Below are 57671 nucleotides of genomic sequence, written 5' to 3'. Positions count from 1 at the left end.
TCCACTCTATTTCTTCTCCTGTTTTTGGGGAAGTTAAAAAAACATCGCCTTTTACTAAAGGCATTTCATGTCCATTCGCATCAATATACTTTCCGGATTCCGGTACTACTTCTCCAGTTTTATGCACGTGACCTTCCGCGTGTTTCCAATTTGTAGCTATTTCTGATTGTGGACAGGAAGGGAACTTATCTCCTTTATATAGTTTTTTCGTAATACCTTCCTCACATGTATAATCTCCGGTTTCTTGTACAATGTCGTCTGTTTGGTGTTCATACATATTTTGCATGGTACATTCCTCCTTTAAATATTAACGTATAGTCACTGTTTACCCATTCTATTAATCTGACAAACACTGAAAATATGATTAAAACCTCTACGAAATGGGTAATAGAATAAAATACGGAATTATCAGTCAATATGTGTGGGGTAGGAGGTGAAATAGATGAATAAAGGCTGGTTTGTATTTTTATTAGGGATAAGTGCATTAATCCTGTTTCCTTATCAGGCTTATGGAGAGACGAATCATGAAAGAAAAGGACTTTTAGGTGAATCGATTACTAAATTAGTGGAAGAAACAAAAAATGTGACAGAAGAGGTAAACTCTACATTAGAGAATGCACTTCCAGTTGAAAAATTGGAAGAGGCAATTCCAGTCGAAGAACCAGTGGAAGAAATACTTACAGTTATTGAACCTGTAGTTGAGACAGTAAAGGAAGTAGAAGAACAGACAAGCGCAGCAGTGGGACAGGTAGTGAATGAAGTACCTTCAACTACTGAATCCGTCGTTTCAGATGTGATGAATTTAGTAGATGAAACAGTTGAAACTGTTCCCGATGCTCCTATTGTTACCCCTATTTTAACAGAGGTAAACGGTAGTTTAAAACAGGTAACAAATAAATTGGAAGAGACAGTTGGAGAAGTTTCCAGTACAGCGCTAGTTGTAATCGACAAAAAAGATTTACCGATAGTTGAAGAAAAAAATCAAACAAATAAAGGGCCGCAAAAGCAAATAGAACAACCCATTAACACTGATACAGCACCTCCTGTGGAAGAGAGTAAAATACCGCAAGAGTCCACTATGCCGATTGCTGCAACTGAAAAATTAGTATCGGTGCCAGTCTCCGTTCCAGCTGTAGAAGAATCTCCACAACATAACCAGTCTGCTGTGGAAAAACCTATACCTATTTTAGAAAACGAATCGTTTAAGGTTGAAGAAATTAAGCAGTATAAAAAGATAACAGGAAAAGCAGATAAAAAAGAAGTGAAAAAATCATCAAATAAAAGCTCAAACGTTTTATCTTCTATTCCTGATAAGCAAAAGAAAAAAGTTATTTTAACACCGATTTCAAGCACTTCAACAAGTGCTCCAAGCTTTGCGTCCAATTCCATAATAATTCAAACTGGAGATACTCCATTTTCTCTATTACCTTCGCAAGAGCTAATGGAGGAATTGACGCGTAAAAAATGGTATCACAAAAACCATTATGCTATTATCCAGTGGATTCATACACCACTGAGGAAACCACCAGAAATGACTCCTTTTTATACATGAAGAAAATCAAAATAAAAAGGAGAGAATATAATGAAAACTATTAGCTTACATTTTACTTGGACTGTACTCAGTTTTTTGATGTTGATATTACTAGCCCCATCTTTGGCAGCAGCGGAGGAAAACGATTCCAACTCATCTCCGCAAATTGAGGTAGATGTATTGAACGATGCCCCAGAGAAGGCAACTATTTTGGATGTAGAAGTAAATGATTTACTTGGAATTGACAATATTGACGTAGAGATTCCGAATGCAAATGACAGACAAAATAGTAGCAACGAAGGTAATGAAGAGGAGAAACTCGTAAATATATCCGTTGCAGATGAGGAAATTGGTGATATGGAAGTCGATGTACTTTCGCATACAGAATCAAGTACATCAAGTGAAAAAGCGGTAGTAGATATTAATACAGAAGATCTGGTAGTTGCGGACGACTTAGATATTGAAGTATTAGAACAAGAAGAATCTTTAACAGAAACTGCATATTCTAATGAAGGTGCAGTAGTTGATATTAATGCAGAAGACTTGGTAGTTGCGGAAGATGTAGAGATTGATGTACTAGGACAAGAAGAAGCTTTAACAAGCACTGCTTATTCCAACGAAAGTTCTTTAGTGGATATCATGACAGAAGACTTGGTAGTAGCGGATGATGTAGGGATCGAAGTACTAGGACAAGAAGAAACTTGGACAGATGCTCCATATTCCAATGAAAGTTCTTTAGCAAATATTATGGCAGAAGACTTGATAGTAGCGGATGACGTAGAGATCGAAGTACTAGGACAAGAAGCTTGGACAAATACATCTTATTCCAACGAAAGTTCTTTAGCGGATATCATGGCAGAAGACTTGGTAGTAGCGGATGACGTAGAGACCGAAGTACTAGGACAAGAAGAAACTTGGACAAATACTTCTTATTCAAACGAAAGTGCTTTAGCTGATATCATGGCAGAAGACTTGGTAGTAGCGGATGACGTAGAGATCGAAGTACTAGGACAAGAAGAAACTTGGACAAATACTTCTTATTCAAACGAAAGTGCTTTAGCTGATATCACGGCAGACGAATTGGTGGTAGCGGATGATGTGGAAATCGAAGTACTAGGACAAGAAGAAACTTGGACAAAAGCTGCTTATTCCAAAGAAAGTTCTTTAGCGGATATCATGGCAGACGACTTGGTAGTAGCGGATAATGCAGAGATCGAAGTATTAGGACAAGAAGAATCTATGACAGAAACTACTTATTCAAGTGAAGATGCAGTGGTAGATGCAGAGCTGGGATCAAGTATAATTGCTGACAAGGTAGAATTAGATGTGCTTGCAAATAAAATGCAAATGATAAGTGAAGGTACATCAGAAGAAACAAACCATATGAAAAAAGGCTTGCATCTGAAACTTACAAATGTACCAGTTCTTGAAGATGTTCATGTAGGAATATTAGAAAATCAAACATCCACATCTAATGAGGGCTATACAGACAGTTCAAGCCTTCTCAATGGAGAAATTGAAGATGAGAACTCAAATTCCTTATTGAATGATTTGGAACTAAATGTCTTACCGATGAGTGATTCGATGGAGGAGGGATTAGAGCAAAGCAGATCATCAGCTGTATCTCTTGAAACAACAGATGGATTATTAGAAGATCTATCTGCAGATGTATTGTTAGCAAGAACGGCTAGTGATGATGATATGGAAATGTATGATAGTGGAGTAGTGGAAATAGTGAGTGATCAATTTCCAGTCACGGATCAGATGCATGTAGGAATATTAGATCGTCACGAAATGAACGGCATAAACAAACGATACAGTAATAGAGGCGTTTTACAGTTAGATGTGTTATCTGAACCATTGGATCAATTAACTGTCGAGGTGCTGACAGATGATCAGTACACAAGTAGTGATGGTTCTTCCCAAATAAATCATGGTCTGTCTTTAGGAATAGATAATGATCTATTAGAAAATACAAGTGTACAAATTCTTGGAAGAGAAGAATTTGTAGCTGCTGGTCCCGCTATCATTCCGAATAATCCCGATGAATCAGTGGAGAACTCTCCTGAGGAAGCGGGAGGAGATACAGGACAAACCCCTATGGAAAATGAATCACCAGCAATAGTGGATGAAGGCACGGAGGAAGTTTATGAAGATGCTAGTGAAAGCGAAAGCATGGATGAAAACACAAATGCAGAACTCGAAACCGGCTCAGAAACAGTTGCAAATATAGATCCAAATGCAAATATGAACACAAACGCTGCAGAAACTGAAGATGATAACATAAATGAAAATGCTATAAGTAATGAGGAAGAACAAGACGATGCAGGTATGTTTGGTAATCTAAATGATGTCTCTTTTAATGGAAATGGAATGCAAGATGGTTCTATGCTTCCAAAAACAGGTGGTTTTTTTGATGGTATGCTATTGATGTTATTGGCTTTGAGTCTTCTTATCGGTGGATTAACAATTCGTAAATTCGCATAGAAGAGGAGGCATACCATGATGAAAAAACACATCGGAAATTTATTGATTTTGATAGCTATTTCCATGTTAATAATTGTTGGTCATGGAATGTTGAAAAACAAACAGCATCAAGAACAATTGATAGAATCCTTTGCAAGTATAAAAACAGAGGCAGCTACTAGTAAATCGGTAGGGAGCAAACCTACTAAAAATGAATCTGCTCTACCAATGGAGAGAGCAGATGATACGATGGGGATTTTAACAATCGATTCTATCGATTTAAAAGCGCCTGTTGTGAGAGGAGCGGCTCAAGAAAAATTGAATGAAGCCCTGGGAACCATTGATGGACTCGATGAACCCGGGACGTTAAATGGAACTTCTGCAATTGCAGGGCATCAATCCCATGTGTTTGGACAGTTTTTCAATCGGTTGAACGAACTTCAAATTGGCGATCGATTTGAATTGGAAACACTAACGGAGACCCTTCAGTATGAGATTTTCGATATAGTGGTCGTCAAGCCAGAAAATGTAGATATACTAAACAGGCAGAAAGGCATTACGCTTTTGTCCTTAGTTACATGTTATCCAGAACGATCCAATCAGTTTAGGCTAGTCGTTCAAGCTAAGCAAATTTATGATTGACCTACTAAACAACTAAACGCAAGAAGAAAAGTAAGCAACTTTTCTTCTTGCGTTTTTAATCGCGAAGGAAACTATCAAAATTTAGATATGTCCTCTAAGATTTTTCAAATTAGGCACTTGCTACTTTTTATCATACTTGTCGTAAAAGCTTTTAACTCATTCCCTAATAATGGTTAATAGTCAAAAATACCATATTTTTTAATTTTATTATAAAGGCTTACTCTTGAGATTCCTAATTTCTTTGCAGCTGCACTTTTGTTTCCATAAGTTTTTTCTAGTGCTTCTTGAATTCGATTCTTTTCCAAGTGTGCTTTTTCGTATTCTAACCCTTCTTTGTCTATATAATCATTTGTAGAAGTAGGGAAGATATTTACGATCTCTTTTGCGGTAATCCTCGAATGATCGATAAATATAATCATTCGCTCTACAACGTTTCTTAACTCTCGAATATTCCCAGGCCATTCGTAGTTTGTGAACATTTCCATTGCGCTATCAAAAAGAGTAGGGACCTCTTTTTGATATTTGGCAGAGTATTCTTGTGCGAAATGATTGACTAATATTGGAATGTCTTCAATACGTTCACGTAAGGATGGCACTTTTAAAGTGACGACGTTAATCCGATAATATAAATCCTCTCGAAATTGCCCTTTTTTGATCATCTGTTCTAGGTCACTATTTGTGGCTGCAACGATTCTAATATCCACTTTTTTTGAAACATTGCCACCTATGCGGATCACTTCTCTTTCTTGTAGCACTCTTAATAGTTTTACTTGCATATCTAACGGTAACATACCTATTTCGTCTAAAAATAAAGTTCCACCATCTGCCATTTCTACTTTTCCTGCTTTTCCGTCCTTGTTTGCACCGGTAAAAGATCCTTTTTCGTAACCAAAGAACTCGCTTTCAAAAAGGGCTTCCGGAATTGCCCCGCAGTTAATCGGTACAAAAGGTTGATCCTTTCTGAAGCTTGCTTCATGTACACCTTGAGCGAACAGTTCTTTCCCAACACCACTTTCCCCTTGAATTAAAACTGTTGCATCCGTCTTGGCTACTTTAAGCACCAAGTTTTTTGTTGTTTGTAACACCGTGCTACAACCTTTAATTTCAGCTAAAGGTTCAATTTGTTCTTGTAAATTATATTGTTGTTTTACTTTCTGTAATTCGGTTGTCGTTAAGGATAGTTTCTCATTCAACTTTACGACATTGGTAATGTCTTGATCGATGGAAATTGATCCGATTAATGTTCCTAAATCATCAAAGATAGGAGAGGAACTGATGAGTACATGTTTGTCAGGCCGCGGTTGATGGTAGACGTTAAAAACAGGTTTTTTTGTTTTGAGAATTTCCAATAACTTTAAGTCTTCCTTTTTGAAAAAAGTACTAATCTTCTTATTTTGAATCCGTTCTACAGGAATTCCATACATTTCTTCAGCTTTTGTGCTCCAGAATTCAACTACTCCCAATTTGTTAATAATGATAATTGCATCAGAACTCGTTTCAATTAATGTATTTAAATAATGGAGTGCATGTTCATTTGAAGTACGATTCATTCCGTACACCTCTTATATAAAAATATGATTGTTTTTAACTTTTTCTTTACACTAGTGTAAACTTTCTGAACACAACTTATTATAATTAATGATGAAAATGATTGCAACGTCTGAATAACCGGCTTTATAAAAGTTGGCACGCTTCTTGCAAGATAATAATTAGAAAGATTAATTAATCATTTGGGAGGTATTGTTACATTTATGGTGAAGTTAGGAAATATTATTCAAACGATTGATGCACATACAATGGGCGAAGCGGCTAGAATTGTCGTTGATGGGATTCCAAAGATTCAAGGTGAAACGATGATGCAGAAGAAAAATTTTATGCAAACTGAAATGGATTATATAAGAAAATTGCTAATGCACGAACCAAGAGGACATTTGAATATGTTCGGTGCTATTTTTACGGAGCCTTGCAATCGGGAATGTGATCTAGGCGTGTTATTTATGGATAGTGGGGGCTATTTGAATATGTGTGGGCACGGAACGATTGCCGCTATAACGATTGCGGTTGACCGAAACTTTATTGATAAAAAAGAAAAAGTATTGTTGGATACGCCTTCTGGAATTGTTGAATGTCATGTTACGTATGAGAACGACAAGGTACAAGAGGTATCTTTTATTAACGTACCGTCATTTTTATTGAAAAAGAATGTAAGTGTTTTAGTCGATAAAGTAGGAACTGTGAAGATAGATATTGCTTTTGGTGGTAGTTTTTTTGCAATCGCGGATGTGACACAATTTGATTTTGACCTTGATATTGAAGCGCAAGACAAAATAGCGGAGATAGGCGTAGCCATTCGAAAAGCAGCAAATGAACAATTAGAAATCCAACATCCTGAAATTGCAGAAATTAACACTATTGATCTTGTTGAGTTTAGTTTGGAAATAGGCAAGAATCATTATAAAAACACGGTGGTTTTTGGCGACGGACAAATCGACCGATCACCTTGTGGAACAGGGACATGTGCCAAGCTTGCAACGTTAGATCTTAAAAAAGGGGAAAAAATTATTCAAGACAGTATCATTGGGTCAAGATTTAAAGGTGAAATTGTTGATTTTACAGAGGTTCAAAATGTAAGGGCTATTATCCCCAAAATTACAGGGTCTGCCTGGATGACAGGAGTTCACCAATTTTCTTTAGATGAAACAGATCCGTATATAGAGGGTTTTCTATTGAAATAATTAGAAAATGTTTATTAAAAATTGGAGGTATTTACAATGGGATTAACAAGAGACTTTTTCATTTCATTATCACAAAACAAAGTATTAAATGGGGCCGCCAAAAATTGGGGTCTTAAATTAGGTGCCCAGACCGTCGTCGCTGGGACGACGGTAGAAGAAATGGTTAATAGTGTGAAGAAATTGAATTCGAAAGGCATTGCTGCAACTATCGACAATCTCGGAGAATTTGTTTTCGAAAAGCAAGAGGCGCTTGAGGCGAAAAGACAAATATTAGCGGTAATCGAAGCGATTCATGAAAATGCATTGAATGCGCATATCTCCTTGAAACCTACGCAGCTTGGTTTGGACATTGAATACGATTTTTGCTTACATAATTTAAAAGAAATCGTTAGCAAGGCGAATGAATACAGTATATTCATTAACTTTGATACAGAAGACCATAGTCATTTGCAACCGACGTTTGATCTATTGGACGAGCTCTCCAAAGACTATAATAATGTGGGAACAGTTATTCAGGCTTACTTTTATAAAGCGGATGAAAATTTAAAGAAATATATTAACCATCGTACGAGAATTGTTAAAGGTGCTTACAAAGAACCTGCAAACTTGGCCTATCAAGATAAAGAGGAAATAGACAAAAACTATTTGAAACTCATCGAATATCATTTGTTGAATGGTAAGTTTACATCGATTGCCACTCATGATCATCATGTCATTAATCATGTAAAGAAGTTTGTAGATGAACATAATATATCGAAGGACAAGTTCGAGTTCCAAATGCTATATGGATTTAGGAACGAACTACAACTTAAACTTGCTAATGAAGGTTATAACTTCTGTACATATGTGCCATTTGGCGGCGATTGGTATGGCTATTTTATGCGAAGACTTGCGGAACGCCCTCAAAATCTAAACCTTGTTGTTAAGCAAGTATTCAATAAAAAGACGAATACATTGATAGGGCTTGGTGCAAGTGCTTTCTTATTGGGACGCTTAAGTAAAATGAAGTAAATGTAAGGAATCAGTTATTTTTAGGGGGATAGTATTACCGACCATCCTCCAATTATCCAAAAGCAGTCAAAGGATACGAGATAGAAAGATACCAAGTGATTTTTGTGGGATAGGCTTAGAAGGTTCTTCAATAAGGAGGGAATTATAATGGGGAAAAAAATATCATTTTCACAAGTATTGGTAATTGGATTTATGCTTTTCGCGATGTTTTTAGGAGCAGGAAACGTTATATTTGCACCAATGGTTGGCCAACAGGCTGGAACAAATACATGGATTGCCATGGGCGGCTTCTTAGTAACTGGTGTAGGGCTTGTTCTACTCGCAATTATTGCATTAACTCGAGGTGGAGGGACAGTAGAAAAACTTGCTGGGAGGGTGCACCCGTTATTCGCCACAATATTTTCAATCTTACTTTTCTTATCACTTGGACCCATTTATGTATTGCCGAGAACGACATCTGTTGTTTATGAAATTGGGATCCATCCGTTAGTCCAAGGACAGTCAAATGTAGGCCTCTATTTGCTAGTCTTCTCAATCATATTTTTTGCCTTGACCATTGTATTGTCATGGAACACCACAAAATTTGTCGATCATTTAGGAAAGATCATAACGCCAATTTTTGTTGTCTTATTAATTGTGCTTGTTGGTAAGTCAATTATTACACCAATGGGAAGTTTCGGACCACCTACAGGAGAATATATAGAGGCAGGCAGCGCCTTCTTAAAAGGGTTCACACAAGGTTATTATACAATGGATGTTCTTGCTGCTTTTGTATTCGGTGGAATTTTCATTAAGTCCATCAGTTCTTATGGATTTAAATCTGAAAAAGAAGTATCAAAGCTATTTATCCAAGCGGGACTCATAACAATTGTTGGCTTAGTTGCTTTACAGATTTCCATGGCATGGATTGGTGCTACTAGTATAGACCCACTAGGTTATTTGGATAATGGAGGAGAAGTGTTAGCCCAAAGTTCTAGCGTTTTATTTGGTGAAATTGGAATTTATATTATCGGAACGGTGATTTTATTAACAGGGATTACAACAAATGTTGCTTGTTTAGCAGCTGTTTCTGAGTACTTTGAGAGAATCATACCTTCTGTTTCTTATAAAAAGTGGTTAATTATTTTCTCTGCTTTAAGTTTAGTAATTACAAACTTTGGTCTAAACACTATTTTGACTATGGCATCTCCGATTTTACTTTTGCTCTACCCATTAGCGATTGCTTTAATCGCTCTAATATTTATGAACAACTTCTTTAATGGTCATCAATCGGTTTATGTCGGCACGATTATTGGTGTAGGGGTTGTGGCCATCCTTGATGCTTTAAAAGAAGCAAACATTGCATCACAAGCGATCAATAACGTCTTCGGGTTTATTCCGTTATTTGAACAAGGTGCCGGATGGATACTTACAGGTATTATTGGTTCTCTTATCGGTTTGCTTGTAGCGAAATCAAAGAAAGAGCCAGCTACGATAATTAATATTGCTGGTGAAAAAGTTAATTAGTATTGATAGATTGAGATGGGAGTATCTTCGAAGGAAGGAGAGAAACAAGTCATTTTTTCGAAGATAATCTAATATAATATACGCGTAAAATAAGCAACTTCTTTGTAGAAGTTGCTTATTACTTGAACTATAAGTTTTTCAATAAATAACCGAGAAAAATGAATTAGTTTTCTGTCTAAGAAACAATACTACTCATAATTTCTTGATTGGTTATTTCCAAGTATCCTCAGCGATTTTCACAACATGGCGAATTTTTTCCCATTGTTCCTCTTCGGTTAAAATATTTCCTTCTTCTGTGGAAGAGAAGCCACATTGTGGACTTAAGCAAAGTTGCTCGAGTGGGGCATGTTTAGTAGCTTCTTCAATTCTTGCTTTCACTTCATCCGCGTTTTCAAGTGCTCCATGCTTAGAAGTGATTAGCCCTAATACGATATATAGATCTGGACGGCTAATATGACGAAGCGGTTCAAAATCGCCAGATCGCTCATCATCAAACTCTAGGAATAAACCATCTACATCTAATCCGTTAAAAATAGTTTCGGATACAAGTTCATAACTACCACTTGTAATATAGGTCGAACGGAAATTTCCACGGCAAATATGCATTGTGACAAGCATGTCATCTGGTCTTTTCGCGATTGATTCATTAATCGCACGTGCGGAAAGTTTTAGTGCTTCCTCTACGCTATATTTTCTATCTTTAAGTCCGGCAATGCCTTCCTCTGAAAAAGAAGTCGCCCATGAAGTATCATCGATTTGTAAATAACGACAACCTTCATCATATAAAGCTTGAATAAATCCTTGATAAGCTGTGATTAGATCATTGAATAGTTCTTCATCACTGCTATAAACTCCCACTTCAATTTTGGCTCTGTAGTACAGCATATTTGGACTTGGGATTGTAAATTTAGCAACAGCATCGCCAGCCACACTTTGCAAAAACTTAAAGTGATCAATCATATAATGCGTGCTAAATCCGATTTTTCCAGTTACTTTAATGCCATGTGCTTGTGTTTTTACGCCTTTAAATGATAGGCCTTCCTCTGGTTCATAAAATTCGACTCCGTCTAGACCGCCTAGAAAGTCAAAATGCCACCATTTGCGACGAAATTCGCCGTCAGTTACAGATTGAAGACCTGCTTCTTTTTGTTTGGCAACGAGTTTCGTAATTTCTTCGTCTTCAATTTGTCTTAATTGATCTGCAGTGATTTCTTTATTTTCAAATTGTGCACGTGCCTCTTTTAAACGTGCTGGGCGTAAAAAGCTTCCTACGTGATCTGCGCGAAATGGTGCTTTTTGAACTAATTGTTGTGTCATGTTAAATTCCTACTTTCTGTTTGATATTTGAAGCGATTATTAATGCTTGGTCAAAGTCTGCGATAAGATCATCTATATGTTCCAGACCAACAGAGAACCTTAGCAGGCCATCTGAAATTCCTCGTTTTTCTCGTTCTTCTTTCGGTATTGCAGCATGGGACATGGTAGCAGGATAAGAAAGAATCGATTCGACTCCGCCTAAACTTACTGCAAAAACTGGAATTTGAAGATTTTCTACAAACGCTTTTGCCGTTTCTCTGTCAGGAAGACAGAAAGATAAAACGGCCCCTGGACTTTTCGCTTGTCTTGCATGAATCTCGTATCCTGGGTGCGTGGATAAGCCTGGGTATAACACTTCCTCTATTAAAGGATGACTATTTAAGTAGTTTGCAAGCTTTTTCGCCGATTCCGTGGATTGAGATAAGCGTGCACCCATTGTTTTGATTCCTTGGATTAAGGAAAAAGAATCTTGAGCACCAAGAATAGCGCCAAAAGAGTTTTGGATAAATCCTAATTTACTTCCAAGTTCTTCATCCTTCGTAACAGCAAGCCCTGCAATAATATCACTGTGCCCTGACAAAAACTTCGTAGCACTATGTAACACGATGTCTACACCTAGATCAAGCGGACGTTGATATAGGGGAGTCATAAATGTATTATCAAGGAATGTCAAACAATCATTTGCTTTTGCGAGTGCAACAATTGCCTCGATATCCGTTATTCCTAATCTTGGGTTTGCAGGTGTTTCGATATATAGTAATTTGGTATTTGGACGTATCGCTTTTTCAACTTCTTCAGCATTCGTAAAGTCTGCAAATGTATGGTCGATTCCGAATCTCGGTAAAACTTCCGTTATGAAACGATAGGTCCCGCCGTATACTTCTTCCGTTACTACAAGATGATCTCCTGAAGAAAGCAGCATTAAAGCGGAAGAAATTGCCGCGATACCGGAAGCAAAAGCAAAACCTCTTGTACCACCTTCTAATTCAGCAATAGTTTTTTCTAGCGCGTCTCTTGTTGGATTACCAGATCTACTATAGTCATATGGTCCAAAGCTATCAAAGCTTTCTTGATGGAAAGTAGAGGATGCATAGATGGGTACATTGACTGCCCCCGTTTTTTGCTCGTAATCCCCACGAGTGGAAGCGGTAATTAAGCTAGTTTCTAAACTTTCTTTCACGTTACTCATGAATGAATCACATCCCGTTCTAATTTTGCAAAAACCTGTTTCAAGTCTGCGATTAAGTCTTCCGCCTCCTCAACGCCAACAGAGAAGCGTAACAAACTATTATCTACACCTCGAGCAATTCGCTCTTCTTCTGGAATATCCGCATGGGTTTGGGTAGTAGGATATGTGATAAAGCTTTCGACACCGCCTAAACTTTCTGCAAAAACGATCAATTGAAGGTTTTCTAAGAAAGGTCCAACCCATTCACCTTTTTGTAAGCGGAAAGAGAGCATACCTCCAACTCCAGGGTATAGCACGTCTTTTACAACACTTTCACTTTGTAAGAACGCCACGATTTTTTTCGCATTCGCATCATGTTGTTTCATGCGTAAGTGTAATGTTTTCAATCCTCGTATCAATAACCAACTATCGAAAGGGGAAAGCACTGCTCCTGAAGCGTTATGATTCTCTACTAGTTTTTTGCTTAGTGCTTCCCCTTTACTGACAACGAGTCCAGCAAGGACATCATTATGTCCTCCGATATATTTTGTTCCACTGTGCATAACAATATCTGCACCTAGCTCAATCGGACGCTGTAAATAAGGAGTTAAGAAGGTGTTATCCACAATCAGTAGTAATTGATATTTTTTTGCCAAGACACTGTATTGTGCTATATCAAATTCTTGCATGAGTGGATTTGTGGGTGTTTCGATAAAAAGAGCCTTTGTGTTTTCCGTGATTAATGCTTCTACTTCCTCGATGGATTCAAATTTAGCGTAGGATGTACGAATGTTATAGGAATCCGCATATTGGTTGAATAAACGATATGTTCCACCGTAAAGATCTTCCGGTGCAATGATTTCATCACCAGAACGGAAAAGTGACAAAATTAATTGGATTGCTGCCATACCGGAGCTACAGGCAAAACCCGCATCGCCGCTTTCTAACTTTGCAATTCCTTCTTCTAAAATCGTACGGGTCGGATTTTTTGTACGTGTGTAGTCGTAACCAGTGGATTTGCCAACCCCTGCATGTATATAAGCTGTTGATAAATGAATAGGTGGATTAACGGCACCTGTTCGCGGATCACTATGATTTCCTAGTTGCACTAATTCGGTTTCTAAACCCTTTTTTGTCATTATTAATCATCCTCTGCAAATAAAGTAAAATAAAAAGAGGATTCCCTGTAAGAAGAGAATCCTCAAAAAAATTGAAGTTAGTCTTCTTATCTTCTAGACGATCGCCGCCTATTGGAGTTAGCACCATACCTAAACATGGCTGGTTGCTGAGACATCTTCGGGCCAATCCCTCCGTCTCTCTGGATAAGAAATAAAATATGAAATTTTCTAAAATCTTTATGAAAGTAATGGTATCATTAATTGAATAATTATACAAGAAGCATTTTCGCAAAAAAATCTTCTGTTGAAAAATAATTCAGATAAGTATATAATCCTATTTGTTTAGTATGAATTTAAAATTGTGAATGGAGGAAAGTATATGGAATCGATTACACAAGTAACAGACTTGCAATCTATTTTCGTTGAAATAGACAATAGCTTCGACGAAATTGTTAGTTGGAGAAGATATTTACACCAACATCCCGAGTTATCTTTTGAAGAAACAGAAACGGCTAAGTATATTGCAGATAAATTAGAAAGCTTTGGTTTAGAAGTGAAGAAGAATATTGGCGGTAATGGTCTTATTGGAATTTTAACGGGAGTACAGCCAGGAAAAACAATTGCTTTAAGAGCAGATTTTGATGCCTTGCCGATTGAAGATGAGAAGGAGGTGCCATATAAATCAGTAAACCCTGGTGTTATGCATGCCTGTGGTCATGATGGACATACGACTGCGTTATTGGGAACCGCTCAAGTATTAAGCAAATACCGCGATAAAGTGAAGGGAAAAGTTATATTCATATTCCAACCGGCGGAAGAAAAGCCACCAGGCGGTGCGAAATTTATGATTGAAGAAAACGTGCTTGAAGATGTCGATTATGTATTTGCTGCTCATCTCGATTCCAAAGTACCGATTGGTAAAGTGTCTGTTGGAGAAGGTTACAAAATGGCAGCTGTTGATAAGTTTGAAATCAAGATTCAAGGACTTGGTGGACATGGGGCGAGACCTCAAGATTCCGTTGATTCGATCGTCATTGGTAGTGAAATCGTTAATTCCCTACAAAAAATTGTTAGTCGCAGAATAAACCCTTTAGAATCTGCAGTAGTCACAATTGGTGTTTTCCATGCAGGCAGTGCATTTAATATTATTGCAGATACAGCTAAACTAGAAGGGACTGTCCGAACGTTTAGTGAATCGGTAAGAAAACAGGTAAGAGAAGAAATATATTCCATTGTAAAAGGAATAACAGAAGGGTTTCATGCGAATGCCGAAATCGATTATCTTCATGGTTATCCGGCATTATACAATCATCCAAAAGAAAGTTATTTAGTTCAACAGCTTTTGTCGGATGTATTTGGTGAGGATCAGGTGATAGATATTGAAACTTCCATGGGAGCGGAGGATTTCTCTTATTTCTTATTAGAAAAGCCGGGAACATATTTCAAAGTAGGCTCGAACAATGAGGACGAAAGTACACATTATCCGCACCATCATCCAAAGTTCGACTTTGACGAGCGTGCTTTATTGAACATCCAAAAGTCATTCGTGCAAATCGTTGCACATTATTTATTTTAATAATAAAGGCATGTGCGGTAAATTCTCCGTACATGCCTTTGTTTATATCGAATAACTCAGCTACTGCAGCATCGGAAGAAAGAATGCAATTGCTCCAAGCACAATGGAAGACCAAGCTAGGAATTTTTGAGGGAATGTTAAGCCGAGTAAGCCTAATACTACTGCAGCACCACCAAACCATAATGGATAATAGAAGAATCCAACGACTGCTAGCACGATTCCTATCCAGCCGATCCAACTACCTAAAGAAGCTTTCATCACAATCACCTCCTCATACAATTCAAAGAACAATGAGGGCTAAAAATCGACATGATTGTTCTTTTTATAGTATATGAAGAGGTGCTCAATAAATAATAAACAATTTGGACGAAAATCGTAGAATTATAGCATTTTAGTTTTTAACAAAAAAGGGACAAATAAACCAATAAAGTAGAAACTTTTCTTTAGAACAAGCCATAAAAAAAGTACAGGTGGTCGCACCTGTACTTTTTTATATTATTTGCCGCCTAAAAGATCGAAAAGACCACCTGTAATACTTCCTTCACCTTTAGAGCCGCCACCTGGAGTTTGAGGAGCAGCTGCGAATACACGGCTAGCAAGACGGCTAAATGGTAACGATTGAATCCATACTGTACCTGGTCCGCGCAAGGTTGCGAAGAACAAGCCTTCACCACCGAATAATGCAGTTTTTACTCCTTTTACCATTTCGATATTATAGTCTACCTCTGATGTCATCGCTACTAAACATCCTGTGTCTACACGTAGCGTTTCTCCTACTTGTAAGCTTTTACGGTGAATAGTACCACCAGCATGAACAAAGGCTAAACCGTCACCTTCCAGTTTTTGCATGATAAATCCTTCTCCACCGAAGAATCCAGCCCCTAGCTTGCGTTGAAATTCGATTCCAACTGAAACACCTTTAGCTGCCGCTAAAAAAGCATCTTTTTGACAAATAATTTTGCCGCGATACTTGCTTAAATCCATCGGAATGATTTTTCCGGGATATGGAGAAGCAAAATATACATGTTTCTTTCCACTACCAACGTTTGTAAAGGTAGTCATGAATAAACTTTCACCCGTAAGCATACGTTTACCTGCGCCCATTAATTTTCCCATAAGTCCGCTACCACCAGAAGAATTAGAACCATCGCCAAAAATAGTTTCCATCGAAATACCATCTTCCATCATCATTAAGCTACCTGCTTCAGCAACTACTGTTTCTTGTGGATCTAATTCGATTTCTACAAATTGCATATCATCTCCAAATAATTTGTAGTCAATTTCGTGATTGTTCATGTGTTATTTCCTCCTAGGATTTGAATTAATAATGTATACGAAAAACAAATGAAAAAGTTTCGTAATAATTAGAGGGATTCAATAGAGATTATCGAATGTATTTATAATGTAAGCATTTTCAATGAATAAGAAAAGAGGTAAACAGATGAAGTTAACTAATTTTATTGATGGAAAATGGCAAGAGGCTGGAGAGGAAAGGTATACAGCGGTTTTGAATCCAGCGAACGGAGAACAATTAGCAAAAGTTAGAATGTCTACAAAAGAAGAAGTGGATTTGGCAGTTGCAGCTGCAGTGAAGGCACAAAAGAAATGGGCACTTGTCCCGGCTCCAAAACGAGCAGATTATTTATATGAAATTGGTAGATTGATGAAAGAAAAGAAGGAACATCTCGCTCAAGTATTAACAAAAGAAATGGGAAAAGTGATAGAAGAAGGGCGAGGAGAAGTACAAGAAGGAATTGATATGGCATTTTATATGGCGGGAGAAGGACGTCGTCTATTTGGAGAAACGACCCCTTCTGAGCTTGCAGATAAATTTGCGATGAGTGTCCGTGCACCAATAGGAGTCGTCGGACTTATTACACCGTGGAACTTCCCAGTAGCGATTGCCACTTGGAAGTCATTTCCCGCAATTGTGGCCGGAAACGCTTTCATTTGGAAGCCAGCTACAGAAACGCCAATGATGGCTTATGAGATGGCGAAAATATTTGAAGAAGTTGGATTGCCCCCGGGAGTTGCGAATGTCGTTTTTGGTTCGGGATCAGAGGTAGGAACAGCGATGATTGAACATCCGGATGTAAAAGTAATATCGTTTACTGGGTCTACAGAAACAGGTAGTAAGGTTGCTGAACTTGGAGGTCGCCATTTAAAAAAAGTATCGCTTGAAATGGGTGGGAAGAATGCGGTTATCGTTATGGATGACGCCGATCTTCAGCTCGCTGTAGAAGGTATTTTATGGAGTGCATTCGGAACAGCAGGTCAACGTTGTACGGCATGTAGTCGAGTGATCGTGCATAAAGATGTAAAGAGTGAGTTGGAAAGCATGCTGCTAGCACAGATGGAAAATTTAACAATCGGCGATGGTTTAGACGAAACGGTTAAAATCGGTCCTGTTATTAACAAACAAGCACTTGAAAAAATTCATTCCTATACAAAGATAGGACAAGAAGAGGGTGCTAAACTACTGGCTGGCGGACATGTACTAGCAGATGGAGATTTAGCAAATGGCAATTATTATGCCCCTACGTTATTTACAGATGTCAGTTCGAATATGCGTATTGCGCAAGAAGAGATCTTCGGTCCAGTAGTTTCACTTATTGAGGTCAGCTCGTTAGAAGAGGCGATTGAAGTAAATAATGGAGTGAAATTTGGACTATCGAGCTCAATCTTTTCTCGAGATATAAACAATGTATTTCGTGCGCAGCGTGATTTAGACACTGGAATTGTTTATGTCAACGCAGGAACGACGGGTGCAGAAATTCACTTGCCATTTGGAGGAACAAAAGGGACAGGTAATGGGCACCGAGATTCTGGTGTAGCAGCACTGGATGTATATACCGAATGGAAAAGTATTTACGTAGATTTTAGTGGAAAATTGCAACGTGCACAAATAGACACAGAATAATAGGGGGTACTAGCATGAAGGTTGCTATATTAGGTGCAGGATTAATGGGAAAAGAAGCAGCACGTGATTTAGTGAAAAGTCCTAATGTGGAAAAAGTATTATTATGTGATTTAGACGTCGGACAAGCAAATATGTTTAAAGAAAAACTCCAAAATTCAAAGATTGAAGTATGTAGATTAGATGCAAATGATGATGAGAATTTACGACAAGTTATGAAAAAGGCGGACGTTGTCATCAACGCACTTTTTTATACATTCAATGAAAAAGTAGCAAGGCTTGCAGTAGAGGTTGGTGTACATTCGATCGATTTAGGTGGTCATATAGGCGGAGCTACGGATGCAGTACTTTCACTTCATCAAGCGGCACAAGAAAAAGGGGTTACCCTTATTCCTGATTTAGGAGTAGCACCTGGCATGATAAATATTCTAACTGGTTACGGAGCAAGCAAAATGGATCAGGTAGAGGGAATTCATCTATATGTCGGTGGAATTCCAGCAGAGCCAGAAGGAATTTTTGGATATAATATTGTCTTTTCACTGGAAGGAGTATTCGACCATTATACAGATCGTTCTCATGTAGTGCGTAATGGAAAACTTCAAGAGGTAGAATCCCTTTCAGAAATTGAACCCATTTTCTTTAAAAATTTCGGAGAGTTAGAAGCTTTTCATACAGCTGGTGGTACATCTACATTGAGCAAATCTTTTCCGAGCGTTGATACTTTGGAGTATAAAACGATTCGTTATAAAGGGCATGCAGAGAAATTTAAGCTGCTAGTAGACTTAGGGTTAACGAATAAAAACACGGTTGCCAATGTGAAAGGCAATATGGTGAAGGTACGCGATGTTTTAAAAGAAGTATTAACGCCGCAGTTACTCCTAGGAGATAAAGAGGATGTAGTGTTACTAAGGGTTATCGTTACAGGTATAGAAAACGGAGACAATGTTACGTATACGTATGAATTGGCAACGAAAAAAGATTGCGTATCTGGGACAACCGCAATGGCTAGGGCGACGGCAAACACAATTTCTGTAGTTGCCCAAATGATTGGAAATAACGTCATTACAAAACGAGGTGTCTATCCTCCTGAACTAATCGTACCCGGGGAATTATATATAAGAGAAATGGCCGCTCGGGATGTGAATATTGAGGAAACGGTGTTAAGAGGTGAACGTGTATGAACTTTGAATTCCAAGAGGAACAGCAACTGCTTCGTAAAACAGTTAGACAATTTGTAGATCAAGAAATAATTCCTTATATAGCCAAATGGGAAGAACAAGGTGCTTTTGATAAAAGTATCTGGAAACGTTTAGCAGATCTTGGATTGATGGGGGTATGTGTTCCTGAAAAATATGGCGGAAGCGGAATGGATTATAACTCACTTGCAATCGTATGTGAGGAGCTAGAGCGGGGGGACACTGCGTTTCGTACTGCTGTATCCGTGCATACCGGCTTAAACTCGATGACCCTTATGCAGTGGGGAACGGAGCAACAAAAGCAAAAATATTTAACTCCTCAAGCAAAAGGAGAAAAAATAGGAGCTTTCGGATTAACGGAGCCGGGAGCAGGCTCGGATGTTGCGGCAATGTCAACAGTCGCAGTACTTGACGGTGATGATTATATTATAAATGGGCAAAAAACATGGATCTCCCTCTGCGATTCAGCAGATAATTTCATTGTATTCGCTTATACAGACAAACCGAAAAAGCATCATGGAATAAGTGCATTTATCGTAGAACGTACGATGGCTGGATTTTCGTCGAAAGCTATTAAAGGGAAATACGGCATCAAATCTGGTAACACAGGAGAATTATTTTTTGATCAAATGCGTGTACCAAAAGAAAATTTGCTAGGCAAAGAAGGAGAAGGCTTTAAAATTGCAATGTCCGCTCTTGATAATGGCAGGTTCACTGTTGCAGCTGGAGCAGTCGGACTTTCTCTTGCGTGCCTAGAAGCAAGTGTGAAGTACTGTCATGAGCGCGAAACCTTTGGCAAAGAAATAGGCAAGCATCAGCTTGTCCAGCAAATGATTGCTAAAATGGAAGCTGGTCTTCAAATGAGTCGTTTACTTGTGTACCGAGTGGGAGAAATGAAAAATAAAGGGGTTCGAAACACAAGGGAAACGTCTCTTGCAAAATGGCAAGCATGTGATTTTGCCAACAAAGCAGCGGACGATGCAGTGCAAATTCACGGTGCATATGGCTATTCAGATGAATATCCGGTGGCGAGATATTTGCGTAATTCGAAAGCTCCTGTTATTTACGAAGGGACAAGAGAAATCCACACGATTATGCAAGCGGAATATGTACTTGGATATAGGGAAGACAAGACGCTCTCCCATATGCTACCTAAATGGCCATTTGAAGAATAGTGAAAAAGGTTTTCTTGAGAAATTCAAGAAAACCTTTTTCGCATTTATAGAAGGGGATGTAATTTTTAATATCCATTTAACATCTAAAAATCTGCTAAATAAAGTTAAAAAAAGTAAAGTCCAATACTAATAACTATTCCACTCAATATTAGGACAAACACACAGAAGCCCATAATGTCTTTTGCACGAAGACCAGCAATAGCTAAAGCTGGAAGTGCCCAGAATGGTTGAATCATATTCGTCCACGCATCACCCCAAGCGATCGCCATAGCGGTCTTAGCATAGCTTAAATCTAAGGCAGATGCAGCATCTAACATAATAGGAGCTTGGACAGCCCATTGCCCACCCCCAGAAGGAACAAAGAAGTTTACTATACCAGCTGCATAGAAGGAGAACAAATAGAAAGTATGTTCATTGGAAATACTAATGAATACCTCCGAAACAACTCCTGCCAGTCCAGAAGTAACCATCATCCCCATAATACCTGCATAAAACGGAAATTGAATAACAATATCTCCAACAGTTTTTGCTGCATTTTTAACTGCAACTAGAAAACGCTTAGGCGTTCCGTGACAAATAATACCGAGAGTAATAAATATAAGATTGACAATATTTAAGTTTAAGTCAAAGCCTTTAGTTATGAAATGTTGGATAAGGTATACAACTCCCAGTAAACCAATTAAGAAAGTCAAAACATAGCTACCTTCTAATCGTGAGGCTGGTGTTTTCTTTTCTGTACCTACTTCTTGGTCAACCTCCGCCTCTTCTTCTAGTAAGGAAGGATCAATTGCGAAAGTATCTTCTTTTCTAGGCATCATCCATCTATTTAATAAAGGAACCGATATGAAAAGTGCAATAACTATCACTAAGTTATATGTAGAAAATAATGTTTCCGTAGTTGGGATGACTCCCATTTTGTCTGCGAAAGGATGCCCCTCTGTAGCGATGGAAAGTGGAACAGAGCCTGCTAAACCGCCATGCCAAATGATAAATCCTGAATAAGCGCTTGCGATAAGTAATCGATAATCTACATTTTTCACTTTGCGTGCAATCTCTTTTGCGAACAAAGCACCAATGACTAAACCGAAGCCCCAGTTAATCCAGCACCCGATTAAAGAAATGACAGTTACAAGAATAATAGCAGAACCAGGTGACTTTGCTGTACTTGCCATAGCGCTAAGCAATTTTTTAAAGACTGGACTACTAGCTAAAACATGTCCTGCTAATAATACGACAACCATTTGCATAGTGAAAGAAAGTAAACCCCAAAAACCATCCCCCCAATAAGTGGCCATTTCGAGCGGTGTGGAATCCGTTAGTGTTACTCCAAGTAAAAATACTAGCAATGTTAATATTGCCACAAAAATATATGGATCAGGTAAATACCTTTCCATTAATGCGTTTGAAAATCGTGTAAGTGTCTTCACAACTACTCCCCTTTGTTATTTGTACATCCCCTTCACACTATATGATAGCTGAATAATGGCTAATACTCTATTAAATTTATAATAATTCGGCAAATTAAATAATTTTGAATTTGGTGTAACTAAAAGACGGAATTTCAGTCTAATGGGTTAACGAAAAAAATAAGAAAGGGAGATTAAAATGAAAAAATGGCTGATTTCTATCGTTGCTTTCGCTTTAATAATTGGTATGACAGGTGCATTTTATTTTTCTAAAATAGAGATAAGTGCACAATCATTTAAAGCAAGTGATGAAATTCAAACTGTCCAATCAAAAGAACAATTAAAAGCTTATTTTGAAAAGGTAAAAGAGCTTCAAAAACAACAAAATAACATGGCATTGGCAACAGAAGAAAGCACAAATACGATGGAAGCCAAAGATACCTCAGGTAGTAAGTCGGGAGGTTATTCTACTACGAATAACCAAGTAGAAGGTGTAGATGAGGGGGATACAGTAAAGACAAATGGCACGCATGTATTTTCATTAAGTGAAAATAATGTGGTCATCGCAAATGTAAAAGATCCAAAACAAATGAAAGAAGAAACAACTATCTCTTTTAAAAATGATTTTTATCCAACACAGTTATTACTTTCAAATCAAACATTAATGGTTATCGGTCAGAAAAATGTCCTTCGTACGCTAGATGCAGAAAGTACACAAAAGATGAATAGTGTTATGATGCCAATGGATTCCATGACAACTGTATACTTCTATGATATTGCCAATCCTGCAAAACCAAAACTCATGAGGGAAATTGCAACAGAAGGATATATGAATGGTGCACGACTAACCAATAACACATTATATTATGTCACTACTATTTACCCGAAGTTCTGGATAATGGAAGAAAATGCAGATGCAGAGTTACGCCCGTTCACTTATGATTCCAAATCCGATAAGGAAGCAAAACCAATGAGCTATGACAGTATTGCAATTCTTCCAAGCTCTTTGGAAGGGAATTACAGTATTATTTCGGCGATTAATGTTTCTAAACCGGCAGAAAATGAGGTAAAAACGAAAGGGTATCTTGGAGGCAGTGAACAATTGTACATGTCAAAAGATAACCTATACTTAACTTCTACTATTTATGAGCAAAACAATATTAATGCTAAAAAAATGATTTGGAATCCTGGGGAAATGGATACCGAAGTATTTAAGTTTGCATTAGACAAAACTTCCGTAAAATTCGTAGCGTCCAATCGTTTAACAGGTACGATATTAAATCAGTTTTCGATGGATGAGCATAACGGTTATTTCCGTGCAGTAACGACAAAAGGAAATAGTTGGGGTGAAAATAAAGTATCTGAAAATAATTTATTTATACTCGACGATAAGATGAAAACAGTAGGCTCGTTAACAGGGCTAGCAAAAGACGAACGAATCTATTCTGCAAGATTTATGGGAGATAAAGCATATATGGTCACGTTTAAAGAAACCGATCCATTGTTCGTTATTGATGTAGCAAAACCAACCGACCCAAAAGTATTAGGGGAACTAAAGATCCCAGGCTTTAGTAATTATTTACATCCGTTAGATGAAAATCATTTAATTGGATTCGGCTATGAAACAATAGTAGATAACCAATCGGGTGGTAAGCAACCAGTTATTATGACAGGAGGGATGAAAATTTCCCTTTTTGATGTAAGTGATTTTGCAAAACCAAAAGAACTGGACACAGAAATAATTGGAGACCAAGGAACATATTCTCCGGTTCAATATGATCACCATGCATTGTTTGAGCACAAAGAAAAAGGGTTATATGGATTTCCTATCTCCATCTATGGGAAAGGAAAAGAGTATGCAGAGTTTAAGCAAGACGGTGCATTGATCTATGAAATTACACCTGAAAACGGAATTGTTTTAAAAGGAGATTTATTAAACCCAGAAAATCCAAAACAGCAATACGAAAACTGGGAAACAAGTATCCAGCGAATAATCTATGTGGAAGACTCTTTATACACCATTGCAATGAAAGAAATCAAAAGCTACAATTTAAACTCCTTTAAACAGTTGAGTAAAATGTCTTATTAATATTAAAAGACTCTAAAAGCGTAACGATGCTTTTGGAGTCTTTTGCATGTAGCGTGATATAGGAAAACTGCGCGGTAGTGAGTTGAATGAAGAGTCCACTGGGATTTCCACTACAGGGTGGACGCTTTCCGCCGGCTTGGCTTCAGCCGCTTCCTTCGCTACGCTCAGTCCAGGGTCTTCAGCTCAAGCTATTCCGGCTGGAGTCGCCACCCTTTCGCTACAATCCAGTAGAGTCTGCAAATTACTACGAAATGATGCACTAAATCAGTACTATATTGTTTTTCTATAGGAAAAACCTATGATTAATTGAATGACACTTACTTTATAGTGATTATTAGTAGGTTCTATTGATTGAAGCGCAAGGCGGCGACACCTGCGGGATCAGCGGGACAGGTGAGACCCCGCAGGAGCGTGCGACGAGGAGGCTCACCGCCCGCCCCGCTGTAAGCGTCCGCCTGGAGCGGAAATCAATTGCCTTTGCCGTATCTATTTACGTCGCAGTTTCTCTATATTGTGAACTATCCTTGTTTATGAGTAGTCTTCAATTGGCGGAATTATTAAGCTCGGATACAGTGACAAATGAATATCCTTCCCCTTGCAAGTAGGCAAGCACAGCATCTAGTCCTTGTGCTGTAGACATATGTATATCATGCATTAAAATAGTAGAGCCTTCTTTTACATGGCCCTTCACATGCTCGAGTAAACGGTTAGCGTCGCGATATTTCCAATCAAGTGTATCCACATTCCATAAAACGACGGGAAGGGAAGTTTGAGTGCGAACAGTATTATTTACAGCTCCGTACGGTGGGCGGAAGACAGTTGGTTTGCTGCCTGATGCTTGTTCTATTGCGTCACTTGTATTATTAATCTCTAAAGTAATTTTTTCAGCTGAAGCTTTAGTTAAGTCTATGTGATTCCATGTATGATTACCTAACTCATGTCCTGCTTCCTTCATTTCTTTTACAATTTCCGGATAGAAAGAAACACGACTTCCAAGCATAAAAAATGTAGCTTTTGCATTATACTTCTTTAGTGTTTTAAGTATTAATGTAGTTGACTCTGGGTTCGGTCCATCATCAAATGTGAGAGCGACTACTTTTGCGGATGGGGAGACTTCCGTTTCTTCTTGTCGTGTGTCCTCTGCAGGTTTTTCATCTATCTTTTCTGATACTGTAGGTGGTGGTTGAATAGCCGCCTCCGGAAGTTTAAAGCTGTCGGCGATGATATCATTCAAATCCTCTAGTGGAATAGAAACAACTGTCGATCGGGTTGTAATTACATGGTCATCATAATAAAATTCGATGGAATCTTTCTTTAGAGAAAAATTAGAGTAGTTTTCCCAAGTAGGCATGGTTTTCTCTTTAAATTGCTCTTGCATTAAGTGGGGAATCAATTGTTCATCAGCTAATATGGATTCTCTTACTTTTGTAGCGAGCTTTACAAGTGCTTTTTTATTGTTAGCGAGCAAATCATTTATTGTGAGCATGTGACCGGATTGATTATGTATACGGAAAATTTTTGTTTCGGTTAAGCGGCTTTCTCCACCTATATTCATGTATGAATGAATCACAAACGAATAGTATCCTGTGGTATGCTGAAAAACCTCAAATGAAATATTCAATTCACCACTAGGATGTATATTCGAATCAGTTAAGTCTTCTTTCTGATTTAAATAAGATGCTTTTAGCTGATTTGTATAAGCTCTCACTGTGTCGTTGAATTCGGGAACATTGCTTTGTGGAAATTGAATGGCATACGGAGTTTTTTCGTCATTTGACATTTCCGTAATAATGCGAATCCCTGGATAAACCGAATCACTTTCGTTAATTTGTTCCTTTGGTATAGTTGGAGGGCTAGCAGACACTACTTCTTTTTCTTTTTTTGCAGGATTGGGAAGCATCAGAAGAAAAACCATTAAACTACTTAATGTAAGAATAATAATGATAAATGTAATATCAATCCAACGTCCTCTTTTTTTTGATCTTGAATGGGCGGACATGATGATGATTCTCCTTTTCTAGTACTTATCTATTATATAAAATTAGACGGATGAAAAGGTAAGAAAGTTTTAGTTTTCATTGTTTTTATTTTCAACGTTCGATAAGATTATCGTAGTTAAGTTTCGCTTTAGAAAGGAAGGTGTTCTGAAATGACACAAGACTTTGAATTAGCTGTAGAATGCTGTTTACTAGCAGGTCGTTTAATGATGGAAAGTGGAGCAGAGACGTACCGTGCAGAAGATACAATGGATCGGATGGCAATTTCGCAACATCTAACGCAATCACAAAGTTTTGTTACACCAACTGGTATCATTTTTTCAGGTAGTAATAGCCTTCCAACTAGATTAGTAAGGATTAGCAATCGATCAACCGATTTAGAAAGAATCGCGCTCGTAAACAATGTCTCACGAAAATTAGTTAATAAGGATATTACACTGCAAGAAGCTTACTCGGAGTTAGTCAGTATTGAAAACGAACATAAGACACTTCCCTTGTGGATACAAATAGGGGCAGCATCCATTGCATCTGCCTCATTTCTTTTGTTATACGGCGGGACATTCAAGGATGTACCAACCGCACTTATAGCCGGGGGTATTGGATTTTCTATTTCAACGCTGTTAGAAATGAAAACGCGGGTAAAGTTTTTTGCGGAGTTTTTGGCGGCATTATGTATTTGTTTAATCGCAATTTTTTCGGTGACATGGGGATTAGGGATTGACGTGGATCGAATTATTATTGGTTCTGTCATGCCGCTGGTTCCGGGATTACTCATAACAAATGCTGTACGAGATTTAATGGCTGGTCATTTTGTGTCCGGTGTATCCAAAGGAGCAGAAGCTTTTCTTACAGCTTTTGCCATTGGTGCAGGGGTTGCATTAGGATTGTCATTTTGAGGAGGAATTGCTATGGCCTATTGGTTGCAAGGGATTTTAAGCTTTGCAGCAGCCGCTGGATTTGGGATTATATTTAATGCACCGAGAAAATTACTTTTCTATTGTGGTGTCGTAGGTATGACGGGCTGGCTTGTATATTCTTATATAGACGATTTAAGTAATGACCCTGCAAAGTCTTCCTTCGCTGGGGCATTTACAGTTGCTTTTGTGGCACATTTAATGGCCAAGAAATTTAAAATGCCTATGATCATTTTCAGTGTAGCAGGTATCATTCCATTAGTTCCAGGTGGATCTGCGTATAATGCCATGCGAAACGTAATTGAGAAGAACTATACAGTAGCAATGGAATATGCATCAGTAGCCCTTATCATTTCAGGCTCTATAGCGATGGGGTTAGTTTTTGCAGAGATTATCACGCAATTGTCGATGAAAGTAATAGGAAGACTAAAATCAGTCGATTAACTATTTTCTTTCCGAAAGCTTTAGCGCTTTATTTATTTGTGCTTACGAAGTGAGCAAGACAAATGACTCCCACAGGATTACCGAAAACAATACGAAAGGGATGCGACTTTGTCGCATCCCTTTCGTATTAAAAGTCTCGTTAATAGTGTAGAATTCATTCAGTTGAAAGCGTTCCTTAAGCACTATACATAAAGTAACTGGTTCATTTTATCTTAAGAGTGCTTCCACTTCTTCGGCTGGGATTGGTCGGCTTATATAGTATCCTTGAACGGCATCGCAGCCCATTTGTTTTAATAAAGCATATTGTTCTTCCGTTTCTACACCTTCCGCAACAACATCCACATTTAAAGATTGTCCAAATTGGATTAAACCTTGTACGAGCTTTTGCAATCTTTCTTGCTGCATAATAGAGCTCACAAACGATTTATCAATTTTTAATTTGCTTATCGGAAGAAGCTGCAAATACCTAAGGGAAGCATACCCAGTACCGAAATCATCTAACACAAAAACAACCCCATCTTGTTGAAGTGCCTGCATTTGTCCAATTATCGATTTTTCGGCTTCTGCCTCGAGTGCAAACTTTTCTGTAAATTCGATTTGTAATAGCTTCGGAGAGCAGTTGTACTTTTCTAGCATATTCCGAATGGTTTTCACCATGTTTTTATCGCGAAATTCTCGAATAGATGAGTTAAAGCTTACTTTTATCGGTATCCCTTTTTGCTGCCATATAGCTGCTTGTTCACAAACCTTTTCCAGCATAAAAGAACCAATTTTATTTATTAATCCAGTTTCCTCTGCGATAGGTATTAACTCTTCCGGAGAAACAATTCCAAGTACATCATCATCCCAACGGACGAGTGCTTCTACCGCTGTAATTTGATTGGTTAATACATCTTTTTGTGGTAAATAGAGCACATGCAAATCATGCTGATTTAAAGCTTCTAATAACCGTTTTTCTATTTGCGCACGACGAGTCAGCTTGTGATGGTCAGATGGAGAAAGGTTCGCAATCATACCACCACCTTCTAATTTCACTTGCTGGATTTTCGTATCCGTAGCCTTCAATAAATGCAAATAGGTTTGTTGATCTTCAGGGTATCTAGTAATGGCTCCGCTGACTGTAATAGGAACAACTTTATTGTCTAGATAAATCGGGTTTTGCTTTAAATACTGGATAAATCCTTGTACGTACCACTCCCCTAAAGTTGTAATGACAGCAAATTCATCTCGACCAGCTCTAGCAATAATGGATTCTTCGAAGTAGATTTTCAATCTTTTAGTAAACTCATTTAATAATTGAGATTCTGTTTGATCATTGAATATTTCTTTTAATGTATAAAATTGATCGATACTAAGGAAAACAAAGGAGAAGTATTTGTCATTTTGAATGTGTTCATTTACCATTTCTTCTAAACGATGTCTACTCATTAAACCAGTTTCCGTATCTACATAGGCTATTTGTTCAAGGCGCGATTGTATTAATTTCTTTTCTGTAATTTCTTCTTCCAATAACAAATGGTATAGTGTATGATTTTCCGTATCAGTAATTGGGAGTGCGATCATATTAACCCAATAGCTAACGCCGTCTTTTGTTATTTTTTCAACTGTACCGTGGAAAACTTGACCTTTTTGTAATGTATTGATAATTTTATCGGCAATGGCAATATGATGGGAGGAATTAGGGAAAAGCTGCCAAAAAGTCTTTCCTACAATTCTTTTTGGTGTCCAATTGCTTCTTTTTAAAAATAGTTCATTAGCGTGTAGGATTAAACCTTCTTTGTCTAAATAAGCAACCATAAATGATTTGGATAAACCCTTTTTTAATAATTGCAACTCTGAAAAAGAAGAGGATTCTGTATCTTGTATGGTATTAGATTCAATTTGAAAGAAAACATAATAGTCATCGTTCAGAAGAATCGATTTTGCGACAATAGACGTTTTCATTGGGATTCTATCTTTTGAGTAAAGAACGACTGGACTGAAGCGAATTGGCTCATCGTGATGTAGGATCGATTCCCAATTTGCAGCTAGGTGCCCGTAAGTATGCTCATTGAATAATGGTGCTCTTGGACCTTGTACATCTTCCAAACGATATCGGTATTGCTTTTCAGCTTCCTTGCTCCACCAAATAATATGGCCGTCCTTATTTGTCATAAAGGTTGGGAAAGGCAAATGACTAAAAACAGAGTTACTTAAATCTAATAATTCATCTTTAAGATACATATTAACGGCCCCTTTAAATAATTTATCCCGCATTAACGGGCAGTAAGACTCCCATTTCAAGATGTAAGAAAAGCGAAAAGATAAGTGGGAGATCAACTGCTGGCATGCGCCCGATTGGTTCAACTAACAATCAGTGGGGGAAAGCGGACTAAAAGCGCGACGTCCATGTCGCAACGTCCGCACTAGCACGTCCTGTGCGTCGGAAAACCCCACTGATGGAAGTTTCACTTTATATTCATTATATAAAATATACATAAATTAGTCATTAAAATAGAGCGATTTATTCATTGATAAAAAATTTTAGGGTATAAAGTAGTGGGTAAATATAAGGGGAGAAAGGAGGAAGTGTGAAAATGGGACGATGGAAAGGAATAGTTTTAATTGTTTTTGGTTCAATGTTGTGGGGAGCGACCGGTCCGATGATGGAGTGGGTATTTAAAAATAGTGCCCTGTCTGTCTCCTTTTTCCTAACAGTACGCTTAATTATTGCAGGAGTTGGTTTATTAGCATATTTAAAAATAATAGGAAAACCTATTTTCTCTATATGGAAAGAGCAAAGCTGGTTAAAGCAATTGATCATTTTTGGTATTTTTGGAATGCTCGGAGTTCAGTACACATTTGTTGCGGCGATTGAGGCAAGTAATGCTTCTATTGCAACATTATTGCAATTTTTGGGGCCAATTTATATTGTGATATTTGTATCGTGGAAGAGCAAGATGTTTCCTCCAAGATATCAAATCATTGGCATTATCGGAACGCTTATTGGATTGTTTTTTTTACTGACAAATGCTAAAGTGGATCAGTTATTGATCAGTAATGAAGCGCTTATTTGGGGATTGGCAATCGGTGTTGCATTTGCTATTTATACAGTTTACCCTGCAAGGCTTATGAAAGAATGGGGAGTCCTTATCATCGTTGGCTGGGGAATGCTAATAGGAGGCGTAGTGTTAGCGCTGATTTCGCAAATTTGGCGTTCCGATGAATGGGGAGAACTTACAAATTACCCGATCAACTTAATGAGTTTTATTATTATTCTTGTAGGAACAATCGCTTTTATACTCTTCTTAACAAGTATGAAGTATATATCTCCTATAGAAACTAGTATTCTATCTAGTATGGAACCATTAACCGCTATGGTTATTTCGGTTATTTGGTTAGGACAAGTTTTTGGAGCTTGGCAATATGTGGGGGTGGTCGTAATGATCGTATTTGTCACATGGCTTTCAATTGCAGGCGAAATTAAATGGAAACGAAAAGAAAAGATGGCTAATTGAAGCCATCTTTTTCTATATGTAAGTACTGTGTTATGGCATAATAGTTTGTATATAGAAATAATTCGGGTGACGAAGGATCAGGGGTGTTGATTTGTGAAGACGATTTTTTCTTATTTATCGCCATATAAGTGGCTTGTAATTATTGCGTTATTACTCATGTTAGTCGAACTTTCTGTCGAGCTTGTGCAGCCTTTGTTAATAGCAACCATTATTGATGACGGAATATTGGCAGGTGACCAAGAGACGATTATTTTTTGGGGTATGATAATGCTTGGAATCTCAGCTATTGCTTTTTTAGCAGGGATCACCAATACATTTATAGCTTCCCATGTAGTACAAAGCTATGGGTATGATATTCGTCAGGCACTATTTAAGAAAGTGCAATCTTTTACAATGGCTACTTTTATAAAGTTTCCTTCGGCAAGCTTAATCACGCGGTTAACGAACGATGTGACGATAACGCAAAACGTAATATTCATGGGTCTTCGTATAATGCTGCGAGCGCCACTCTTAGTAATTGGAAGCATTATTATGTCTTTTTTTGTTCATGCTTATCTAGCTATGTTTTTAGTAATGGGAGCACCTATTTTAATTCTTTTCCTTTATTTTATGAGTAGAAAAGGGCTAAAGCTTTTTGGGAAAGTGCAAAAAAGTGTAGACCAGGTGACACGTAAAATGCAGGAAAATTTGCAAGCGGTTCGACTCATTAAAGCGTACTTACGTGGTCATTACGAATCGACTCGTTTTGCATCCGTTGCAGACACATTAAAAATAGATAATGTGAAAGCATTCCGTATAATGGAGCTCATTTTACCTGTTCTTTTGTTTGTTATGAATGTGAGTTTAATGGCTGTACTTTGGTTTGGTGCAAAAGAAATACAAACAGGAACTACGCAAATGGGGGATCTTGTAGCAATTGTCAACTATGCAATGCGTATGACAGGTGCATTTTCGATGTTCTCTTTCATTATTATATTTTTCTCTAGAGCAAAAGCATCTGCCGAACGGATGGAAGAGGTTTTGGTTGTAGAAGAAGGAACCGAAGAAATAAGTACAGCTCCTATAGACTTCATTCCTAAAGAAGGCGAAATAGAGTTTCAGCACGTTTCTTTTCATTATCCATCTACCGATACACCGGTGCTAAAGGATGTTTCCTTTTCTGTGAAATCCGGTGAAAAGCTAGCGATTATGGGAGCTACCGGTTCGGGGAAATCGACGCTATTAAACTTAATACCTCGGTTCTTTGATGCGACGGAAGGAGAAATATGGATTGACGGTGTAGAAGTAAAAGAGTGGCCACTCAAAGAGCTAAGACAAGCGATTGGGCTTGTTCCACAGCAATCCATTCTGTTTACAGGAAGTATTGAAGATAATTTAGGCTGGGGAGATTCTACTGCTACGGAGGAATCGCTAAAAGAGGCAGCGATACAAGCGCAAATTCATCAGTCTATTGAACAATTTCCACATCAATATGATACGAGGGTTGGGCAAAAAGGAGTCAATTTATCCGGGGGACAGAAACAAAGATTGTCTATTGCACGTGCATTAGTGCGAAAACCAGAAATTTTATTATTAGATGATAGTACAAGTGCACTGGATATCTCTACGGAAAATGCACTATGGGAAGCTTTAGAAAAAGAAAATGCTACGATGCTTGTCATTACGCAAAAGATAAGAACAGCCAAAGGGGCAGATCATATTCTTTTGTTAGAAGAAGGAGAAGTTTCTGCATACGGTACACATGAACAGCTGATGGAAAGCTCCTCTTTATATAGAGAAATTGCAGAATCGCAACAGGAAGGGGGAGAACCTGATGAACTTCATTCGTAAACCTTTTGGGTATGAACCTATTGTGACCAAGGAAGATTTAAAGAATGACCATAAGAAAAAAGTGGAGAAAGCATCTGATTGGAAAGGTGTGCTAAGTAGACTGTGGAAGCTTGTTGATGAGCAGCGTTTCTTGTTGGTCATTGTCCTTTTATTGGTAATAGCTAGTTCGGCTTTAGCTTTGTTTGGACCATATTTAATCGGTGTTATTATCGACGAATACATTGCTAAAAGTGTTTTTGCAGGACTTGCGAATATGATTGCATTACTAATAGTTGTCTATGTATTTCTTTCCGTTACGATGTACTTGCAAAGCTACTGGATGATTGGTATTGCTCAACAAACGATTTATCGATTAAGAACAGGCTTGTTTGATCATTTACAAAAGCTACCTGTCTCATTTTTTGATAAACGACAGCACGGGGAATTGATGAGTCGGGTGACGAATGATATTGAAAATGTCAGTCAAACGTTAAATTCATCTTTCATACAAGTATTTTCAAGTATCTTAACTTTAGTTGGAACGACAGTTGTTATGCTTCTTTTAAGTCCATTGATGACTGTCATCACATTGATCATTGTACCTGTTATGTTTTTTTCAATGCGCTGGATCACAAGAAGAACCTCCAAATTATTCAAAGAACAGCAAAAAGCGCTCGGGGAATTAAATGGAATGATTGAAGAGACTGTTTCTGGCCAGCGAATTGTTAAAGCATTCTCTCAAGAAAAGCGCATGTTAGAGGACTTTGCAGAGAAAAGTGAGCGTTTAAAAAGAACTGGGTTTTGGGCCCTTACTTATTCAGGGTTTATCCCCAAAGTGATGAACTTGTTAAATAATATAAGTTTTACGCTTGTAGCAGCAGCCGGGGGAATACTTGCCTTTTATGGGCATATAACCATAGGAGAAATCGTTATTTTCACCGAATATGCCCGTCAGTTTACGCGTCCTTTAAATGATTTAGCGAATCAGTTTAACACTGTGTTATCAGCAATCGCGGGAGCGGAGCGTGTATTTGCAATTATTGATGAACCAGAAGAATTAGATGTAGCAAAGGATCATCAAGATTATAAACTAAAAGGAAATGTAATCTTCGAGGACGTTACGTTTTGGTATGATAAAAATGATGAAAAACCTACGATTGAGGATGTTTCTTTTCATGTAGAAGCTGGAAAGACAGCAGCTTTAGTAGGAGCTACTGGTGCAGGGAAAACGACCATCATGCAGCTGCTCGCTCGTTTTTATGAAGTGAACGGAGGAAGGATATTAATCGATGGTATTAAGCTGGATAGTCTGCCGAGACATACGCTTCGAAGCCAAACGGCATTTGTACTTCAAGATCCATTTCTTTTTGAAATGACTGTTATGGAAAATATCCGGTACGGCAAATTAAATGCAACAGATGAGGAAGTTATAAAAGCAGCAAAAGAAGCAAATGCGCATGAATTTATTACGAAGTTACCTAATGGATATGATACGATTTTATCGGCAGACGGTGGAGAGATTAGCCAAGGACAAAAGCAATTATTATCCATTGCAAGAGCACTAGTTGCAGATCCTGCAATTCTACTATTAGACGAAGCGACCTCCAGTATTGATACGGTTACTGAACTGAAAATACAGGAAGCACTTGAACGTCTAATGGCAGGCAGAACAAGCTTCGTTATTGCGCATCGTTTAAATACAGTGCGTAAAGCCGATCTTATATTTGTAATGGAAAATGGAAAGTTAGTAGAAGCAGGCCCGCAAGAAGAGTTGCTTCAAAAACAAGGACGATATTATCGTATGTTAACAAATACGAGGATTTAAGGAGAGTTTTATGGATATTTTTATCATGACCGTATCTATTCCTTTAGATAGCGATACGATGCAAGAACTAAAGGAGCTACTGCAAGAAGATACAGTAAATTATGCGTCACTATTAAGTGTGGAGGAGTTAACGGATTCTCATACAAAAGGCTTTTGTGTACTTGCTTATGACGATGAGTCAGATAAATTAGTTGGTGTTTTAACTTCTATAGATCGACTGGAAACAGGGGACTTTGAGTGGAGTACCGTTGTTTCACCTTCTATGCGTAGAGAAGGAATTGGAACAGGTCTTGTAGCAGAGTTAGATAGAAACTTAGCGCTTCGCGGAGCAACATTTGATCTGGCCTTGGTACCGGAGGATTCGCAAGAAGCACAGGAATGGTTGAAGAAAATCGACTATATATATGACTTTACGGAAAGAACAATGGTGGCAACGGCAGTAGAAACAGATATGCAAAGTGAAGTTAATATCATGCCATACACTTCGGAAGAGTCGGAAGTTATGGAAGTCTTAATTAGTGCGTTTGATGATACACTGGAAGAAGCGAGTAATCTTATAGCATTTAATACACAAACACCTAATCGAGAGCTTTTCATTGCAACATTAAAAAACAAAGTTGTAGGTACTTTTGCCATCGTTTGGGATCAGGACAAAATATGGATTACTGGACTTGGAGTACATGAGCAAGCAAGTGGAAAAGGTGTCGCTACTGCCATTCTAGAATGGGCGAAAAACGAAGCGAAACATGCGGGGAAAGCTAGCATTTATTTAGATGTAGAAATAGATAATGAAAAAGCATTAACTGTCTATCAAAAAGCAGGTTTTGAAACAATTCGTCATACACATTACTATAAAAAAGGATGACCCAATTGGGCCATCCTTTTTAAAATTAACTCAATTAGCACTAACAAATGGTGGGAGTGTGTCTTCTAATAATGACCAATCCTCATGCATCTCTTCATCTGTCAGCAAGCAAGCATCTAATGCTATTTCTATTTCTTCCTTATCCATATCCAGTCCGATAATAACAATTTCCGTTTGACGGTCACCGTGTTCATCATCCCATCTACTTGAAACGGTATAATCCTCCTCAAAAATCTGTTGTTGCTGTGCTTTTGGAAGTGTTGCAATCCAGTATCCAGCTCCTTGAAATTGAAGAGAGGCACCAGCTTGAGATATTAAACCAGCCATATTATTTCTAGAAGCTAACCAGAAGAAGCCCTTTGAGCGAACAATTTCTTGTGGGAAGCTGTTTAACCATTGCTCCCATCTTTTTGGATGAAACGGTCGTTTTCTTTTATAAACAAATGAGCTAATTCCGTATTCCTCCGTTTCCGGAATATGTTCTTCATTCAATTCTTTGATCCAGCCAGCTCCACTAGAAGCCTTTTCAAAATCAAATAAATGACGATCCAATAAGACAGAAGTATCGATAACACCATTTGCAATTGTATGGATTTCTGCATCTGGATTCATTTTTCGCAAGAATGCTTGGAAAGCATCTAGATAAGCAGGAGTGACTAAATCTATTTTCGATACAAGTAAAATATCAGCAAATTCAATTTGATCGATTAATAAATCGGATACATCTCTTTGATCGTATTCATCGTCTGTTTGTTTTCTCTCTAGTAATGTTTCTCCACTTTCATAATCTTTCCAAAAACGAAATGCGTCTATTACCGTTATCATGGCATCTAACTTGCAAAATTTAGATAAGTCAATTCCCACTTCATCATCGATATATGTAAAGGTTTGTGCCACTGGAATTGGTTCAGAAATGCCGGTGGATTCGATCACAATGTAATCAATATCTCCCTGCTTAGCTAGCTGTTCTACTTCGATCATTAAATCTTCTCTTAGCGTGCAGCAAATACACCCGTTTGTTAGTTCAACAAGCTTTTCTTCTGTTCTAGAAAACCCACCATCTTGGATGAGCTGGGAGTCGATATTAATTTCGCTCATATCATTTACAATGACGGCAATCTTCTTTCCGTCTTTATTGGCAAGTAAATGGTTGAGTACTGTTGTTTTTCCTGCCCCTAGATATCCGCTTAACACAGTAACTGGAATTTGTGTTTGTATAGTCATTTTACTCTCCTTTTAAATCGTAATGGTTACGATTTAAATAATAAACGATGAAAAAGCAGAATGCAAGAGGAAAATAGACAACCTTTTACAATCTCCTAACATAATTTCAATATGCACTACATAAACTTTCTATAGGATGAATGGTGAAGAGATCGTTCAATCGAAAAGGAGAGATACTTATTGGGTTTGAATGAACGCAATGTGACGATGAAAGTTTCGAACAAACGGTTGAATACTTTACAATTTAGTTCTATTAGAAAGAAAGTACATACGAGCTTGCAGTGGTTCATTATGAAAAAAGCTAGACCCCCGCGATATAAATACATCCCACTTCCGCCTAGGAAGTAAATAGACTTACGTCATCTCTTACGAAGAGATGGCGTTTTCCGTTTGGAAAAAAGTATAATGAACTAGAAAAGCGTAGGTGCTAGAACGATACTAAAAGGAGGCTATTTTTATGAAAATTTATGCGCATAGAGGTTGCTCAGGGACATATCCCGAAAATACGATAGTCGCTTTTAAAGCGGCGGCAAGTTTACCAATAGACGGAGTAGAGTTCGATGTACATATGACGAAAGACGGGGAACTTGTTGTCATACATGATGAATCGATCGATCGCACTTCAAATGGAAAAGGTTTCATAAAGGATATGACACTTCAAGAATTGCAAGCTTACGATTATGGTGCATGGTTTTCCACGAACTTCAAAGGAGAAAAAGTACCTACGCTAAGGGAAGTATTATATGTGTTTAAAGACACACATCACCATATAAATATTGAATTGAAATCAGATGTTTTTCCTTATGAAGGGATGGAACAGAAAGTAATAGAGATGTTAAAACAGTATCGACTGGATGACAGGGTCGTTATTTCGTCATTCAACCATGAAATGATTCAACAGGTAAAAAAACTAGCCCCACATATCGAAACGGCTATTTTATTTATGGAAGTGATGGTTGCTCCAATGGAATACGCACTAAAAGTAGGAGCAGATGCATTCCATGCCTTTTTTCCAACTGCATTGCGGAAAATGGGAAAAGAGATTATCGCAAGTGGAAAACAGCTACGTGTTTTTACTGTAAATGAAGAGGAGTATGCTAAAATACTTCAAGTTGTAGGAGTGCATGCCATTTTTACAGATTATCCGCAAAAATTGAGCGACTATTTAAAAGAATAAATAGAATATTTAAAGGATGTCCCCTTAATCGAAATTCGACTGACGAAGGAGACATCCTTTTCTTATTGCATAGAGGACTATAAAAAACTTAGAAGTGTGAATAATTTTTTTGGATTACATAAGGTATGGAATTTTTTAGATTACTTAATATAGGGATAATGCGTCGTAAGACAGAGCTATTAAATGTCTGTTGGGATTCCGCTACAGGGTGGACGCTTTCCGCGGGCACGGCTTCAATCTCCTCGTCGCTCACGCTCCTGCGGGGCTTTCAGCACGTGCTATTCCCGCTGGAGTCGCCACCCTTTCGCTACCATCCACTAGACCTTGTCGACTAGTAAGAGAGAGGATATAAAGTTGTATTTCTAAATGATAACTAGTTAGCAAAATGCTACCTACCATTTAGTACTTTAGATCAATTGATTGGAAGTTCTCTTCCTAGCTAATGGAAAAGTTATATTTTATGAAAAAAATGATGGTTTTAAACATGCCGCTACATTGATTTTCGTGAAAGGATGGCGACTCCTGCCGGATGAGTGTGCAGATGAGACTGCACAACGTAAGCGAAGCGTCGGTGCTGGCTCATCGCTCACCCGGCGGAAAGCGTCCATCTTGTAACGAAAATCACAGCGGTCACTAGTCAACACACTACATCGCACTTTCTCTATTATGTGTGTTATTACATTTATTGTTCCTCTTGCTAAATGGAATCGAGAAAGGTGCTTTAGCGCGATTGTTTATTTTTTTAACAACAGATACATAAAATATGGTGCGCCAATTAGAGCAACCATTATTCCAGCAGGAATCCCGTTTGGCTCTACTACATTTCGACCAATTGTATCTGCAAATAGTAATAGCCAACCGCCGATTAAAATCGCAACAGGGACAAATAATTGGTGTCTGGGACCGACTATTGCCTTTGCAATATGAGGGGCCATCAATCCGATAAAGGCAATCCCTCCTGTAACTGAAACAGCGGAAGCTGCAAGTGCAACCGCAGCGAGTAAGAGAACGATTCGCTCTTTTTCAAGGGACATCCCAACACCAATCGCCACTGGTTGGCTTAAGCCAAGTATATTTAACTTATTCGCTTTATATAAAGTGAATGGGATTAAAACAACTAGCCATGGAAGTAATGCTAAGATGAATGGCCAATCAGACCCCCAAATATTACCGGCTAGCCACTTAGAGATAAAATCAACTTTTTCACGTTCAGTTGATGAAATAATGACAATCATTAATCCAGATAAAGCCATTGAAAATCCTATACCTACAAGTACTAATCGAACAGGCTGTAACCCTGCTTTTCGATTGTAGGACAGTATGTAAATAAAAAATGCTGTAAGTAAAGCCCCGATAAATGCCATAAAAGGAAGCATATATACAAACGAACCAGGTTCGATAGGAGAATATAAGAAGAACAAAGAAATTGCTACTCCTGCTCCGGAATTTATACCAATAATACCTGGATCCGCCAAATCATTACGTGTAATCCCTTGTAAAATCGCACCTGACAAAGCTAGTGCCATTCCTGCAAGTAATGTAATAATAATGCGGGGTAAACGAATGGAAAATAACACAAACTCTTCTTTGAATGTACCCTGTCCAAATAGTGTAGGTATCAAACGATCAAATGATAAAGAAGAGTAACCGATACCAGCACTAATAATAGCGGTTGTCAGTATTAAAACGGATAAAATTACAACAAAAACTCGTTGTTTTTTGATAACTCTTTTTGGAATCATTGGAATGCACCTCCTCCTTTACGAACAACAAGAAGAAAGAAAGGCAGTCCCATGATCGCAATAATCGCTGCAACTGGTGTCTCAAAAGGAATGTTAATCGTTCTTCCAAGTGTGTCTGCAACTAGCATAAGAATAGCACCAGCTATGACCGACATGGGAATGATCGCGCGATAATCAGTTCCAACAATAGCTCGAACAATATGAGGAACCATTAATCCGATAAACGCCATATTCCCTACAAGTGCAACGGATGCCCCTGCGAGTAGGATGATGACAATAAATAAAATGGTTTTGATGAGCGTTGTTTTCTGGCCCAATCCTACGGCAACTTCTTCATTTAAACTCAAAATAGTAAGTTGTCGAGAAAGTAAGAGAGCGATTAAAGTTCCTATACATACAAAAGGAATAATAATAGACAACTGGCTCCAATTTGTGCCGATAAGCCCTCCTGCTGTCCACATATTTACGTTTTTCGATATTTTGAAATAAATACCGACTCCATCTGCGATAGCATATAAAAAAGCGGAAACGGCAGCACCAGCAAGCACGATACGAAGGGGAGAGAACCCTCCTTTTTTCATCGCTCCGATACTAAATACCATAATGGCACCTATTGCAGCTCCAATAAAGCAGGCAATTGTGATTCCAAAATAATTTACCATAGGAAAAAAAGCGAGTGTTACCGCGAGTGCAGCATTCGCTCCTGAGGTAAGCCCTAGTAGTCCAGGATCCGCAAGAGGATTTCTTGTAATTCCTTGCATTATAGCTCCTGAAACAGCGAGTGCAGCACCTACAACTACTGCTCCTATTTCTCTAGGAAAACGAATTTCACGAAGTATATTTATCTGATCATTTTTCAAATTAGAAAATAAAGCATTCCACACATCTTGTAGGGAAGTTTCGGCTGCTCCGAAAATCATTGCAATAATAAATATAGCGAAAAGTAACAATAACCCGATTATGAACTTTATGCTAAAACGAATAGAAGATTTCATCGTTCGTTTCCTTTCTATCAATAAAGAGTGGAGGAATTCTAGACCAGAATTCCTCCACGACTATTATTTGCTGTTTAAAAAGTGTTCTTGGAAAAATTCAAGCTGATAATCTAATGTAATTGGATCATTAAAATAAAACTCTTCCATTGGTGCTTCAAACACTCGATTATTTTTTACGGCGGGTATATTTTTATAAGTATCTGTATTTTGGAATGAATTGTCTGCAGTTGTTGATTTACTTAAAATCACATAATCTCCTGCAAATTCAGGAAGTACTTCTAAAGATAAAGCATAGTATCCAGGCTCTAAAGCTGATTCTTCTACTTTTTTAGGCATTTTTAAGCCCATCTCTTGATAAAGAATCTCTGTTCCACGACCCCAGTTATTGCCGTATACATATAATTGTTTATCAAAGTTTTCAATTACTGATACTGTAGCATCTTCACCGATAGCAGCTTTGATTTCTTCGCCAGTAGATTTCGCACGTTTTTTAAAGTCATCGACCCAATCTTGTGCTTCTTTTTCTTTATTTAGTAGTTTACCAATCTCTACTTCTTGTGTTAAGTAATCTACTTTCCCGTAAGTAAAGGTTACAGTTGGTGCAATTTCTTTTAATTTATCTAAATTTTGTACTGTAGAATATCCGATAATTAAATCCGGATCTAATTCAATGATTTTCTCTAAGTTTTCCTCTGATACTTCTTCTACATCTTTGAAATACTTATCATATCGTGGGTTTTGTTTAGACCAAGGATCCACACCAACTACATTTACATCAAGCGCGGCAACGTGACCAGCATAAGCAAGAACCACTACACGTTTAGGATCAGCTGGTACTTCAATCGGACCTTCTTCTGATTGGTAGGTAATAGTAGAGGACTCTTCTTTTCCATCGTCAGATGAAGTACTTGTTTTTGTTTCAGTTGTTTCGTTATTGCAAGCAGTTAAAGCTAGTACGAATAAAAACAATAATGGCAATAAGAATTTTTTCATCATGTTATTCTCCCTTAAGTAAATTGTATGTAATACACATAGGTTTTTTTGTTCTTGGATCCACTCCAATTTCTGCATCTATTTGGAAAACGTCGCGCAGTACCTCTTTTGATATAACCTCTTCACAGCTACCTGCTTTTACAATTTGCCCAGCTTTTAAGGCGATAATATTGTCTGCAAAGCGTGCTGCTTGATTGAGATCATGTAAAACCATCACAATGGTACGTTTTTCTTCTTTGTTGAGTTTTTGTAAAAGCTCCAGAACTTCTAGTTGATGTGCCATATCTAAATAGGTAGTTGGCTCATCTAAAAAAATGATTTCTGTTTCTTGGGCTAGTGCCATGGCAATCCAAACACGTTGGCGCTGTCCACCCGATAATGCATCAACTGGAAAATATTTAAAATCTAGTGTTCCAGTAACTTGAAGCGCCCAATCGATCACTTCGTAATCTTTTGTCGTAAGTCGGCCAAACCCAGTTTGGTAGGGGAATCTGCCATAGGAAACAAGCTCTCCTACTGTGAGACCCGCGGCACTTTCAGGTGTTTGCGGTAAAATTGCCATTTTTTTTGCGAGTTGTTTTGTATTTTCTTTTGTCACACTTTTTCCATCTAATACAATCGAGCCAGACTGATGAGAGATGATTCGTGTAATAGCTTTTAAAAGGGTAGATTTTCCACAGCCGTTAGGTCCAATGATGGTTGTAATTTGTTGATCTGGAATTTGTACAGACAGATCTTTTACAATTAAACGCTCGCCGTAGCCAATAGATAAATCATCTGTGTAAAGACGGACCATGTCGAAACCTCCAAACTTAATCTTGCATTTATCAGTGATAACGATTATCATTATCACAATAGCAACTATATGTAAATTAAGGCATAATGTCAACAATAAATTTTAGGAGACTAAAAAATGAATGATATATTTGATGTGACAATCATTGGTGGAGGTCCAGCTGGACTATATTCTGCTTTCTATAGTGGGCTTCGAGAATTGAAAACAAAAATTATCGAGTTTCAACCTTATTTAGGTGGAAAAATACATGTCTATCCGGAGAAAATGATTTGGGATGTAGGAGGGCAGCCTCCAATTCAAGGAGAACGATTAATCGAGCAATTAGTACAGCAAGGCCTTACTTTTGATCCCGAAGTTGTTTTAAATGAGAAAGTGGAGTCTATCACTAGAGACGACCAACAAATTTTTTGTTTAAAAACGGCTTCCGGTCAAATGCATTATTCTAAAACTATAATTTTAGCTGTTGGCGGGGGAATCCTTAATCCTTTAAAGTTAGATATCGAAGGAGCAGAGCGATTCGAAGTAAGCAATTTAAATTACACCGTAAAATCAATTCAACGATTTAAAGATAAGACAGTTGTAATTTCTGGTGGAGGAAACTCAGCCGTGGATTGGGCAAATGAGCTAGAGCCAATTGCAAAGAAGGTTTATGTGACCTATCGAAGAGATGCTTTAAATGGTCATGAGGCACAAGTAAGTCAATTATTATCAAGCTCTGCGACAGTCTTTTTCAATACCTCCATTTCCAAACTAATCGCCTCCCAAAGTCATGATGTAGTTGAAAAGGTGGCTTTAACAAATCATGAAACGGGAGAAGTAACCTTCTTAGAAATCGATGAAGTGATTATTAATCATGGATATGAAAGAGAAGCGGAACTTCTCAAAAATAGTGATGTAGATATTGCAATGGTAGAAGACTTCTATGTGGACGGTTCTAGTATGAGCGAATCATCTGTGGAAGGTATTTATGCAGCAGGTGATATATTGGCACATCCGGGAAAATTACATCTAATAGCAGGAACTTTCCAGGATGCAGCAAATGCAGTAAACAGAGTGAAACAATTCCTACAACCAGATGCGACTAAAGTGGCAATGGTCTCTTCTCATAATGATATTTTTAAAGAAAAAAATAAAAAGTTGATCAAGCAGCTCGTTTAGATCTTCGCGAGAATAAAAAGAAAAAGTTGCCATCCAGTAGAAAAATACTGGATGGCAACTTTTGTTTCACCATTTTGCTTTGCGTTCTACGATACAACCTAACATTTCTCGGATATGTATGGGAGGACCTTCTTCTAATTGAATTTTACCATTATAGTAACCCATCATTTGATGGACTTCCGTAGTAGCGAGTTTTATATCGGTTTTTGAAGTTCGGTGGAAAAAAGGAGTAAATGTCAAATCTACTTCCTTTGAAAACTTGGTTTTCACTTTCCAAGGTAACATGAAATTATTCGTATCATACGTAAACAACAAGTCTTCATGGATTTTCATTAGTTTTCCATCTATGAAAATTGCATTTTCAGTCATGCCCGTACCATCTGTCCATTTACCACCAAAGTTTAAGCCGATGCGTCTAAAACCTACCCGTTGAGAAGCAAATCCCCAATTCCATGTCGCTGCTCGAGGGAGAATTCCTCTACTGTAATCGAGTACAGCAAAGTTATCCTCAGCTTGAAACGCATAACGAGCATCCCCCATTTTTACAAATCCAAAAGTAGGTAATATATGATGTTTTGCAGTAAATTGAAATTGTGTTCGATTCCAAGGGATGACGACATTCAATGACTCATCTTCTATAGGATGTGAAATATGTAAATCAGCATGCAAAAAGTCCCCATCAAAATCAGGTATCGTTATAGTCATATGCGTTTCGTTTTGGATATATAATAGTTGGATAGACATCTCCTTCGAATGAAGGGAAACACTTTCTAACACGTTTGAAGGCATTTTTACTTTATTGCCTAAAGGAATGGTAACTGTTTTTTCTACATACCGCTGTGTTTCATAATTTAAAAAATAGACAGTGCAAATGGCAGCATAATCTAAATGAGTAATAGTTGCAGAAAAGAGTATATCATCTCCAAAGACACACCAATAATTCCACTTTTTCTTCCGCATATAATGACCTTTTAAATTGCTCTCAATGATTGGTTTTTTTGCATATCCAATTGCCTTTGGATTCAAATTTCCTTTTTCATCGCATAGCAATGTCGACTCGGTAATTTCTTTTTCTGCATGCTGTATCACTAGCCATCTTCCCTTCTAAAAAGTAGGTTGCCATCAAAAAAATAAAATCAAATTCATTGACTCAATACTAGCATATAATTCCCGTGAAATCATATAAACAAATAGAAGGAGGTTTAAAATTGGCAACTTATAACCGCGATGCTGCGGTAGCTTATGCTCAAAAGTGGTGGAATAGCTACAACCCCAAGTTTCCTGTTTTTGATGTGGATTGTACCAATTATATTTCACAATGCTTATTTGCCGGTGGTGCCCCTATGAGAGGACAATTTAATCGAGAAAGGGGATGGTGGTTAGGGAATAACACTTGGAGCTTGAGTTGGAGTACTCCTCATTCTTTACGCTGGTATTTGGCGGGTTCGACAATCGGGTTACAGGCAACCCAAGTGGATTCACCGACAAAACTAATCCCAGGAGATCTAATTTTTTATGATTTTGAAGGGGACGGAAGATACGACCATTCGACGATTGTAACGAGCGTTCAAGATGGAATTCCTTATGTAAATGCGCATACGAATAATAGCCGTAACCGGCATTGGAACTATGCAGATTCCTATGCACATACTCCAAATACGAAGTATGTCTTTTTCCATGTAAAAGATCAGTTTTAAATGAAGAAGTGTAACTGAATGATCGTAAAGTTAGTTATCCTTTTTTAAAGCATAATTTATAGATAATGCGTAATAAGACAGAGCTATTAAGTGTCGGCTTGAATTTTCGCTACAGGGTGGGCGCTTTCCGCGGGCACGGCTTCAATCTCCTCGTCGCTTACGCTCCTGCGGGGCTTTCAGGTCGTGCTTTTCCCACTGGAGTCGCCACCCTTTCGCTTCAATCCAGTAGAATTTGCTAATTATTAAGAAATGATGCACTAGATCTAGTACTATATTGTTTTTCTATAAGGAAAACCTATAAATAATTTAAATAAGACTTACTTTTGTGATTATGTATTAGAAAATTCTATTGTTTGGAGCGCAAGGGGGCGACTCCTGTAGGATTAGCGGCAGGTGAGACCCCGCATGTAGCGCTAGTGGAGGAGGAGGCTCACCGCTTGCCCCACGGAAAGCGTCCGCTTGGAGCGGAAATCATGGCGGACATCTTAGTATCTTTACGAAGCATTGTCCCTACAATGCTTGCACAATCTATTGTTGATAAATACTATTATGAAACGTACCAAAGCACTGCTAGAGTGTCTTCGCCCGCGTGAACTGCTAAAACGGTACTGATTTCTCCGATTTCTATTTTAATATTAGGGGATTGTATTAAAATCGCGTCTCTTAAGCTTTCAGCCTGGGCCAGTGCATTAGAGTGCATAATATATACTAATTTAGCACCTTCTTGTTCTACCGAATCTACAACTCTATCGATCAAATATTGAACTGCTTTTTTCTGTGAGCGAACTTTATCTAGCTCCTGCAATTCACCATTATTATTAATCTGTATAATTGGTTTTATTTTCAATAAACTACCCAAATAAAATTGGGCACTACTCAATCTTCCACCTTTATATAACTGAGTTAAGTTGCCGATTAGAATGTAATTCCGAAATTTAGAAGTTTCAATTCTTAACAAAGCTGCAATTTCATCAAAAGGTAGACCTTGAGCTTGCAACGCAAGACCTTTTTCGACGAGCCCTGTTATACCAGCAGATAAAGAAAGGGAATCGACACATTCCATTGGTACTTCTGCTATCTCCGCACCGCTTATGGAAGAAGAAATCGTTCCACTTAAACTTTTGGAAACATGTATTGCAATGATGGACTCATATTCTTTACTTAGCTTTGTATAAACTTCTGCAAATTCTCCAGCGGATGGTTGAGAAGTTTTCACTGGATCTGTCCCGTTTCGAATACGTTCGTATAGCTGTTCAGAAGTTAAGTCTATTCCATCTATAAATTGCTGTTGGCCAAAATGAATATTAAGCGGAATTTCATAAACATCTGGATGATTTTTTAAAAAGGAATTCACATAAGCAGTACTATCTACAACCCAAGCAATTTTTTTCAAAGTCATGTTTGACATCCTATCTCATACATTATTTATTTTTAAGTAATTATAGCATAGGTATCCGTTTACAATACAGATGATTATAGAAAAATACTATCATACAAATAGTAATTATTTTATAGATTTCCACCAACGCGCGTTCCAAGATTCTAATATATCCAATCGGTGACGATATAGAATGATAATAATGGCAATAGCAAGTGGCCAGAGTTGGGAAAAAGCAGGAATTGTCCAACATAAAATAGCATATGCACTAAAGGCGATGGACATACTTAATGTTGCACTTCTTAATAATACGATTACTAGTACAAAGCATATGGCCATGATCCCAAATAACGATAGATCTAAAACGAGTGCTACTCCTATAAAAGTAGCGATTCCTTTACCGCCCTTAAAGTGGAGCCAGAAAGGAAACATATGACCGATAATCCCTAATAACCCCCCAATGGCAATAACCTCAAAAGAAAAATGATAATAAAAGCCAATATAGAGGATAAGTACACCTTTCAGCGCATCTCCTAAAAAAGTCAATAAAAATGCCGTTTTCCCAAGAACAGCACCTGCATTTCTTGCTCCTAAGTTGCCGCTACGCATTTTAGTTAAGTCAGTTTTTTTCCATTTTCCAATCCACCAAGCAGTAAGAAAGGTTCCTATAAAATAACTGGTTAACCAATAAAGAATCATATGATCACCTCGAAACTGTTTTTATGTAAAATAGCAAGCCTTTTAATATAACGTTTTAATTGGTATGATGTTAGTAATAATGGATGCTATAGAAAAGGGAGTTTTTCATACAATGATGCAACAATCATTAACTATTCGTGATGCAATTATTCAAAGAAGGTCGATCAAAGCATTTAATGGACAACCCGTCGAAAAAGATACTTTACTTTCTATTATGGAAGATTCTACTTGGGCACCGAATCATCAAAATAGACAGCCTTGGCGTTTTGTCGTTGCATGCGAGAAAGAGCTTTTAGATTTATATGAAGTGTTAAAAGAATTTGCAATCCCGAAGTGGAAAGAGCTGTCGGATGAAGACTTAGAAAAACAAATGAAAAAGTTTAAAAGTCCGGGAGGCTATATTTTTGTTATTGTCCCGGAAGATGCACGTCAAAAAGAACGTTTAGAAGATTATGCTGCTGCAAGTATGCTTATTCAAAATATCCAATTGCTTGCATGGGATCGCGGCGTTGGTTCTTGCTGGAAAACGCCAGGCTTTTTAGATAATCCTAAATTCCGTGAAGCACTTGGAGTAAAACCAGGTGAACGCATCATTAGTATGTTGCAGGTTGGCTACTTTGACGAAATGCCAAAACCGAAAGAACGAAAACATGTCGACGAATTAATTACGATATTTGGTGAATAAAATAGAGCTATCCTCTCAACGGGGGATAGCTCTATTTTATTTTGCTTTATTTTTTTAGTTGCTCTTTAGTTAGATCTGCTAGTTCATAGTAATAATCACCAATCACTCGTAAACCTTGGTCAAAGTTTTCTAAATGGAAATGCTCATTTGGTGCATGGAAATTTTCTGATGATAATCCGAAGCCCATTAATACTACAGGTAAGCCAAGAATTTCATCAAAAGCAGCTACGATTGGGATAGAACCGCCACCACGTGTGTATGCTGTTGGTACATGATACACTTTTTCGTAACTACGGCCAGCTGCTTGAATAGCAGGATGATCAAAAGGAGTGATAAATGGTTTTCCTTTATCAAATTCAGTGACTGTAACTGTAACACCAGTCGGTTTATTTTTTTCGATATGTTCTTTTAATTTCGCAACGATTTCATCCGGATCTTGGTCTGGTACTAAACGGCATGTAATTTTTGCTCCTGCTTCACTTGGTAATACTGTTTTAATGCCTTCTCCAGAAAATCCTCCGAATACACCATTCACTTCAAGCGTTGGGCGAGCCCAAACACGCTCTAAATGAGAGAAACCTTTCTCACCGAAAAGCTCATCGACTCCCACTTCTTTTTTCAACTCTTCTTCGTCGAAGCCAAGTGCTCTATACGCTTCACGCTCTTCATCAAGTAGGGGACGTACATTCTCATAAAATCCTTCTACTTGAATTGTACCTTCTGCATCCCGGAAAGAGTCTAGTACTGATACGAGTGCGTGAATAGAGTTTTGAACCCCGCCTCCGTATAGGCCAGAGTGTAGGTCACCTTTAGCCCCTTTTACGTCGATTTGAACGCCGCAAAGACCACGTAACCCGTAGCATACAGCAGGTTGTCCAGGGCCTTGCATGCCAGTATCTGAAATAACAATTACATCAGCAGCAAGCTTGGCTTTGTTTTCTTCAATATAGGCTTCTAAGTTTGGACTGCCAACTTCTTCTTCGCCTTCAATTAAAAACTTGACGTTCACAGGAAGGGATCCTTCTGTTTGAAGAAGTGCTTCTACTGCTTTTACATGCATAAACACTTGTCCTTTATCATCGCTGGCACCACGAGCGAATAGTTTGTTGTCACGCACTTCTGGTTCAAACGGCTCTGATTCCCAAAGATTTAGAGGATCAACAGGCTGTACATCGTAATGACCATATACAAGGATAGTTGGTTTGCCTTCAGCATGTAACCAATCCGCATATACGACAGGATGTCCCTTTGTTTTGTCGACGATTACATTTTCTAATCCCGCTTTTGTGCATGAGTCAGCTAGCCACTCAGCACCTTTTTGCATATCTGCTTTATGTTCGGATAAAGAAGAGATACTTGGTATGCGTAAAAACTGTTTTAATTCTTCTAAATGTGCTTCGCGTTTTTCTGTAAAGTAATTATTTAACGCTGTCAAATGGCTCACTTGAATCCCTCTTTTCATGAAATTTCGTGAATAGAAATAGTATAGCATAAGAATTGTGACAACTAAAAACGTAGTGTGCTATAGTAGTAAAAAGAAATACGGAACGATGTTATTATTTTAGGAGGATACAAAATTGTACATAGAATTTGTACTTTTAGCATTTGCATTACTTGTTTCATTCTTTTTATCGGGAAGTGAAACCGCTTTAATGACAGTAAATAGGATGAAGGTCCGACTGCGAGCAGAACAAGGTGACCGGGCTGCAGAAAGATTGCTCGTTCTTTTATTAAAGTCGGACCGAATGATTGTTACGATATTAATAGGGAACACGATCGCGAATGTGGCGATGACTGTTTTAGTAATTTTCATTGCTGAAAGTCATGGTTGGAATATTGTTTGGTCTGTCATTATACTGACAGTGATCATTATATTATTTGCAGAAGTATTACCAAAAACAATCGCCGCCACTTTTTCGGAAAGAATTGTGTATATTGTTGCGCCGATGATTCGATTGTTGATCGTTCTACTGCGACCGTTATCGTTTTTAGTTGCTGCATTTATCAATATGATGATCCGCATAGGTTCAAAAGGTGCCGTGAAGGAAACAATCATTACGAAAGAAGAACTGTTGAATATGGTTGACATAGCATCGACAGACGGCACATTTGAAGAAGAGGAATCCGAGCGAATAAAAGGTATACTCGATTTTCCAAATAAAGATGTCTCAGATGTATTATTTACACATCGTACCGAAATGGTGGCATTATCGATAGAATCTACATACGAAGAAGTGCGAGATACGATACTTGAGCATTCTTATACGAGATATCCTGTGTATGATGAAAACTTAGACACGGTAGTCGGGATGTTTTATTCTAAAAAACTGATCGAATGGTCGATGGACCCATCATTAAAGCTAGAAACGCTTATTGATAGAGAACCACTGTTTGTCGTACAAAATTTAAGTGTGGAAAAAGTATTTGAACTGATGCTCACGCATAAAAAGCATATGGCAATTGTGTTAGATGAATACGGCGGTACGCTTGGGATTGTAACCCATGAAGATTTAATCGAAGAAATGATTGGTCAAGAAATAGAAGACGAAACTGATGACGATGAAGAAATATTAATTCATGAAATGACGGAAAGTCGTCTGATCTGCGCGGGTCGCGTGGAAATAGAAGAAGTAAATTTACTATTTGATCTATCTATCGTAAACGAAAATGAAACAATCGGAGGATTCGTACTGGATCAGCTAGGGCATGTTCCAGAAGAAGGCGAACAGTTTACTTACGAGAATTTATTAATCGAGATTAATGAAATGGATCGTAGCCGAATTGTGACCTTAACGATTACAAAAAGAGAAGAACCGATAGTTGATGAAGCGCAAGAGGAGTAATACTTCCTTTTGCGCTTTTCTTTTGGCTTAGGGAATTATAAGCTCTATGGCTTGTCGATAAGTATAGATAAACAGCGACGTAGTGAGTTGTATGAAGTGTCCACTGGGATTTCCGCTACAGGGTGGACGCTTTCCGCGGGCACGGCTTCCATCTCCTCGGAGCTCTCGCTCCTGCGGGGCTTTCAGCTCGTACTGTTCCCACCGGAGTCGCCACCCCTTCGCTACAATCCAATAGAGTTTGCTATTTACTCCATAATAAGACACTAAATTTAGTACTATGCTGCATTTTCTATGGGTGAAAACCTATGATTAGTGGAATAAGATATACTATCTAGCGATTGTGATCAATTATTGGGAACTGCCATTGCTTGAATGGTTAATAGCAACCTTTCCTATAATTTATACTGTACATAAAATGATTCTAAATAAAAAACTGTTGGACAGTTGTAAATAAATTAAATAGCTTTTTTGCATTTAATTATGGATTAGTCAGCAAGTTCTAATGATTGAAGCGCAAGGCGGCGACACCTGCGGGAACAGCGGGACAGGTGAGACCCCGCAGGAGCATGCGACGAGGAGACTCACCGCCCGCCCCGCGGTAAGAGTCCGCCTGGAGCGGAAATCAATTGCCTTTGCCATATCTCTTTATGACACAGTTTCCCTATTATGCGCGACATGCCAATTTTATTACTCATTTTCATTTCCCATATCGAGACAGAATAGGCGCTTATAATTTTCTAACTTACACGATTGTAATTATATTGAAAGAGAATACGATAGAGGGTAAGGTTCGGATTTGGCATTATAGAGTTATAAAGAAAAGCCGAGCGGAGGAATAAACAATGCAAGTTCAAATTGAAAATATTTACGAAGAATATAACCGATACATATATTACTTATGCTTGAAACTAACTAAAAATCAAATAGATGCTGAAGATTTAATGCAAGAAGTGTGGATGAAAGTTGTACGATATGAATCGTATATGAAAGAAGTGGACCATGTTAAAGCTTGGTTAACGACTATTTGTATGAATACATTTCGCGATAGATACCGTAAACAAGTAAGACGCAGCAAATACGTTGCCAATCAACCAGAGCAACTAGATATATCCTTATTGGATTTAATTGCTGCAGATGTCTTATCTGTAGAAGAGCAATTAGAGAAAGAAGATGTAGGTGAAATTATTCGTTCCAAAGTAGCCGAATTAGATGGCATCTACCAAAAAACAGTAATGTATTTCTATGTACATCAATTTTCACTAATAGAAATTGCAGAAGTGATGAAAGTTTCCATCGGTACAGTAAAATCCCGATTATTTAGAGCGAAGCAACGTCTAAAAGAGCTTATTATGAGTGATGAAGTTGCAAAAGACTCATTAGTTTTAGTGTAATGTGAAAGAGCCTCCCCCTGTTCGAAAGTGACAGGGGGAGGCTTTTTTGTTTTGGGGAAGGGGCGGGGACGAGCAAAGAGTATCGCTACCCGAGCAATCCCCTCCATAACTCGCATATTACAGAGTGCTATCTTCCAGCATCATAAACAACTAAAAAATCCCAAGCACCAAATGCTTGGGATCACCAAAATACTATTCTTCTACAACCTCTTTACCAGTAGAGAACCATTCTTCCACGTTCCATACTTTCGTTACTAATCCTTCATAAAACTCAGGTTCATGGCTGACGAGGACGATTGTGCCTTTAAATTCTTTCATCGCACGTTTCAATTCTTCTTTTGCATGAATGTCTAAATGGTTCGTCGGCTCATCGAATATTAACCAGTTACTTTCTTCCATCATAAGCTTACATAAACGCACTTTCGCTTGTTCACCACCGCTTAATGAAGAAAGTGGGCGAGAGATATGCTCACTTTTCAAGCCAGTGCGAGCTAGAGCGGCACGAACTTGGTTTTGTTCCATACTAGGATAAGTTTCCCAAATGGATTCAATTGGTGTAATATTACCAGCTTTTACTTCTTGCTCGAAGTAAGAAGGGTATAAGAAATCCCCGCGGATTACTTTTCCGCCTAGTGCAGGAATCTTACCTAAAATTGTTTTAAGTAAGGTCGATTTACCGATACCATTCATGCCAACAAGTGCAATTTTTTCTCCACGCTCAATGGTAAATGTAAGTGGTGGGAGCAGTGGATTATCATAACCAATTTGTAAATGCTCTGCTTCGACTACGTAACGTCCAGAGCTACGTGATTCTTTAAAACCGAATTCTGGTTTAGCAGCAGTTTCTGGACGATCAATGCGTTCGATGCGGTCCAATTGTTTTTGACGGGATTTTGCACGACCAGTTGTAGAGTATCGCGCTTTGTTCTTGGCGATAAAATCTTCTTGTTTTTTAATGAATTCCTGCTGCTTTTCATAAGCATCGATATGCTGCCGTTTATTCAACTCAGCAAGCTCTAAAAACTTCTCATAAGAAGCTGTGTAGCGTGTAAGCTTAGAGAATTCTAAGTGGAAAATAACATCTACAATGCCATTCATAAATTCTGTATCATGTGAGATTAGTAAAAATGCATATGGATAGTTCTTCAAATAATTGGATAACCAATTTACATGCTCTTCGTCTAAATAGTTGGTAGGCTCATCCAATAAAAGTACTTTCGGCTTTTCTAATAATAGTTTTGCCAATAGTACTTTCGTACGCTGACCACCAGAAAGTGCTTCAACCGGGCGGTCTAAACCAATAGCATCTAGTCCAAGCCCGCGTGCAACTTCTTCTACTTTCATATCTAATGAATAAAAATCACCGGCATCTAATACATCTTGTATTTCGGCCATTTTTTCTAATAATACTTCTAATTCTTCTGGCGTTGCATCCGCCATTTTAGCAATGATTTCATTCAATTCTTCCTCTTTCTTATAAAGAGGTAAGAATGCATCACGTAATGTATCGAACATCGAGCGTCCTGGTTGCAGACGAGTATGCTGATCTAAATAGCCGTAATGTGTACCAGGAAGCCATTCCACACGACCTTCATCGTAAATGATTTCCCCGGTTAAAATATTCATTAATGTCGATTTTCCAACACCGTTTGCCCCAACAAGTCCAACATGTTCACCTTCCACCAAGCGAAACGAAACTTCTTTAAAAAGCGTACGATCTCCGAATGTATGTCCCAAATTTTCTACATTTAATAAGCTCATATATTATTTCCTCCAAAAAGAAAGCTCAACGGACTAAAGTGCCGCGAGCTGTTTGTTTAGTTCTGCAAGGTCTTCTTCCATTTTGGCTAATCTACGTTCGGCGTTTTCTACTTGAGTGGGGTGGCCATTCGACTCTAGTTTTTCCATGTCACCTTGTAATCGGATGTAATCCATTTTTAACTCAGCAATTTCCGCTTGTAGTTGATCTTTTGTCATGAATAATCACCTTCAGCTTTTTGCCCTATTGTAGCATAAAAATGGGTTTAACGTGCGATTTCTTCCTCAGCTTTTTTATTTGCAATCGTTTGTTCAATCAGTTCTACTACTTCTACTAAATTAGGTGTAAAATCAAAGTTTTTTTGTTTGTGGATATAAGCTTTTCTTCGATTATCATGCAGTATAATTTCCATAACGGCATTTTGTAAGTACGATTGTTTTATTTTCCGACCTAGTCCTAAATTTGCGAAGCCATGACCTTCCTGTGGAAAGGCGTAATTGACTTCCTCTTCGTGTGCACAAAGGATAATACTTGGAATTTGGAATTGTGCTACTAAGAAAGGCATGTAAGAACCGGAAGTTATGACGATATCACTAGTAGTAATAAAAGCATCCGGGGTGGTTGTCTGGATAACCTTAATCGATTTGCGAGTGAGTGCAAACCGTTTAAGATCCAGAATATCATGCTTGTAGTGTTCATCTACTAAAACACTAATCTGCAAAGGAATATGAAGTTGCACAAGATGTCGTAGTGTTCGATATGTTAAGTTTTCTGGATCCTCATGTGGAAACGCGACAACAATATGAGGTGGATTTTGGGTCGTATTATTATTTTTAGGAACAATTGCTTGTGATGGGATATATCCAGTTAGCCCATAAACAAAATGCTCTTTGGAAAGATCCTTTGGATTTTCATATAATGCTTGGAAAACAAGATCAGCTAGAGCACCGCCATCCCCGTGATCGTCAAAATGAATTAGAGGACAGTTCAAAGCTTTTAAACGGCGAATTAAATCCTTTTCAGAATTTCCGCTATCATGGATTATACAATTGGGGTTAAAAGAGTTCATTTCTTCTAGTAAATGTGCATTATTATTAAAAGCACATGTTTTAATATGTTTTTTTTCTAAATAGTTTAGAAGGCTTGTATTAGTGCTGGGCACAAAAACTTTATAATCGGATGTATTCAAAGCAGGTAACAGCGCATTCGCACGGTCAGCAGGGTATAAACCCCGGTGTGGTAATGTATTTAATAGATAAGCTAGTTTCATTATTCATCTTCCTTTCCTGTGCATATTCTTAATATTGTATGGAAAAGGACAGGTGTATATGACAAACTGAAATGCGAAAGCGCCTGTCACACTGCCCCGACAGGCAAATGTTCTTTTACAAAAGAAGTTGCACTATAACTTCGTTGTGGAAGGTTATTTGACCCTGAGGGGCAAGGCGCTGGAGCTAGACAACTAGAAATGCGAGGAGGGATTGAGGTGGCAAAAAGAACGGCCATCGTAGTTGGGGCAACGGGCTTTACCGGGCAACACTTAGTCAAACAGTTATGCGAAAGTGAAGAATATGTTGCAGTGACGATCATTGCTAGAAGAAATATTACATACACACATGCAAAATTAGATGTGAAGATTCGAGAATTCGATACACTAGAAGAAAGAGATTTGGAAATTGCAGATGATTTATTTTGCTGTTTAGGGACCACAATGAAAAAAGCGAAAACAAGAGAAAACTTCGAAAAAGTAGATTTAGAATACCCACTTAGAATTGCTTCTTTAGCTAAAAAGCGTGGTATTCCCAACTTTCATGTTATTTCTGCAGCTGGTTCTAGTAGCAAATCTCCTTTTTTCTATAGCCGTACAAAAGGAAGAATGGAGCAAGAACTGATTGACTTAAAGCTACCGCATCTTTCTATTTTCCGTCCTTCGTTATTGACGGGCGGACGGACAGAATTTCGATTAGGGGAGCGGTTAGCAGAAGGAATTTTTCAATTAATCAATCCCATATTAGTCGGTCCATTTAAAGGCTTGCGGGCAATTGAAGGGAAGCAATTAGCATTTGCTATGTATCATTTTGCTGTACATAACCATAAAAATAATGTTCAACTATATAAAGCGATAGATATCCTCGGTGCTAAACCGTGGGAAGTTGAAGAAGAAATACCGGTTGCCAGGGAAGAGTTATTTGACTGGAGTAAGCGAAAGGATATCTTTGTAGAAGAAAATAAACCGAAAGATTGAGGTGAACATTATTTTTGAGTCAATGATCTTTGTTTTGATGTTTATAGTACTGTTAGGGATATTTTCTCAGTGGTTAGCATGGCGCTTACGAATGCCTGCCATTGTTGTAATGTCCATCGCTGGTTTACTCGTGGGTCCGATTTTCGGTTTTGTTAACCCTCAGGAAAGTTTAGGAGAAATATTTAGTCCGCTCATTTCACTTGCAGTGGCTATCATATTGTTTGAAGGAAGTTTAAGCTTAGATTTCCGAGAAGTCCGTAGCTTTAATAAGCCACTCACTCGAATTGTGACATTAGGTGCTTTTATCGCTTGGATTGCAGGTTCTTTAGCTGCACATTATATTGCAGGTTTATCGGTAGCCGTATCTTTTGTTATTGGTGGACTGTTTATTGTTACTGGTCCAACGGTTATTTTGCCGTTACTAAGGCAAGCGAAGTTAAAGCCTCGTCCTGCAGCAATATTGAAATGGGAAGGAATAGTAGTTGATCCATTTGGAGCATTGCTTGCCGTATTCGCATTTGAATTTATTAAATTTATTAATGGGAACGTGACACTTACGTCCTTCCTGTTATTCTTTGCAGGTTCCATTTTCGCTGCATTTTTAGGCTGGTTATTTGGCTGGATAATTGGGAAAATGTTTGAAAAAGGACAGATTCCGGAATATTTAAAGGCTCCAGTTGTTTTTGCAATAGTACTAATGGTTTTCGTGTTTTCCGATGTAGTAATGCATGAAACTGGTTTGCTCGCAGTAACTGCAATGGGATTAACGATGGCCAATATGCATATTGCCTCCATCAATGATATGAGACATTTTAAAGAGAATATTTCTATCCTTTTAGTTTCCAGTATATTCATCATGTTAACCGCATCTTTAAATCCAACTACGCTAGTGGATATTTTCAATCCGCATATTATTTTATTTGTGCTGGCTATGTTATTTGTTGTTCGACCGTTATCTATTTGGTTATCCACTATCGGAACCGATTTGATGAATAACGAAAAATTGTTAATTTCATGGATTGCCCCTAGAGGTATAGTAGCATTGACGGTTTCCGGCTATTTTGCATCGATTCTTCAAGAAAGTGGATATAAGGATGCGGAAATGTTAACTGCATTAACATTTGCGTTGGTGTTCGCGACGGTAATCTTTCATGGATTCTCTATTGGTTGGGTAGCAAAGAAACTGAAGCTTTCTGCAACTGAGAAGCCAGGGGTACTTATAGTAGGGGGCAATGCATTCACTGCGGAATTGGCGAAATCATTGTTGGATGAACAGATGGATGTGCTTGTTGTGGATGACTCTTGGGAACAGCTGCGATATGCCCGGAAACTAGGGGTCCCTATTTATTCGGGAGACATCTTATCCGAGCAGACGGAGTATTCATTAGACTTAACTCCGTTCCCAAAAATGATTGCCGCAACGGAGGTAGATGCATATAATGCATTAATCTGTTCAAACTTTGTAATTGAATTAGGACGAGATCACCTCTACCAAACAGCTGCCAGTCAAACAAAAGAAGATGATTATCATCCTTCCTTAGGGGGGAAAACACTTTTCGATTCAACAGCGAATATCTATGAATTGACTGAGCGCGTCTTAAGAGGGCATGTGATTCGGAAAACAAATATTACAGAACAATATAATTATGAGCAATATATAAATGGAAGAGAAGAAGAAGTAGTGT

47 protein-coding genes and 1 riboswitch (2 of these 48 running past the window's edge) are annotated in these 57671 nt (G+C 38.1%); of the genes, 25 read left to right on the top strand and 22 right to left on the bottom strand.

The window, feature by feature from the left end:
- Positions 1-286: the 5' portion of a hypothetical protein gene (locus FG382_RS06395; RefSeq protein WP_142538074.1), read on the bottom strand. The gene continues 17 nt to the left of window position 1, outside the view; only the first 286 of its 303 coding nucleotides appear in the window; the start codon lies at positions 284-286; its stop codon lies beyond the left edge, outside the window.
- A gap of 156 nt (positions 287-442) precedes the next feature.
- Between FG382_RS06395 and FG382_RS06390 the strand changes: the two genes are divergently transcribed.
- Genes FG382_RS06390 through FG382_RS06380 form a run of 3 tightly spaced genes read left to right on the top strand, consistent with a single transcriptional unit; the run spans position 443 to position 4639 of the window.
- Positions 443-1552 (top strand): hypothetical protein, encoded by a 1110-nt coding sequence (locus FG382_RS06390; protein ID WP_142538073.1) that lies wholly within the window; start codon positions 443-445, stop codon positions 1550-1552.
- A 30-nt stretch (positions 1553-1582) separates the two neighbouring features.
- Positions 1583-4018, top strand: a complete 2436-nt coding sequence (locus FG382_RS06385; RefSeq protein ID WP_142538072.1) for a hypothetical protein — start codon at positions 1583-1585, stop codon at positions 4016-4018.
- Positions 4019-4036: 18 nt separating this feature from the next.
- Positions 4037-4639: a class D sortase gene (locus FG382_RS06380; RefSeq protein ID WP_211356369.1), complete on the top strand. Its 603-nt coding sequence runs from the start codon at positions 4037-4039 to the stop codon at positions 4637-4639.
- Positions 4640-4812: 173 nt separating this feature from the next.
- On the opposite strand, the gene FG382_RS06375 is transcribed toward FG382_RS06380, so the two are convergent.
- A complete protein-coding gene (locus FG382_RS06375) occupies positions 4813-6189 on the bottom strand; it encodes a sigma-54 interaction domain-containing protein (protein WP_142538070.1) in 1377 nt (458 codons plus the stop codon).
- Between the two features lie 201 nt (positions 6190-6390).
- Here FG382_RS06375 and FG382_RS06370 point away from each other — a divergent pair, with 201 nt between their 5' ends.
- The 3 genes from FG382_RS06370 (at position 6391) to brnQ (ending at position 9891) form a co-directional block, all read left to right on the top strand.
- Positions 6391-7374, top strand: a complete 984-nt coding sequence (locus FG382_RS06370) for a proline racemase family protein (RefSeq protein ID WP_142538069.1) — start codon at positions 6391-6393, stop codon at positions 7372-7374.
- Positions 7375-7410: 36 nt separating this feature from the next.
- The gene (locus FG382_RS06365) at positions 7411-8385 is read left to right on the top strand and encodes a proline dehydrogenase family protein (RefSeq protein WP_142538068.1); all 975 of its coding nucleotides are present in this window, start codon (positions 7411-7413) and stop codon (positions 8383-8385) included.
- Positions 8386-8532: 147 nt separating this feature from the next.
- Positions 8533-9891 carry a branched-chain amino acid transport system II carrier protein gene (brnQ, locus tag FG382_RS06360; RefSeq protein WP_142538067.1) on the top strand — a complete coding sequence of 453 codons (1359 nt, stop codon included), beginning with the start codon at positions 8533-8535 and terminating at the stop codon, positions 9889-9891.
- Between the two features lie 210 nt (positions 9892-10101).
- Here the strand turns inward: brnQ and FG382_RS06355 are convergent, their stop codons facing one another.
- Genes FG382_RS06355 through FG382_RS06345 form a run of 3 tightly spaced genes read right to left on the bottom strand, consistent with a single transcriptional unit; the run spans position 10102 to position 13515 of the window.
- Entirely contained in the window at positions 10102-11208 is a 1107-nt protein-coding gene (locus FG382_RS06355) for a 5-methyltetrahydropteroyltriglutamate--homocysteine S-methyltransferase (protein ID WP_142538066.1), read from the bottom strand.
- Between the two features lies 1 nt (position 11209).
- Complete coding sequence (gene metC, locus FG382_RS06350) at positions 11210-12388, bottom strand: cystathionine beta-lyase (RefSeq protein ID WP_373287576.1); 1179 nt, start codon at positions 12386-12388, stop codon at positions 11210-11212.
- A gap of 5 nt (positions 12389-12393) precedes the next feature.
- Positions 12394-13515 (bottom strand): methionine biosynthesis PLP-dependent protein, encoded by a 1122-nt coding sequence (locus FG382_RS06345; RefSeq protein WP_142538064.1) that lies wholly within the window; start codon positions 13513-13515, stop codon positions 12394-12396.
- 83 nt (positions 13516-13598) lie between these two features.
- Positions 13599-13705, bottom strand: a riboswitch (SAM riboswitch).
- A gap of 168 nt (positions 13706-13873) precedes the next feature.
- Here FG382_RS06345 and FG382_RS06340 point away from each other — a divergent pair.
- Positions 13874-15070, top strand: a complete 1197-nt coding sequence (locus FG382_RS06340; RefSeq protein ID WP_142538063.1) for a M20 metallopeptidase family protein — start codon at positions 13874-13876, stop codon at positions 15068-15070.
- Positions 15071-15130: 60 nt separating this feature from the next.
- Here the strand turns inward: FG382_RS06340 and FG382_RS06335 are convergent, their stop codons facing one another.
- Together FG382_RS06335 and FG382_RS06330 are read right to left on the bottom strand one after the other, a co-directional pair.
- Positions 15131-15328, bottom strand: coding sequence for a C4-dicarboxylate ABC transporter (locus tag FG382_RS06335; RefSeq protein ID WP_142538062.1), 198 nt, complete (start codon positions 15326-15328; stop codon positions 15131-15133).
- Between the two features lie 237 nt (positions 15329-15565).
- Positions 15566-16366, bottom strand: coding sequence for a TIGR00266 family protein (locus tag FG382_RS06330; protein ID WP_142538061.1), 801 nt, complete (start codon positions 16364-16366; stop codon positions 15566-15568).
- A 145-nt stretch (positions 16367-16511) separates the two neighbouring features.
- On the opposite strand from FG382_RS06330, the gene FG382_RS06325 reads away from it, so the two are divergent.
- The 3 genes from FG382_RS06325 to FG382_RS06315 are packed head-to-tail and all read left to right on the top strand — an operon-like array spanning position 16512 to position 20358.
- Positions 16512-17990, top strand: a complete 1479-nt coding sequence (locus tag FG382_RS06325; protein ID WP_142538060.1) for an aldehyde dehydrogenase family protein — start codon at positions 16512-16514, stop codon at positions 17988-17990.
- 14 nt (positions 17991-18004) lie between these two features.
- Complete coding sequence (locus FG382_RS06320) at positions 18005-19168, top strand: saccharopine dehydrogenase family protein (protein WP_142538059.1); 1164 nt, start codon at positions 18005-18007, stop codon at positions 19166-19168.
- Positions 19165-20358, top strand: coding sequence for an acyl-CoA dehydrogenase family protein (locus tag FG382_RS06315; RefSeq protein ID WP_142538058.1), 1194 nt, complete (start codon positions 19165-19167; stop codon positions 20356-20358). The genes FG382_RS06320 and FG382_RS06315 overlap by 4 nt, the downstream gene beginning before the upstream one ends.
- Before the next feature lie 104 nt (positions 20359-20462).
- On the opposite strand, the gene FG382_RS06310 is transcribed toward FG382_RS06315, so the two are convergent.
- Positions 20463-21785, bottom strand: coding sequence for a short-chain fatty acid transporter (locus FG382_RS06310; RefSeq protein ID WP_142538057.1), 1323 nt, complete (start codon positions 21783-21785; stop codon positions 20463-20465).
- Positions 21786-21963: 178 nt separating this feature from the next.
- Here FG382_RS06310 and FG382_RS06305 point away from each other — a divergent pair, with 178 nt between their 5' ends.
- On the top strand, positions 21964-23853 hold the full coding sequence (locus tag FG382_RS06305) for a beta-propeller domain-containing protein (RefSeq protein WP_142538056.1): 1890 nt from the start codon (positions 21964-21966) through the stop codon (positions 23851-23853).
- A gap of 541 nt (positions 23854-24394) precedes the next feature.
- Here FG382_RS06305 and FG382_RS06290 read toward each other — a convergent pair.
- Positions 24395-25852 (bottom strand): polysaccharide deacetylase family protein, encoded by a 1458-nt coding sequence (locus FG382_RS06290; RefSeq protein ID WP_142538053.1) that lies wholly within the window; start codon positions 25850-25852, stop codon positions 24395-24397.
- Positions 25853-26002: 150 nt separating this feature from the next.
- Between FG382_RS06290 and FG382_RS06285 the strand changes: the two genes are divergently transcribed.
- Positions 26003-26746, top strand: a complete 744-nt coding sequence (locus tag FG382_RS06285) for a threonine/serine exporter family protein (protein WP_142538052.1) — start codon at positions 26003-26005, stop codon at positions 26744-26746.
- 12 nt (positions 26747-26758) lie between these two features.
- On the top strand, positions 26759-27208 hold the full coding sequence (locus tag FG382_RS06280; RefSeq protein WP_142538051.1) for a threonine/serine exporter family protein: 450 nt from the start codon (positions 26759-26761) through the stop codon (positions 27206-27208).
- A 207-nt stretch (positions 27209-27415) separates the two neighbouring features.
- Here FG382_RS06280 and FG382_RS06275 read toward each other — a convergent pair whose 3' ends face one another.
- Positions 27416-29431 (bottom strand): EAL domain-containing protein, encoded by a 2016-nt coding sequence (locus FG382_RS06275; protein ID WP_142538050.1) that lies wholly within the window; start codon positions 29429-29431, stop codon positions 27416-27418.
- A gap of 353 nt (positions 29432-29784) precedes the next feature.
- Between FG382_RS06275 and FG382_RS06270 the strand changes: the two genes are divergently transcribed.
- The 4 genes from FG382_RS06270 to FG382_RS06255 all read left to right on the top strand — a co-directional run bounded on the left by FG382_RS06270 (position 29785) and on the right by FG382_RS06255 (position 35204).
- On the top strand, positions 29785-30705 hold the full coding sequence (locus tag FG382_RS06270; RefSeq protein ID WP_142538049.1) for a DMT family transporter: 921 nt from the start codon (positions 29785-29787) through the stop codon (positions 30703-30705).
- A 93-nt stretch (positions 30706-30798) separates the two neighbouring features.
- Positions 30799-32535: an ABC transporter ATP-binding protein gene (locus tag FG382_RS06265; protein WP_142538048.1), complete on the top strand. Its 1737-nt coding sequence runs from the start codon at positions 30799-30801 to the stop codon at positions 32533-32535.
- Positions 32519-34339 carry an ABC transporter ATP-binding protein gene (locus tag FG382_RS06260; RefSeq protein ID WP_142538047.1) on the top strand — a complete coding sequence of 607 codons (1821 nt, stop codon included), beginning with the start codon at positions 32519-32521 and terminating at the stop codon, positions 34337-34339. Before FG382_RS06265 ends, FG382_RS06260 begins: the two co-directional genes overlap by 17 nt.
- 10 nt (positions 34340-34349) lie before the next feature.
- Positions 34350-35204, top strand: a complete 855-nt coding sequence (locus tag FG382_RS06255; protein WP_142538046.1) for a GNAT family N-acetyltransferase — start codon at positions 34350-34352, stop codon at positions 35202-35204.
- A 30-nt stretch (positions 35205-35234) separates the two neighbouring features.
- Here FG382_RS06255 and FG382_RS06250 read toward each other — a convergent pair whose 3' ends face one another.
- Positions 35235-36422, bottom strand: a complete 1188-nt coding sequence (locus FG382_RS06250) for a GTP-binding protein (protein ID WP_142538229.1) — start codon at positions 36420-36422, stop codon at positions 35235-35237.
- Between the two features lie 463 nt (positions 36423-36885).
- Here FG382_RS06250 and FG382_RS06245 point away from each other — a divergent pair, with 463 nt between their 5' ends.
- Complete coding sequence (locus tag FG382_RS06245; protein WP_142538045.1) at positions 36886-37605, top strand: glycerophosphodiester phosphodiesterase; 720 nt, start codon at positions 36886-36888, stop codon at positions 37603-37605.
- 734 nt (positions 37606-38339) lie between these two features.
- On the opposite strand, the gene FG382_RS06240 is transcribed toward FG382_RS06245, so the two are convergent.
- The 4 genes from FG382_RS06240 to FG382_RS06225 all read right to left on the bottom strand — a co-directional run bounded on the left by FG382_RS06240 (position 38340) and on the right by FG382_RS06225 (position 42131).
- Complete coding sequence (locus FG382_RS06240; protein WP_142538044.1) at positions 38340-39347, bottom strand: FecCD family ABC transporter permease; 1008 nt, start codon at positions 39345-39347, stop codon at positions 38340-38342.
- On the bottom strand, positions 39344-40342 hold the full coding sequence (locus FG382_RS06235; protein ID WP_142538043.1) for a FecCD family ABC transporter permease: 999 nt from the start codon (positions 40340-40342) through the stop codon (positions 39344-39346). The genes FG382_RS06240 and FG382_RS06235 overlap by 4 nt, the downstream gene beginning before the upstream one ends.
- Positions 40343-40405: 63 nt before the next feature.
- On the bottom strand, positions 40406-41335 hold the full coding sequence (locus tag FG382_RS06230) for an iron-hydroxamate ABC transporter substrate-binding protein (RefSeq protein WP_142538042.1): 930 nt from the start codon (positions 41333-41335) through the stop codon (positions 40406-40408).
- 4 nt (positions 41336-41339) lie between these two features.
- Positions 41340-42131, bottom strand: a complete 792-nt coding sequence (locus FG382_RS06225; protein ID WP_142538041.1) for an ABC transporter ATP-binding protein — start codon at positions 42129-42131, stop codon at positions 41340-41342.
- A gap of 117 nt (positions 42132-42248) precedes the next feature.
- On the opposite strand from FG382_RS06225, the gene FG382_RS06220 reads away from it, so the two are divergent.
- Positions 42249-43289 carry an NAD(P)/FAD-dependent oxidoreductase gene (locus tag FG382_RS06220; protein WP_142538040.1) on the top strand — a complete coding sequence of 347 codons (1041 nt, stop codon included), beginning with the start codon at positions 42249-42251 and terminating at the stop codon, positions 43287-43289.
- Positions 43290-43355: 66 nt separating this feature from the next.
- Here the strand turns inward: FG382_RS06220 and FG382_RS06215 are convergent, their stop codons facing one another.
- A complete protein-coding gene (locus tag FG382_RS06215; RefSeq protein WP_142538039.1) occupies positions 43356-44378 on the bottom strand; it encodes a DUF2804 domain-containing protein in 1023 nt (340 codons plus the stop codon).
- 119 nt (positions 44379-44497) lie between these two features.
- Between FG382_RS06215 and FG382_RS06210 the strand changes: the two genes are divergently transcribed.
- Positions 44498-44986, top strand: coding sequence for an amidase domain-containing protein (locus FG382_RS06210; RefSeq protein ID WP_142538038.1), 489 nt, complete (start codon positions 44498-44500; stop codon positions 44984-44986).
- Between the two features lie 547 nt (positions 44987-45533).
- Here the strand turns inward: FG382_RS06210 and FG382_RS06205 are convergent.
- Positions 45534-46385: a DegV family protein gene (locus tag FG382_RS06205; protein WP_142538037.1), complete on the bottom strand. Its 852-nt coding sequence runs from the start codon at positions 46383-46385 to the stop codon at positions 45534-45536.
- A 105-nt stretch (positions 46386-46490) separates the two neighbouring features.
- A complete protein-coding gene (locus FG382_RS06200; protein ID WP_142538036.1) occupies positions 46491-47063 on the bottom strand; it encodes a glycerol-3-phosphate acyltransferase in 573 nt (190 codons plus the stop codon).
- Positions 47064-47175: 112 nt separating this feature from the next.
- Here FG382_RS06200 and FG382_RS06195 point away from each other — a divergent pair, with 112 nt between their 5' ends.
- Entirely contained in the window at positions 47176-47748 is a 573-nt protein-coding gene (locus FG382_RS06195; RefSeq protein WP_142538035.1) for a nitroreductase family protein, read from the top strand.
- Between the two features lie 46 nt (positions 47749-47794).
- On the opposite strand, the gene FG382_RS06190 is transcribed toward FG382_RS06195, so the two are convergent.
- Positions 47795-49192, bottom strand: coding sequence for a dipeptidase (locus FG382_RS06190; protein ID WP_142538034.1), 1398 nt, complete (start codon positions 49190-49192; stop codon positions 47795-47797).
- 133 nt (positions 49193-49325) lie between these two features.
- On the opposite strand from FG382_RS06190, the gene FG382_RS06185 reads away from it, so the two are divergent.
- A complete protein-coding gene (locus tag FG382_RS06185) occupies positions 49326-50591 on the top strand; it encodes a hemolysin family protein (protein ID WP_308421230.1) in 1266 nt (421 codons plus the stop codon).
- 842 nt (positions 50592-51433) lie between these two features.
- Positions 51434-51982, top strand: a complete 549-nt coding sequence (locus tag FG382_RS06175; protein WP_142538032.1) for an RNA polymerase sigma factor — start codon at positions 51434-51436, stop codon at positions 51980-51982.
- Between the two features lie 192 nt (positions 51983-52174).
- Here FG382_RS06175 and FG382_RS06170 read toward each other — a convergent pair whose 3' ends face one another.
- From FG382_RS06170 to FG382_RS06160, 3 genes are read right to left on the bottom strand one after another with little or no spacing between them, the layout of a single operon-like run.
- Complete coding sequence (locus FG382_RS06170) at positions 52175-53743, bottom strand: ABC-F family ATP-binding cassette domain-containing protein (protein WP_142538031.1); 1569 nt, start codon at positions 53741-53743, stop codon at positions 52175-52177.
- A gap of 33 nt (positions 53744-53776) precedes the next feature.
- Positions 53777-53959 (bottom strand): SE1832 family protein, encoded by a 183-nt coding sequence (locus FG382_RS06165; protein ID WP_142538030.1) that lies wholly within the window; start codon positions 53957-53959, stop codon positions 53777-53779.
- A gap of 47 nt (positions 53960-54006) precedes the next feature.
- Positions 54007-55011 carry a hypothetical protein gene (locus FG382_RS06160; RefSeq protein WP_142538029.1) on the bottom strand — a complete coding sequence of 335 codons (1005 nt, stop codon included), beginning with the start codon at positions 55009-55011 and terminating at the stop codon, positions 54007-54009.
- Between the two features lie 216 nt (positions 55012-55227).
- Here FG382_RS06160 and FG382_RS06155 point away from each other — a divergent pair, with 216 nt between their 5' ends.
- Together FG382_RS06155 and FG382_RS06150 are read left to right on the top strand one after the other, a co-directional pair.
- A complete protein-coding gene (locus FG382_RS06155) occupies positions 55228-55986 on the top strand; it encodes an NAD-dependent epimerase/dehydratase family protein (RefSeq protein WP_170206464.1) in 759 nt (252 codons plus the stop codon).
- 37 nt (positions 55987-56023) lie between these two features.
- Positions 56024-57671, top strand: the 5' portion of a protein-coding gene (locus FG382_RS06150; protein WP_244950521.1) for a cation:proton antiporter. 152 nt of this gene lie beyond the right edge of the window; only the first 1648 of its 1800 coding nucleotides appear in the window; its start codon is at positions 56024-56026; its stop codon lies off the right edge, out of view.

Origin of the sequence: Psychrobacillus lasiicapitis (assembly GCF_006861795.1) — a bacterium.
Lineage (GTDB): Bacteria > Bacillota > Bacilli > Bacillales_A > Planococcaceae > Psychrobacillus > Psychrobacillus lasiicapitis.
This window is presented reverse-complemented; position numbering and strand designations above follow the sequence as displayed.

Coding starts and splice junctions, on each gene's coding strand:
- FG382_RS06245 (WP_142538045.1), top strand. CDS start 36,886: ATGAAAATTTATGCGCATAGAGGTTGCTCAGGGACATATCCCGAAAAT.
- FG382_RS06225 (WP_142538041.1), bottom strand. CDS start 42,131: ATGGTCCGTCTTTACACAGATGATTTATCTATTGGCTACGGCGAGCGT.
- FG382_RS06375 (WP_142538070.1), bottom strand. CDS start 6,189: ATGAATCGTACTTCAAATGAACATGCACTCCATTATTTAAATACATTA.
- FG382_RS06380 (WP_211356369.1), top strand. CDS start 4,037: ATGAAAAAACACATCGGAAATTTATTGATTTTGATAGCTATTTCCATG.
- FG382_RS06200 (WP_142538036.1), bottom strand. CDS start 47,063: ATGATTCTTTATTGGTTAACCAGTTATTTTATAGGAACCTTTCTTACT.
- FG382_RS06365 (WP_142538068.1), top strand. CDS start 7,411: ATGGGATTAACAAGAGACTTTTTCATTTCATTATCACAAAACAAAGTA.
- FG382_RS06270 (WP_142538049.1), top strand. CDS start 29,785: ATGGGACGATGGAAAGGAATAGTTTTAATTGTTTTTGGTTCAATGTTG.
- FG382_RS06345 (WP_142538064.1), bottom strand. CDS start 13,515: ATGACAAAAAAGGGTTTAGAAACCGAATTAGTGCAACTAGGAAATCAT.
- FG382_RS06370 (WP_142538069.1), top strand. CDS start 6,391: ATGGTGAAGTTAGGAAATATTATTCAAACGATTGATGCACATACAATG.
- FG382_RS06285 (WP_142538052.1), top strand. CDS start 26,003: ATGACACAAGACTTTGAATTAGCTGTAGAATGCTGTTTACTAGCAGGT.
- FG382_RS06230 (WP_142538042.1), bottom strand. CDS start 41,335: ATGAAAAAATTCTTATTGCCATTATTGTTTTTATTCGTACTAGCTTTA.
- FG382_RS06260 (WP_142538047.1), top strand. CDS start 32,519: ATGAACTTCATTCGTAAACCTTTTGGGTATGAACCTATTGTGACCAAG.
- FG382_RS06235 (WP_142538043.1), bottom strand. CDS start 40,342: ATGAAATCTTCTATTCGTTTTAGCATAAAGTTCATAATCGGGTTATTG.
- FG382_RS06340 (WP_142538063.1), top strand. CDS start 13,874: ATGGAATCGATTACACAAGTAACAGACTTGCAATCTATTTTCGTTGAA.
- FG382_RS06325 (WP_142538060.1), top strand. CDS start 16,512: ATGAAGTTAACTAATTTTATTGATGGAAAATGGCAAGAGGCTGGAGAG.
- FG382_RS06170 (WP_142538031.1), bottom strand. CDS start 53,743: ATGAGCTTATTAAATGTAGAAAATTTGGGACATACATTCGGAGATCGT.
- FG382_RS06255 (WP_142538046.1), top strand. CDS start 34,350: ATGGATATTTTTATCATGACCGTATCTATTCCTTTAGATAGCGATACG.
- FG382_RS06305 (WP_142538056.1), top strand. CDS start 21,964: ATGAAAAAATGGCTGATTTCTATCGTTGCTTTCGCTTTAATAATTGGT.
- FG382_RS06320 (WP_142538059.1), top strand. CDS start 18,005: ATGAAGGTTGCTATATTAGGTGCAGGATTAATGGGAAAAGAAGCAGCA.
- FG382_RS06175 (WP_142538032.1), top strand. CDS start 51,434: ATGCAAGTTCAAATTGAAAATATTTACGAAGAATATAACCGATACATA.
- FG382_RS06195 (WP_142538035.1), top strand. CDS start 47,176: ATGATGCAACAATCATTAACTATTCGTGATGCAATTATTCAAAGAAGG.
- FG382_RS06205 (WP_142538037.1), bottom strand. CDS start 46,385: ATGACTTTGAAAAAAATTGCTTGGGTTGTAGATAGTACTGCTTATGTG.
- FG382_RS06160 (WP_142538029.1), bottom strand. CDS start 55,011: ATGAAACTAGCTTATCTATTAAATACATTACCACACCGGGGTTTATAC.
- FG382_RS06240 (WP_142538044.1), bottom strand. CDS start 39,347: ATGATTCCAAAAAGAGTTATCAAAAAACAACGAGTTTTTGTTGTAATT.
- FG382_RS06330 (WP_142538061.1), bottom strand. CDS start 16,366: ATGAACAATCACGAAATTGACTACAAATTATTTGGAGATGATATGCAA.
- FG382_RS06165 (WP_142538030.1), bottom strand. CDS start 53,959: ATGACAAAAGATCAACTACAAGCGGAAATTGCTGAGTTAAAAATGGAT.
- FG382_RS06290 (WP_142538053.1), bottom strand. CDS start 25,852: ATGTCCGCCCATTCAAGATCAAAAAAAAGAGGACGTTGGATTGATATT.
- FG382_RS06355 (WP_142538066.1), bottom strand. CDS start 11,208: ATGACACAACAATTAGTTCAAAAAGCACCATTTCGCGCAGATCACGTA.
- FG382_RS06220 (WP_142538040.1), top strand. CDS start 42,249: ATGAATGATATATTTGATGTGACAATCATTGGTGGAGGTCCAGCTGGA.
- FG382_RS06390 (WP_142538073.1), top strand. CDS start 443: ATGAATAAAGGCTGGTTTGTATTTTTATTAGGGATAAGTGCATTAATC.
- FG382_RS06315 (WP_142538058.1), top strand. CDS start 19,165: ATGAACTTTGAATTCCAAGAGGAACAGCAACTGCTTCGTAAAACAGTT.
- FG382_RS06280 (WP_142538051.1), top strand. CDS start 26,759: ATGGCCTATTGGTTGCAAGGGATTTTAAGCTTTGCAGCAGCCGCTGGA.
- FG382_RS06385 (WP_142538072.1), top strand. CDS start 1,583: ATGAAAACTATTAGCTTACATTTTACTTGGACTGTACTCAGTTTTTTG.
- FG382_RS06335 (WP_142538062.1), bottom strand. CDS start 15,328: ATGAAAGCTTCTTTAGGTAGTTGGATCGGCTGGATAGGAATCGTGCTA.
- brnQ (WP_142538067.1), top strand. CDS start 8,533: ATGGGGAAAAAAATATCATTTTCACAAGTATTGGTAATTGGATTTATG.
- FG382_RS06275 (WP_142538050.1), bottom strand. CDS start 29,431: ATGTATCTTAAAGATGAATTATTAGATTTAAGTAACTCTGTTTTTAGT.